Consider the following 57,406-nt stretch of genomic DNA (forward strand, 5'->3'; position numbering starts at 1 on the left):
CAGCGGCCTTCGGCACGATGAAAAACAGTGAAAATGAGCTCGCAGAACAACTGATAGGGCAGACCGGCGATAACACCCTGACGTTAATGGATAAAGGCTATTACTCGCTGGGGCTGCTGAATGCATGGAGCCAGGCAGGAGAACACCGTCACTGGATGCTCCCTCTCAGGAAGGGAGCGCAGTATGAAGAGGTCAGAAAGCTGGGCAAAGGCGACTATCTGGTGAAGCTGAAAACCAGCCCACAGGCACGAAAAAAATGGCCGGGTCTGGGAGATGAAATGACAGCCCGCCTGCTGACCGTGACGCGCAAAGGGAAAGTCTGCCATCTGCTGACGTCGATGACGGACGCCATGCGCTATCCCGGAGGAGAAATGGCAGACCTGTACAGCCATCGCTGGGAAATAGAGCTGGGGTACAGGGAGATAAAACAAACGATGCAACTGAGCAGGCTGACGCTGAGAAGTAAAAAGCCGGAGCTTGTGGAGCAGGAGTTATGGGGCGTGTTACTGGCGTATAATCTGGTGCGATATCAGATGATTAAAATGGCGGGCCATCTGAAAGTATACTGGCCGAATCAGCTGAGCTTCTCAGAATCATGCGGCATGGTCATGAGAATGCTGATGACGTTGCAGGGCGCTTCACCAGGGCGTATCCCGGAGCTGATGCGTGATCTTGAAAGCATGGGATAGCTGGTAAAGTTGCCGACAAGAAGGGAAAGGGCCTTTCCAAGGGTGGTAAAGGAGAGGCCCTGGAGATACCCCACAGCCCCGAAAAAAGGCCAGTCAGTTGCTTTACTGACTGGCATTACAGCTAGGCTGGGGGTTCCGGAAAGCTTTCAGCTTTAAGTCAGTTATAAAAACCCCTTTTGATTTGTTAAAACAACTTGCGGTCTGGCAACTGCAAGAGAGAAACAAGAAATCAAAAGGGGGTCCCAATGGGGGACGAGAAGAGCTTAGCGCACACCCGATGGAACTGTAAATATCACATAGTTTTTGCACCGAAGTACCGCAGACAGGCGTTCTACGGAGAGAAACGTCGAGCAATAGGCGCGATTTTAAGAAAGCTATGTGAGTGGAAAAACGTGAATATTCTGGAAGCAGAATGCTGTGTAGATCATATCCATATGCTTCTGGAGATCCCACCGAAGATGAGTGTGTCGGGCTTCATGGGGTATTTGAAAGGTAAAAGTAGCCTGATGCTTTACGAGCAGTTTGGCGATTTGAAATTCAAATACAGAAACAGGGAGTTCTGGTGCTGCGGGTACTATGTGGATACGGTGGGCAAGAACACGGCGAAAATACAAGACTACATAAAGCACCAGCTGGAAGAGGATAAAATGGGAGAACAGTTAGCGATCCCGTATCCGGGCAGCCCGTTTACGGGCCGTAAGTAATCCATAGATGCAAATGTCAGATTGCGATGCGCCTGTTAGGGCGCGGCTGGTAACAGAGCCTTACAGGCGCATTTGAAAAACCTCCGGCTATGCCGGAGAATACTTATTAAATGGAACTTTCACAAGCCCTCGGCATTATCAACTTTACCTCCCCTAAGCACGCCCGTAGCCTCTCGGACCTCATTCCCACTAAATTCATTCAGAAAGCGTTAACATTGACTGATACTGTCACACCCCGCAAACGTAAACTTCCTCTTGAATCCATGATTTGGCTGGTCAGTGGCATGTCCATTTTCTGCAATCGTCCCATGAGCGAGATCGTGAATCTGATGGATATCACTGACAGGACCGGTGAGCCTTTCACCGCCCGCAGCTCAGTCATTCAGCGCCGAAAAACGCTCGGGGAAGATGCTGTGCGGGAGCTGTTCGACATTACGCAGCGGCACTGGAACCAGCAGGCGGCCCATCCGAAATGGCACGGACTGAATCTGTTTGCTGTGGACGGTGTTGTCTGGCGTACGGCAGACACGCCGGAAAACAGCGCAGCCTTCAGCAGATCCGCCGGGCGAAATGGTACCGGAGGCTATCCGCAGGTCAGGATGGTTTGTCTGATGGAGCTGAGCTGTCATCTGATCAACGCCAGCGCCTTTGACAGTGAGAACATCAGCGAAATGCGACTTGCAGCACAGCTGCAGAGAGAACGCCGGATGAGAGTAGCACTTTATTCGATAAAGGATTTTACTCCCCGGGACTGCTTCATCACTGGCAGATGTCCGGAGAAAAACGGCACTGGCTGCTGCCACTGAAAAAAATACACACAATATGAAGTTGTGCGTAAGCTGGGACGTGGCGACGAGCTTTTTGAACTGAAAACCAGCCCACAGGCCCGGAAACAGTGGCCTGCACTCCCCGGGCGGTTCACCGCAAGACTGCTGACCCGAACGGTTGACGGAAAAGAAAAACAGGTTCTGACATCCCTGACAGACCAGAATCGCTACCCTGGCAATGATATCAGTGAGTTATATCGCCACAGGTGGGAAATTGAACTGGGTTATCGGGAAGCGAAGCAAGGAATGATGGACAATCGCTGGACGTTACGCAGTAAGTTGCCAGAACTGGTGCGACAGGAGTGTACTGCTGACTTACAACCTGGTGAGATACCAGATGGTAAGGATGGCGTTCGAACTGAAGGGCGATTATCTGCCTTACCAGCTGAGCTTTAGCGGCACAATAAGTGAAATAACCAGGCTGCTGATAACCTTGCCATGGGCCTCACCGGGTAAGATGCCGGGTGAGTTAAGAACGCTGTATGAGAAAGCGAAGTGGCTGGTATTACCGGGAAGAAGAGAGCGAAGTTACCCCCGGGAGGTAAAAGTTAAAGCCCAGAAATATCCGGCAAGAAAAAAAGCTGATCACCTTAAGTGACCAGCATTAGGAAATTCCCCGGTTTTTTTATTTATGCCGCTTACGAAGATTCTCAATCACCGCCGTCAAATCCAGCTCTTGATCCTGCAGCAGCACCAGCAGGTGATACATTAAATCAGACGCTTCGTTGGTCAGCTCTTCGCGGTCATGCACCGTCGCGGCCAGCGCGGTCTCAACGCCTTCTTCACCCACTTTCTGCGCAATACGCTTGGTGCCGCTTGCATACAGCTTCGCCGTATACGAGCTTGAAGGATCTGCCGTTTTACGCTCAGCCAGTAATTGTTCCAGTTGATACAGGAACAGCCACTGGTGGCTTGCCTCTCCGAAGCAACTGCAGGTGCCTTTATGGCAGGTCGGACCGATGGGGTTAGCCAGAACCAGCAGAGTATCGTTGTCGCAATCCGGCGTAATGCTAACCACATTCAGGAAGTGGCCTGAGGTTTCCCCTTTGGTCCACAGGCGCTGTTTCGTGCGCGAGAAGAAGGTCACTTTGCCGCTGCCGACCGTTTTCGCCAGCGCCTCCTGGTTCATGTATCCCAGCATCAGCACTTCACCGGAAACGGCATGCTGGACAACCACGGGCAATAATCCGTCAGTTTTTTCCCAGTCCAGCTGCGCCTGTTGTTGCTCTGTTAACATACCCTGATCTCCACGCCCTGGTCGGCCAGGTACGTTTTTAACTCACCAATATTGATAATCTGTTTGTGGAACACGGAAGCCGCCAGCGTGCCGTCAACGTTCGCATCGCGGAAGGCTTCCAGGAAGTGTTCCATAGTGCCCGCGCCGCCGGAGGCGATCAGCGGTACGTGACAAACCGCACGCACTTTTTTCAGCTGTTCCAGATCGTAACCGTTACGCACGCCGTCCTGGTTCATCATGTTCAGCACAATTTCGCCCGCGCCACGTTTCTGCACTTCCTGAACCCAGTCCAGCGTCTCCCATTGGGTCACGCGGGTACGGCTTTCGTCGCCAGTATACTGGTTGACGTGATACTTGCCGGTGGCCGCGTCATACCAGGTGTCGATCCCGACAACAATACACTGCACGCCAAAGCGATCGGCCAGACGGGTGATCAGCTCCGGGTCGGCCAGCGCAGGGGAGTTGATCGAAATTTTGTCGGCACCAAAGGAGAGGATTTTCGCCGCATCTTCTGCAGACTTAATCCCGCCCGCCACGCAGAACGGAATATCAATCACTTCTGCGACGCGCGCGACCCAGCTTTTATCCACCACGCGGCCATCGCTGGAGGCGGTGATATCATAAAATACCAGTTCGTCTGCACCTTCATCGGCATAGCGTTTTGCCAGTGGGACGATGTCGCCGATGATCTCGTGGTTGCGGAACTGCACGCCTTTTACGACCTGGCCGTCACGTACGTCCAGGCAAGGGATTATCCGTTTTGCCAGCATTGAATTGCCTCCGTCACAGTAAATTTTCCTTCCAGCAGGGCCCGGCCCACAATCACACCCTTGACGCCGGTACCGCGCAGCGCCGCCACATCGCCGATATCACCAATTCCGCCCGAAGACTGGAAGGCTACCTGCGGATAACGCGCGCAGACCTCTTCATACAGCGAGACGTTAGAGCCCGCCAGTGTGCCGTCGCGGGAGATATCGGTGCACAGCACGTGCTTCAGGCCAACGGGCAGATACATATCGACCAGTTCTTCCAGCGTCACGCCGGAGTTTTCCTGCCAGCCGCTGACCGCCACCTGCTTATTGCCCTGTTCGTCGATGCGGACATCCAGGGCCAGCACCAGCGCGTCAGAACCAAAGCGGCGGAACCAGCTTTTCACCGTGTCGGGGTCTTTGACCGCCGTCGAGCCGACCACCACGCGCGCCACGCCGGCGTCCAGCAGTGCCGCAACGTCATCTTCCGTGCGCACACCGCCACCAACCTGTACGAGGACATCCACGCCCGCCACCAGTTTTTTTAACAGTGGGATCTGGCGTTTTGCCGGATCTTTCGCGCCCGTTAAATCCACCAGGTGCAACACCTGCGCACCCTGAGCGGCATAATCCTGCAGGCGGGGCAGCGGATCGTTACCGTAATCGCGCTGCTGGCCGTAATCACCCTGATGAAGACGAACAACCGTGCCGTCAATTAAGTCTAAAGCGGGAATAATCATCACATCTCCAGGAAGTTTTTCAGCAGCTGAGCGCCTGCGGCACCCGAACGTTCCGGGTGAAACTGCACGCCGAAGAAGTTATCTTTCTGCACTGCCGCGGTAAACGCCTCGCCATAATTGCACTGGGCGATGGTGTAAGGATTCACCGGCATGGCGTAGCTGTGCACGAAGTAGAAGTAAGCGCCATCCTCAATGCCGCGAAACAGTCTGTCACCCGCTTTCGCATAAACGCGGTTCCAGCCCATATGTGGCAGTGGTAAACCGTGATCGGCCATTTTTGGCACGTCTTCTTCAATAATACCCAGCAGTTCGACGCCGTTGCTCTCTTCACTACGACGGCCGAGCAGCTGCATACCCAGGCAAATCCCGAGCACTGGCTGGGTACAGGCTTTGATGAGATCGACCAGTTCACGCTCGTGGATCTGATCCATCGCCGCCTGCGCGGTGCCTACACCAGGCAGGAAGAGTTTGTCTGCGCGCAGCACCACGTCCGGGTCGCGGCTCACCACCGGCTCGTAGCCGTGGCGGGCAATGGCCGATTTCACGGAGTTCAGGTTGGCGCATCCGGTATCCAGAATCACCACATTCATTACAGCACTCCTTTTGATGAGGGCAGGGCGTCACCTTCCACACGAATTGCCTGGCGCAGGGTACGGCCAAAGGCCTTGAACAGGCTCTCCACTCGGTGGTGGTCGTTCTTGCCTTTGGTCTTAAGGTGCAGCGTCAGGCCCATGGTGTAGGACAATGAGCGGAAGAAATGCTCCACCATTTCGGTGCTGAGATCGCCCACGCGCTGGTAGGTGAAATCGGCTTTATATTCCAGGTGCGGACGACCAGAGATATCCATCGCGCAGCGCGCCAGGCACTCATCCATTGGCAGAACAAACCCAAAACGGTTGATGCCACGTTTGTCGCCCAGGGCCAGCTTCAGCGCTTCGCCCAGCGCCAGACCGGTGTCTTCAACGGTGTGGTGATCGTCAATGTAGAGATCGCCTTTAACCGTAATCTCCATGCGGAAGCCGCCGTGGGTGGCAATCTGATCCAGCATGTGGTCGAAGAAACCCACCCCGGTGTGGATCTTGCTGCCGCCTTCGCGATCCAGCCACACCTTCACGTCAATCTGTGTCTCTTTGGTGTTGCGTTCTACGTGCGAGTAGCGGTCACGTTTGGTGAGCTGCTCGCCAATCTTCGCCCAGTTGAGTTCGTCGCGGTTGTAGCGCAGCCCGGTGATGCCCATATTTTCGGCAAGCGTAATGTCGGTGGCGCGATCGCCAATGACATAGCTGTTGGCTTTATCCAGGACATCTTCCAGCAGATAGCGTTCTACCAGTTTCACCTTCGGCTTGCGGCAGTCGCACGCATCGGCAGGCAGATGTGGGCAAATCAGCACCTCATCAAATACCACCCCCTGAGAGGTGAGTACCTGCATCATCAGATTATGCGGGCCGTCAAAGTCGGCCTGCGGGAAGCTGTCGGTACCCAGACCGTCCTGGTTGGTGATCATCACCATCTTATATCCGGCTTTCTGCAGTTTCAGCAGCACCGGGATCACGTCTGGTTCAAAAGCCAGTTTGTCGAAACGATCGACCTGAAAATCGGTTGGTGGCTCCGAAATCAGGGTGCCGTCTCGGTCGATAAAGAGGATCTTCTGGCTCATACTTTCTCCGCTTTCAGTGCGTCAATCACGCGCTGGCTCTCTGCACGGGTACCTACGGTAATACGCAGGCAGCCGCTCAGAGAAGGTTGTTTATTTTGATCACGTAAGATAATGCCCTGATCCCATAAAGATTTAAATACGGCACTGGAGGCGGTAAAGCGAACCAGGAGGTAGTTGGTTTCAGAGTCGAACACCTGCTCTACGCAAGGGATCGCTTTCAGGGCGGTCACCAGGTACTGTCGCTCTTCCAGGATTTGCGCCACACGCTCACGCATTGCATTGATCCCTTGCGGGGTCAGGGCCTGAGCGGCAATGTCAGCCACGGGAGTAGAAAGCGGGTACGGGGCGATCACTTTCAGCAGCAGGTCGATCACCGCTTTATTGGCCAGCGTAAACCCGCAGCGCAGACCTGCGAGCGCAAAGGCTTTCGACAGCGTACGCAGCACCACCAGGTGTGGGTACTCTTCCAGCCAGCCGGCCAGCGTCGCCTGAGGGCAGAACTCAATATAGGCTTCGTCGGCGACCACCAGTGCTTTGCCGCGGGTCATCTCCAGCAGGGTACGGATATCCTGAGGGTTGATAATTTGCCCGGTCGGGTTGTTGGGGCTACAGACAAAGACCACCTTCACGCCGTCCAGATTGTCGGCAATTCCCTGCAGGTCCAGCTGCCAGTTCTCCAGGGAGAGCACGTTACGGCACGCCACGCCAAAGGTTTCCGCGCTGACGCTGTACATGCCGTAGGTAGGCTGGCAATACATCACCGCATCTTTGCCCGGCTCGCAGAACGCGCGGATCAACAGCTCAATGCCTTCATCCGCCCCGCGGCTGACCAGCACCTGCTCCGGCTTCACGCCTGCATATTGCGCATAGTTTTCAATCACTGCTTTTGGCTGGCACTCCGGATAACGGTTCAGCGTCTGCTGTGACAGTTCAAACTGTACCGCTGTCGGGAATTCGTTGGCGTTCAGCCAGACATCACCGTTGCCGCCCAGGCGACGAGCAGACTGATAAGGCGTCAGTCGACGGACATTTTCCCGCGCTAATTCTTCAATGTTCATGCTTGCTCCTTCAGGGCTGCAACGCGCAGCGTAACGGCGTTTTTGTGGGCGGTCAGGCGCTCGGCGGCGGCCAGCGTCTCGATGGTGGACGCCAGCGAGGCAAACCCTTCACGGGAGAGTTCCTGTACGGTCATGCGTTTCTGGAAATCGGCCAGACCCAGGCTGGAACAGGTCGAGGTGTAACCATACGTCGGCAGAACGTGGTTGGTGCCGGAGGCGTAATCGCCCGCGGACTCCGGGGACCAGTCGCCGAGGAAAACCGAACCTGCACTGGTGATGCTGTCGACCAGGTCGCGCGCGTTGCGGGTCTGAATAATCAGGTGCTCCGGGCCGTACTGGTTGGAGATAGCGATGCACTGGTCAAGGTCGCGCGCCACAATCAGGCGGCTGGCGGATAACGCCTGGCGTGCCGTGTCGGCGCGGGGTAAATCGGCAAGCTGACGCTCTACGGCTTCACCCACGCGTTTGGCCATATCGGCATCTGGCGTCAGTAAAATCACCTGAGAATCCGGGCCGTGTTCCGCCTGGGATAACAGGTCAGACGCCACAAAATCCGGCGTGGCGCCGCTGTCGGCAATCACCAGCACTTCCGACGGACCCGCGGGCATATCAATGGCCGCGCCATCAAGGCGCTGGCTGACCTGGCGCTTGGCTTCGGTGACAAAGGCGTTGCCCGGACCAAAAATTTTGTCGACCTTCGGGATAGATTCTGTGCCAAACGCGAGGGCAGAAATCGCCTGCGCGCCGCCGACTTTAAACACTTCCTGCACGCCGCAGAGTTTTGCAGCATAGAGAATTTCATCGGCAATCGGTGGTGGGGAGCAGAGCACCACTTTCTGGCAACCGGCAATACGCGCCGGGGTGGCCAACATTAATACGGTTGAGAACAGCGGGGCGGAGCCGCCAGGGATGTAGAGGCCCACCGAGGCGACCGGACGGGTCACCTGCTGGCAACGCACACCCGGCAGCGTTTCCACATCAACGGTCTGCAGTTTCTGCGCGACGTGGAAGGTCTCGATGTTTTTCACCGCGACGGCCATCGCCTGTTTGATCTCGTCCCCAAGACGGCTTTCCGCCTCGGCGATCTCCTGCCCGGTTACCTTTAACGCACCGACTTCCGTTTTATCAAACTTCGCGCTGTATTCCCGCAGCGCTTTATCGCCACGGGTTTTGACGTTATTCAGGATCTCCGTCACGGTACGGGTGATGCTTTCGGAGGCGCTGATGGCCGGGCGCATTAACAGCTCGCGCTGCTGTTCGTCAGTACACTCATTCCAGGTGATGATCGTGTTAAAGCTCATGGCAATTACTCCATCATCTTCTCAATTGGCAGCACCAGAATGGAGCTTGCGCCCAGTGCCTTCAGTTTTTCCATGGTTTCCCAGAACAGCGTTTCGCTACTGACCATGTGCATCGCCACACGCTGCTGATCGCCCGCCAGTGGCAGAATGGTAGGGCGCTCAGCACCTGGCAGCAGGGCGATCACTTCGTCCAGACGTTCGGTTGGTGCATGCATCATGATGTATTTGGATTCACGGGCCTGAATCACACCCTGAATTCGGGTCAGCAGTTTGTCGATCAGCTGCTGCTTGGCGTCAGCCATTTCGCCGTCACGCTGGATCAGGCACGCTTTGGAGCGGTAGATCACTTCCACTTCGCGCAGGCCGTTCGCTTCCAGGGTGGCACCTGTGGAGACGAGGTCGCAAATGGCATCCGCCAGGCCCGCACGCGGTGCGACTTCAACAGAACCATTCAGCAGACAGGATTTAAACTGCACGCCTTTCTGATCCAGATAGCGTTTTAACAGGTGAGGGTAGGAGGTAGCGATGCGTTTGCCGTTCAGCGCGGCCGGGCCATCCCAGGCTTCATCAACCGGTGTTGCCAGTGACAGGCGGCAGCCGCCGAAGTCCAGGCGACGCAGGGTGAAGTAACGCGGATCTTCACCCTGAGCGCGACGGGTCAGAAGCTCTTCTTCCAGTACGTTTTCACCGATGATGCCAAGGTCAACGACACCGTCCATCACCAGGCCCGGGATATCGTCATCACGCACGCGCAGAATGTCGATGGGCATGTTTTCAGCCAGGGCAATCAGGCGCTGGGTGTGCAGGTTGATTTTAATCCCGCAGCGGGCCAGCAGTTCGCGTGAATCATCACTTAAACGGCCTGATTTTTGAATAGCTATGCGTAAACGTGAGTTATCTAACATTCTGTGTTCCTCGTTAACCTGTTTTAATCTGTCTGAATTTGGTCCAAAAAAAAGCCCCCGGAAGAAGATCTTCCGGGGGCTTTTTCATGCGTTCATGCACCACTGGAAGATCCAAACGTCTTCCAGCACACATCGCCTGAAAGACTAGTCAGGATGATGGTGGTGATGGTGGTGTTTAAATTGAACGCGTGTCATATAAATTCTCGATGAATGCTTATTCATTTGATGTCTTTTAACCTAAACCAGTTGTGTGACACATTGCAAGGGCTTTTTTTGATCATTAATTCATTTCATATTGATGCTATGAATTGTGTGTTCTGCTGCGCTGGCGTAGCCTTATGAGAGACGAGTGAGAGTCAGGAGAATTCACATGAAAAAGGTCGCGATTGTCGGTTTAGGATGGCTGGGAATGCCGCTGGCGATGTCATTAGCCGCGAAAGGCTGGCATGTGACCGGGAGCAAAACCACGGCGGATGGCGTGGAGGCGGCGCGCATGTGCGGTATTGATGGCGTCGAGCTGCGTCTTGAACCAGAACTGGTATGTGATACTGACGATCTGGACACGCTGATGAATGTGGATGCGCTGGTCATTACGCTTCCCGCGCGTCGCAGCGGCCCGGGCGAATCGTTCTACCTGCAGGCGATGCAGGAGATTGTCGACAGCGCGCTGGCACACGATGTGCCGCGTATTATTTTTACCAGCTCTACCTCGGTCTACGGTGATGTTGAAGGTGTGGTGAAGGAGACTACCGAGCGCCGTCCTGTTACCGCGAGCGGAAAAGTGTTGAAAGAGCTGGAAGACTGGCTGCACAACCTGCCGGGAACGCAGGTTGATATCCTGCGTCTGGCGGGGCTGGTTGGCCCAGGACGACACCCGGGACGCTTTTTTGCCGGTAAGTCTGCCCCCGATGGGCAACACGTGGTGAATCTGGTGCATTTAGACGATGTTGTCGGGGCTATTGAGCTCCTCTTACAGGCTCCAAAGGGCGGGCACATCTATAATATATGTGCACCCTCTCATCCTGCGCGAAGCACATTTTACCCGCTGATGGCGCGTCAGTTGGGCCTGGCGCCACCCGTTTTTGGTGAGACAAGGGACGAAAGCAAAGGCAAAATTGTTGATGGCAACCGCATTTGTCATGAACTGGGTTTTGAGTATCAGTATCCCGATCCGCTGGTGATGCCCATGGCATAAGTCCTCCGGCGGAATCTATCGCACACCGGAAGGGGGCGAACATGAAACCGCTGCTGGATGTTCTCATTATTCTGGATGCACTGGAAAAAGAAGGAAGCTTTGCGGCTGCCTCAGCGAAGCTCTACAAAACCCCTTCAGCGCTGAGCTACACGGTTCATAAACTGGAAAGCGATCTGAATATCCAGATCCTCGATCGCTCTGGCCACCGGGCCCGCTTTACCCGCACCGGACAAATGCTGCTGGAAAAAGGGCGTGAAGTGCTTCACACCGTCCGCGAACTGGAAAAACAGGCCATCAAACTTCATCAGGGCTGGGAAAATGAACTGGTGATTGGCGTTGACGATACTTTTCCGTTTTCCCTGCTGACGCCGCTGATTGAAGCGTTTTATCAGCGCCACAGCGTGACCCGGCTGATTTTCATTAATGGTGTACTGGGCGGCTCCTGGGAGGCCTTGGTTCAGGGGAGGGCGGATATCATCGTCGGCGCATTACATGAACCTCCTCAACTGAGCGATTTTGGGTTTGCCCGCCTCGGGATACTTGAGCAAGTTTTTGCGGTTGCTCCGCATCATCCGCTGGCCCGGGAGCCTGAGCCCATTAACCGGCGCGTTATTAAAGGTTACCGTGCCATTGTGGTGGGCGACAGCTCGCGGCCGGAATGTGCCGTATCGTCGCAGCTGCTTGATGAGCAGGAGGCCATCACCGTTTTTGATTTTAAAACCAAGCTGGAATTGCAAATCAGTGGGCTGGGTTGCGGCTATTTACCTCGCTATCTGGCGCAGCGATTTCTTGATAGCGGCGCGCTGATTGAAAAACAGGTCCTGGCTCAAAGCAGTAATGAACCGGTCTGGGTTGGCTGGAATGAACAAACGGCGGGGTTAGCCAGCGCCTGGTGGCGGGACGAAATTTTAGCAAATAGTGCTATCGCCGCTGTCTATACGCAGAGCAGCGTCCACAAATCAGCCAGTTAGCGCAGGAATATTTACAATGCCTTTGTAAAGTATTGCGTTTTGTATCTGATGTGGGGCAAAATGCGCCGCAGCAACCAAAGGAATAATCGACGATATAAAAGGCGTCGGTTATTTTTTTTTGCATGTATGAAACGAAACTAAAAACCAAGAGGCCGGGCTTCGTACCGGATAGATATTTACTAAAATCCGACAGTTGTTGTCGCTGAGGAAGAAAGAAATGGGGCAATTTTTCGCTTACGTGGCGGTTATCACCGTAAAGGAGAATAACTATGTCGCATAACGCAACTCCAAACACCTCTCGCGTGGAATTACGTAAAACACTTACGTTGATTCCGGTTGTTATGATGGGCCTTGCCTATATGCAACCAATGACGCTGTTCGATACATTCGGTATCGTATCAGGCCTTACTGACGGTCATGTGGCAACGGCGTATGCCTTTGCACTGGTCGCTATTCTCTTTACAGCGCTGAGCTACGGTAAACTGGTTCGCCGTTTCCCGTCTGCAGGCTCTGCCTACACCTATGCCCAGAAATCCATTAGCCCGGCGGTTGGCTTTATGGTGGGCTGGTCATCGCTGCTGGACTACCTGTTCATGCCGATGATCAACATTCTGCTGGCAAAAATTTACTTCGAAGCGCTGGTACCTTCCGTACCGTCGTGGCTCTTTGTTGTTGCGTTAGTGGCCTTTATGACCATCTCTAACCTGCGCAGCATTAAGACCGTGGCGAACTTCAACACCCTGATTGTTATTCTGCAAATGGGTATTGTTGCGGTTATTGTGGGTTTGATCATTTACGGTGTTTCTCACGGTGAAGGCGCGGGCACGCTGGTCAGCTCTCGTCCGTTCTGGTCTGAAGGGGCACATGTGGTGCCGATGATCACCGGTGCGACTATTCTGTGCTTCTCATTCCTGGGCTTCGACGGTATCTCTTCTCTGTCTGAAGAGACCAAAGATGCAGAACGCGTGATCCCACGAGCCATTTTCCTGACTGCGTTGATTGGTGGCATGATCTTCATTGGTGCCTCCTACTTCCTGCAGCTGTACTTCCCGGATATCTCTCGTTTCAAAGAGCCGGATGCTTCACAGCCTGAAATCATGCTGTATGTCGCAGGGAAAACCTTCCAGTGGGGCGTACTGATCTTCTCCAGCGTTACCGTTCTGGCTTCTGGTATGGCTGCGCATGCTGGGGTTTCTCGCCTGATGTATGTAATGGGTCGTGACGGTGTGTTCCCAACCCGTTTCTTCGGCTACGTTCATCCGAAATGGCGTACTCCGGCGTGGAACGTGCTGTTGGTTGGCGCAATCGCCCTGATGGCCATTAAATTTGACCTGGTAACAGCAACGGCACTGATTAACTTTGGTGCGCTGGTGGCCTTTACCTTCGTTAACCTCTCCGTGATCTCGCAGTTCTGGATCCGTGAGAAGCGCAACAAAACGCTGAAAGACCACTTCAATTACCTGGTTCTGCCAATGTGCGGTGCGCTGACGGTCGGTGCATTGTGGATTAACCTGGAAGAGAGCTCTATGATTCTGGGGCTGATCTGGGGTGGTATTGGTCTGGTTTACCTGGCCTGCGTGACGAAGAGCTTCCGTAACCCGGTTCCTCAGTACGAAGACGTTGCGTAATACCGTGTCGGGTGGCGGCTACGCTTACCCGACCGACAAAACCCGTAGGCCCGCGTAAGTGCAGCACCACCGGGCAAAAAAAACCGGAGACCATCGCCTCCGGTTTTTTTATCGTTGAATTTCAGACTATCTCTTGTACGTACTTGAACAGTGCTTTTAGTAGCGCCTGCTTCTCTTCATTCCCTTCGTATTGGCCGTAAAGCATCTCCAGCTCCTGCGCATAGCTGTGCAGATATTCAGGCGTAAACACATTACGGCGATGCTGCAGCCAGCGTTCCTGCTCAGCTTCATCCAGCGTGCCGGGATAGTTACGCGCGCGGTAGTTAAACATCAGCATCTCAATGCGTTTATCCGCAAAGGTGATGTCCAGCGCGGGCAGGTTACGCGGTTCAGTTTGCAGGACGATGTTCATCGCAGCACGGTCGGCATCGCTGAAGAAGCCGTTATACAGCTGCGCATCCACGTTTTCGGACGGCACGAATGGCTCGGCTTCGGCAAATATGGCGACGACTTTCTCGCGCACCTGCGGATTTTCGCGCAGTATTTTAAGGTTATCCAGGCAGTGCTGGCGGTTGATCCCGAGCCTGTCGGCATCTTCCGGGCGCAGCGTATTGGCCTGCGCCAGTACCGGACATTTATTGATATGCACCAGTTTGACCGGCACCGCGGGCAGGTCTCCCAGCGTATCTTTCGGGGTATAGAGGCGCTCACGCAAGGTATCGCTGTCGAGCTCCAGCAGCGGGGAGATATCCCCGGCTAAATCCACCATGATGACCGCGTTACGGTTATCCGGGTGCCAGGCCAGCGGTGCCACCCAGCTGGTGTTGCCGCGCCAGGCACCAAACATGCCGGAGATATGCACCAGCGGTTTCATCTGCGGCACATCAATCAGCGTCATCAGTTTCTGCTTACTGCGATGACTCAACAGATACTCAAACAGGCGTGGTTGTGCGGTTTTAACGAGCTTCGCCATGGCAATGGTGGCGTAGACGTCGGCCATCGCGTCGTGGGCATTACTGTGCTCAATGCCGTTGGCGCGCGTCAGGTGCTCCAGCCGGAAGCTTGGCAATCCGTCTTCGTTCTCTGGCCAGTTAATCCCCTCCGGACGCAGGGCATAACAGGCACGCATGATATCCAGCAAATCCCAGCGCGAATTGCGGTTCTGCCAGCTCCAGGCGTAGGGATCGTAGAAGTTGCGGTAGAAGATGTTGCGCGTCACTTCATCATCGAAACGGATATTGTTATACCCGACCACGCAGGTATGGGGAACGGTGAACAGATCGTGGATACGGCGGGCGAACTCTGCCTCGTTAACGCCTTTTTCCCGCGCTTCCTGGGGCGTTATCCCCGTGACCATGACCGCGCCGGGCTGCGGCAGGTAGTCATCGGCAGGTTTGCAGTAAAAGACCTCTGGCTCACCAATAATATTGAATTCGTCGTCAGTACGGATGGCGGCAAACTGCGCCGGTCGGTCCAGCGCCGGGTGGGTGCCAAAGGTTTCATAGTCGTGGAATAAAAAAGTCGGGCGTGCGGCAGAGTCAGACACCAGTAATACCATCCTGTTAAAAAGTGACGTCACTATGGTAAACGATCGTGAGGGACAGACCGAATAAAAAGCGCCGTCATACCGCAAATTTGCGAGCGTGGTTCCGGGAAAAACATGCTTCCTGTCACATTTTTTTGCAATTAAGCCAGGTAACGACACCAGAACTCCCGTAAAAAGGTCATCGATTTTTAATGACCTGAGGATATACCGTTGAAACGCCGTCTGTTTATTGCTGTTTCTTTACTCGCTTCGAGTGTCTCATCTGCTTTTGCGGCCGATCCGCTGGATTTTTCGCCGCAGCCTCCGGCCATTCAGGCCGGCTCCTGGGTACTGATGGATTACACTACGGGTCAAATCTTAACGGCGGGCAACGAACATCAACAACGCAACCCGGCGAGTCTCACCAAGCTGATGACCGGCTACGTTGTTGACCGCGCTATTGATAGCCACCGCATTTCCCCGGATGACATTGTCACCGTCGGGCGCGACGCGTGGGCAAAAGGTAACCCTGTCTTTGACGGTTCGTCACTGATGTTCCTGAAAGAGGGGGACCGCGTTTCTGTGCGCGACCTCAGCCGCGGTCTGATTGTTGATTCTGGTAACGACGCCTGTGTGGCGCTGGCGGATCACGTGGCCGGTGGCCAGCCGCAGTTCGTGAAGATGATGAATGACTATGTGCAAAAGATGAATCTGCGTGATACGCACTTCGAAACCGTTCATGGTCTGGATGCCCCAGGCCAGCACAGCTCTGCGTATGATCTGGCCGTGCTGTCCAGGGCCATCATCCACGGCGAGCCTGAGTTTTATCATATGTACAGTGAAAAGAGCCTGACCTGGAACGGGATCACGCAGCAAAACCGTAACGGTCTTCTCTGGGATAAGACCATGAACGTGGATGGTCTGAAAACGGGGCACACGTCAGGGGCCGGATTTAACCTGATTGCTTCCGCCGTGGACGGTCAGCGTCGCTTGATCGCCGTGGTGATGGGGGCAGACAGTCCGAAAGGGCGTGAGGATCAGGCCCGTAAACTGCTGCACTGGGGACAACAGAATTTTGATACCGTGCAGATCCTGCACAACGGTAAAAAAGTGGGCACTGAGCGGATCTGGTACGGCGATAAAGAACAGGTGAACCTGGGCACCGACCAGGATTTCTGGCTGGCATTACCGAAAGCAGAAGTACCGAACATCAAGGCAAAATACGTGCTGGATACAAAAGAGCTGGAAGCGCCGATAGCCGCCCATCAGCGGGTAGGCGAGATCCAGTTATACGACCGCGATAAAGTGGTCGCTCACTGGCCGCTGGTGACGCTGGAGCGTGTTGATAAAGGTGGCCTTTTCTCCCGTCTGAGTGATTACCTGCACCACAAAATCTAACCTTCCTGGGCAGACTGGCAGGGTTGCGAGTCTGCTCACATAATAAACACTCCTTGATTGCCGATTATAGAAATTCTGCTTTATAGTGTATAAATATACAGTGATAAACGGAGGCAGTATGGACTACAGCATCAGGCAGGAAAAGAAACGTAAGATTGCCGGTTTTCACCTGGTCGGGCCATGGGAACACACGGTAAAACAGGGCTTTGAACAGCTGGTCATGTGGGTCGATGGCCGACACATTCAGCCGCAGGAGTGGGTTGCGGTTTATTACGATAACCCGGACGAAGTCCCGGCAGAAAAATTGCGCTGCGATACGGCCGTTACGGTACCGGATGATTTTGTTATCCCGGAAAACAGCGAAGGGGTGATGATGACGGAAATTGCGGCCGGAGATTACGCCGTCGCGAAAGCACGTGTTGAAAACTACGACTTCGCCACGCCGTGGTACCAGTTCTTTAACTCCCTTTTGCAGGACAACAAATTCCAGATGGCTCTGAAACCGTGCTTCGAGCGCTATCTCAATGATGGCAACGCCGACGGGTACTGGGACATCGAAATGTTTATCGCCGTAGAGCATAAAGCGGGGTAGTCCTGTTAAATACAGGGTTTTTTAGCCGGGTGTGATCCGCCCGGCTGAAAACACAGTACAATTGTGATTTGCCGTGTAGCTGGAGAGCGGGTGTGCGTCCCGACAAATCATTAACGTCTTTCGAAATTCGGTTGTATAAACACTACCGCGTGGTTCATGGGTGCCGTATCGCGCTGGCATTCGTTCTGACGTTTGTGCTGGTCCGTTTACTGGATATTCCTGAAGGAACGTGGCCGCTGATCACGCTGGTGGTTGTCATGGGGCCTATCTCGTTCTGGGGGAATGTTGTCCCGCGTGCCTTCGAGCGCATTGGCGGTACGGTTTTTGGCTCAGCCCTTGGGTTGATTGCCCTTAAGCTGGAGCTTATTTCATTCCCGGTGATGTTGGCCTGGTGCGGTGTCGCCATGTTCCTCTGCGGCTGGCTGGCGCTGGGTAAAAAGCCCTATCAGGCACTGCTGATTGGTATCACCCTCGCGGTGGTGGTCGGCGCGCCAGCGGGTGATATGACCACGGCACTGTGGCGAAGCGGGGATGTTATCCTTGGTTCACTGCTGGCAATGCTTTTCACCGGTATCTGGCCGCAGCGCGCTTTCCTGCACTGGCGCATTCAGATGGCAAATTACGTCACCGCCTTTAACCGCGTCTACCAGGCCGGTTTTTCACCTAATCTTGTCGAACGTCCCCGGCTGGAGAAGCACCTCCAGCAGATCCTTAATGACGTGGTCAAAATGCGCGGTCTGATTACCCCTGCCAGCAAAGAGACCCATATTCAGAAATCGATTTTCGAAGCTATCCAGACCGTGAGCCGCAATCTGGTCTGCATGCTTGAACTGCAAATCAACGCGCACTGGGCCTCGCGCCCCAGCCATCTGTTAATGCTGAACGCGCAAACGCTGAAAGAGACGCAGCAGATGACGCAGCAAACCCTGCTGACCATCGCTCATGCCCTTTATGAAGGTAACCCGCAGCCCATCCTCGCAAACAGCGAGCGTCTGAATGAGATCGTTGCCGAGCTGAAACAGCTGATCAACGAGCGACAGGGCGATAACGTAGCGGAAACCCCAATCCATGGTTACGTCTGGCTGAGCATGGAGCTGGCGCGTCAGCTTGAGTTGCTGTCGCATCTCATTTGCCGTGCACTGCGCAAATAAAGAGCAGCTATCGCCATATGTGACGGCTGCTGCTTCGATTCAGCATCAATTGGGGTTATGATAGTTTTAAACGATATACTCATTGTCATTCGCAGCCGCTGTCAGTAAGGTTATTGGTACAACGGTTGCTTTAACGAATCCGAATCTCACATTATCAGGGGTGTAAAAATGGAAACTACCAAGCCTTCGTTCCAGGATGTTCTGGAATTCGTCCGCCTGTTCCGCCGCAAAAACAAACTGCAGCGTGAAATCCAGGACGTTGAGAAGAAGATCCGTGACAACCAGAAACGTGTTCTGCTGCTGGATAACCTGAGCGACTACATTAAGCCAGGTATGAGCGTTGAAGCTATTCAGGGCATCATCGCCAGCATGAAGAGCGACTACGAAGACCGCGTTGATGACTACATCATCAAAAACGCTGAGCTGTCTAAAGAGCGCCGTGACATCTCCAAAAAGCTGAAAGTGATGGGCGAAATCAAAAACGCTGAAGCCAAAAGCGAATAATCGCTGCTGATTGCAAAAAAGGCTCTCTGGTGACAGAGAGCCTTTTTTATTACGCAGAGCGCGGCTGAAGCTGGTAGATCCAGGCCTTAACCTGGTCACCTTCGGCGGTGGTCACCATGACCTCGACCCGATCGTAACCGTCTTCAAATTCGTCCAGCATCGGCCAGTGTGCCTCAAGGTTACTGGAGATAAACAGATAACCCTCAACGCGTGGGCCATCGGCGTGCAGCACGATACCCGGAAAATCTGCCGCAGGGCCCCAGCCACGCGCATAAAATGTCCCGGTGACAAAACCGGCCTGCCATTCACCGCCGATGCTTTCGAGAATATGTGCATTTGAATGGCCCGGGCGTAACGTACCGTAGACAAACAAAGAGTCCATTTTTCCTCACCAGAAAAGCAAAAAGCCCGCTTTAAAAGCGGGCTTTTAAGAATGTGGCTCCTCTGACTGGACTCGAACCAGTGACATACGGATTAACAGTCCGCCGTTCTACCGACTGAACTACAGAGGAATCGTTGTGGAGGCTTATCTTAGCGGCGAAAAAAGTTTTGTCAAACCTGATCTTAGTGATTAGCGATCGATTGCCGATTCTGTCATCAGTTTGTTGCAAATCCAGACATCTTTTTATGGAAAATACTTTGCAGGATGAACTTTTCTCCCCCATCATTTGAAATGGAGTTTCAACTTTTCTCGCTAAGGTCCATTTTGAACGTTACTGCCACTCTCCGCCAGGCGATTATGCGCACGCCATGGTATGCAAAACGTAAAAGTTATCGTGTTCTGTTCTGGCGTGAAATCACCCCGCTTGCCGTACCTATTTTTCTGGAGAATACCTGCGTTCTGCTGATGGGGGTGTTAAGCACCTTCCTGGTGAGCTGGCTGGGTAAAGAGGCGATGGCCGGGGTCGGGCTGGCGGACAGTTTTAATATGGTGGTGATGTCTTTCTTTGCCGCTATCGATCTTGGGACCACGGTGGTGGTGGCCTTTAGCCTAGGCAAGCTGGATCCGAAGCGTGCCCGCGAAGCCGCCCGGCAGTCGCTGATGATCATGACCCTTTTTTCGATCATCCTGGCGGCGGTGATTCATTATTTCGGCAAAGAGATTATCGACTTTGTTGCGGGTGAAGCGACGAATGAAGTTAAGGATCTGGCGCTGACCTATCTGGAAATGACGGTCTTAAGCTATCCTGCCGCGGCTATCGCGCTGATCGGTAGCGGCGCGCTGCGCGGGGCGGGCAACACAAAAATTCCGCTGCTGATCAACGGCGGAATGAACATCCTGAATATCATGATCAGTAGCGTCCTGATCTACGGTGTTTTCTCCTGGGAGGGGATGGGGTTTGTTGGTGCAGGGCTGGGGCTAACTATCTCCCGCTACATTGGTGCGGCAGCCATCCTCGGGGTGTTGATGGCGGGGATCACGCCATCGCTGCGCCTCACGTTAAAAAGCTACTTCCGACCCTTTAACTTCGCCATTATCTGGGAAGTGATGGGGATTGGTATTCCTGCCAGTATCGAGTCGGTACTGTTCAACGGCGGTAAACTGCTTACCCAGATGTTTGTTGCCGGTATGGGGACAGATGTGATTGCCGGTAACTTTATTGCCTTCTCCATCGCCTCGCTGATTAACCTGCCGGGTAACGCCCTCGGGTCGGCCTCCACCATCATCACCGGTAAACGGCTCGGCAAAGGGCAGATAGGGCAGGCGGAGCGGCAGCTGCGCCATGTCTTCTGGCTGTCGACCATCGGTCTGACGATAATTGCGTGGGGGAGCGCGCCCTTTGCCGGGCTGATGGCCTCGTTCTATACCCACGAAGATGATGTTAAAGAGGTCGTTAAGATCCTGATTTGGCTCAACGCGGCATTTATGCCGATCTGGGCGGCGTCCTGGGTACTGCCTGCCGGGTTAAAAGGGGCACGCGATGCCCGTTTTGCGATGTGGGTGTCTATGCTCGGCATGTGGGGTTGCCGCGTGGTAGCGGGTTATACGCTGGGTGTCATGCTCGGTATGGGGGTCGTCGGGGTCTGGCTGGGGATGTTCCTTGACTGGGCCGTGCGTGGGGCATTGTTCTACTGGCGTATGGTAAGTGGACGCTGGCTCTGGAAATATCCGCGGCACAATGCCTGACAAATGTGCGAAATGTTGAATAAATCGGCAAACGATCGGAAATCTGCATTCTGCCTTTGACAACACCGGGTAGCATCGATAATATGCGCCCCGTTCACACGATTCCTCTGTAGTTCAGTCGGTAGAACGGCGGACTGTTAATCCGTATGTCACTGGTTCGAGTCCAGTCAGAGGAGCCAAATTTGAAAAGCCTGCTTTTAAAGCAGGCTTTTTGCTTTTGTGCGTTCTGGAAAACTGCCGGGTGGCGGCTTCGCCTTACCCGGCCTACGGGACTGTAGGCCCGGTAAGCGCAGCGCCACCGGGCAATAAACCGCACTAATGTTTCACACGAATCGGCGCCGTCGCCTCCACCAGCCACGGACGCGCGTCGCTCTCCACCAGCGGGGACAGCGCTTCGCGCACCTGCTGATGATACTCATCCAGCCACTGCTTTTCCTGCTCGTTTAACAGATTGAGTTCGACCTGGCTGAGGTCGATTGGGATCAGCGTCAGCGAAGCAAATTTGCAGAATCCTGGACAGCTCTCCACAATCTCCACCTGATTTTCAATGCGGATCCCATGGCTATCCGCCAGATAGTATCCCGGCTCGATAGTCATAATATTGCCCGCCACCAGCGGCCATGGGTTGACCTTTTTAGCGATGCGATGCGGGTTCTCATGGATAAGCAACTGATGACCCACGCCATGGCCCGTTCCGTGATCGAAATCCAGCCCCATCTCCCACAGCGGCCGACGCGCGAAGGCATCCAGCTGATGCCCCTGGGTGCCGGACGGGAACTGCAGGGTAATCAGCGACAGAAAGCCTTTCAGCACGGCGGTATAGTGTAATCGCTGCTGTGGGCTGACCTTGCCCCACGCCAGGGTACGCGTGGCGTCAGTGGTACCATTATGGTACTGACCACCAGAATCATTCAGATAAAAGTGGTCATGGCCGATGGGTTTGTTGCTGGCTTCGCTTGAGTGGTAGTGGCACATCGCCGCATTGCTGGATGAGGCCGAAATGGTCGCAAAACTTTGCTCAATAAAGCCAGGCTGCTGCTCGCGAAACACGAGTTGCTGTGCTTGGGCCTCCAGCTCGGTCAGCGGCTGGCCTGCTGCCGCACGTGCGGGCACTTCACGGCTCAGCCAGGCCAGGAAATTGACCCACGCGGCACCGTCCTGATGATGACACTTCCGGTAACCCGCCAGTTCTACCGGATTTTTATTGGCCTTCATCAGCGTGATGGGGTCGGTGCGCCAGAGAATGTCACCGTGTGGCTCAATGGCAAAACGCAGAGCCACCGGCGCTGAATCGGCATCTACCATCACCCGTTTACCGTGAGAAAGGCGCTGGCAGCGTTCAATAAAGGCATCCTGCGGCGCAATGGTGAAAGCGTTTCGCACGCTATCAGGCAGGTTGCTTAGCTTATTGTCGTTAACGAACCACTCAACGCTACCGTCCCGACTGAGCAGGGCAAAAGAGAGCGGAACCGGGCTGGTGGGAATATCTGAACCGCGCACGTTAAGCAGCCAGGCGATGTTATCCGGCAGGGTCACGGCCAGGTAATCGGCATTGTTCGCGGCCAGCACGGCGGCAACGCGCTGACGTTTATCGGCGCTGCTTTCACCACTGATTTCAACGGGCATCTCGCGGATAAGCCCCGCCGGAGCGGCAGGGCGATCGGTCCATAACGTCTCAAACGGTGACTGGTTAAGCGGCACCATTTCACACTGTGTCGCAGATAGCGTCTCATAATCGGCATTGGTCATCAGCAGCGCTTCAAAACCAATACGGGTGCCAGCTTCAACGTTGGCCGTCAGCCATTGTGCCAGCGGCTCGTTGTGCAGATGATGGATCTCTACTTCATCCATATTGACCTGCACGCGGGCCTGAACCTGATAGCGGCCATCGACAAAAAGCAGGGCTTTGTCTTTTAGCACCAGAGCCAGCCCCGCCGAGCCATCAAAGCCGGTCAGCCAGGCCAGTTTTTCATCATACGGCGCGCAGTATTCGCTCTGCCAGGCATCTGCGCGCGGGACGATCATCCCGTCGAGCTTATTTTCCTGTAGCCACTGACGCAGGGCCGATAACGGTGATGGGGTGTGCATTATTTTTCCTTATTGTTATCAGCGGAATGGCGGTTCGTTAAAGGTACGCAGCTTGCGTGAGTGCAGCCGGTCACCTTCTGCCCGCAGCAAATCAATGGCGCGAATGCCAATTTGCAGGTGTTCGGAGATAGCCCCTTCGTAGAACCGGTTTGCCTGTCCCGGAAGCTTGATTTCACCGTGCAGCGGTTTATCGGAAACGCACAGCAGCGTACCGTAAGGCACACGGAAGCGATAACCCTGAGCGGCAATGGTGGCGCTTTCCATGTCAATCGCCACCGCGCGGCTCAGGTTGAAGCGCAGGGCAGAGGCGGAATAACGCAGCTCCCAGTTACGGTCATCTGTCGTGACTACCGTGCCGGTACGCAGACGCTGTTTGACCTCTTCACCCGGCATGCCGCTCACCTCTTTGGTGGCGTCGTACAGCGCGCGCTGCACTTCGGCAATGCTTGGGATCGGGATGTCCGGCGGGAGCACGGCGTCAAGCACGTGGTCATCACGCAGGTAGGCGTGGGCCAGCACGTAGTCGCCAATCAGCTGGCTTTCACGCAGCCCACCGCAATGACCAATCATCAGCCAGACGTCCGGGCGCAGCACCGCCAGATGGTCGCAGATGGTCTTGGCGTTTGACGGACCCACACCGATGTTGATAAGCGTAATGCCCTGGCCGTCGGCGGTGATCAGGTGCCAGGCTGGCATCTGGTGCTTCTTCCACGCCAGATCGGAGATAGCCTGCTCAGGCGCTTCGGTTTCAGCGGTGATCCAGATCCCGCCGGCGCAGGAGAGGGCGATATAAGGGCTCTCCGGGTCAAGGATCTGGCTACAGCCCCAGCGGACAAATTCGTCGACATAGCGGGTGTAGTTGGTAAACAGCACGAACGGCTGGAAATGCTCGGCTGGCGTCCCGGTGTAGTGACGCAGGCGCGCCAGGGAGAAATCCACCCGGCGGGCGTCAAAATGTGACAAGGGGGAAAACTCTGCCGGGTGATAAATGCCGTCGGCGGTCTCATCGCCAATCTGCGACAGCTCGGTCGTCGGAAAATGGCGCGTCAGCCCTGCGCTCATGGAGCGATCGAGCGTTAACGCCGAACCGTCAATCACGTACGGATAGGGGATTTCATGCTGTGATGGCTCAACGGCAATGTGTGCGCCGTAGTCCTGATAGAGCAGAGTGAGTTGTTCCTCAAGGTAAGGACGGAACAACGCAGGGCGGGTCACGGTGGTGCTGTAGCAGCCGGAGTGGGTAAAACGCGCGTAGGCACGGGTCTTTGGCGTGGTGCTGGCGCTGCCGTCCCAGGTGACAGAGAGCGATGGATAAACAAAAAGGCCCTGGGTTCTGGCCTTTTCGTCGGGAAGTTTCCCTGTTTCGATGTACTCACTGATGGCGCTGCGCAGCGCATTGACGGACTGTTCGTACAGCGCGTCGAGTTTTTCCAGTGCCTGAGCCGGGGTCAGGCTGGAGCCCTTATTATTCATGTCTGTCTCCTTGTTCCACAGGTGTGCTGCTATATCCGATAGTATGTCACACGCCTGTGAAACAAAAGGGAGATCAGGGATGGTGTATCTCTTTCATCACCAGCGCCGTGGCGGCCGACAGCAGGCAGCCTGCCAGCAGGTAGATCGCGACGCTGTGCCAGTTTCCGCCGGAGAACGTCACCAGCGCGGCGGCAATAAACGGCGTAAATCCGCCGCCCACGACGCTCGCCACCTGGTATCCCACGCCCGCCCCGCTGTAGCGGTAGCTTGCGCCGAACAGTTCGGTAAACATCGGTTGCTGCACGCAGACCACCATGTCGTGGGCAATGTTGGCGAGCATAATGGCAAAGAAGACTATCCAGAAGACCGACTGTGCCTCCAGCGCCATAAAGAACGGCCAGGCGCTGAGGGAGCCAATCAGCGCACCGGTAATATAGACGCGGCGGCGGCCAAACCGATCCGCAAGCCAGGCGAAGCAGGGGATTGTCAGACAGCTGATCCCGCCCACCAGCAGACCGATATTCAGGAACAGCTCACGGGGGAGGCCGAGGTTCTGCGTGGAATAGTTCAGGGCAAACGCGGTGACGATATACATCGTCAGCAGCTCGCACAGGCGCAGGGCGATAATTTTCAGAAAAGCGCCAGGATGACGAATGAGCGCTTCCATCACCGGCAGCCGTTTTCTGGCAACGGGGTTTTCCCGCTGCTGTTCAAACTCGGCGGACTCTTCCATTCCGTTACGGATCCACAGCGCGGCGATAACCAGCACGATGCTGAAGATGAAGGGAATGCGCCAGCCCCAGCTCAGAAACTGCTCATCGGTCGTGAAGTGGCTGATAAGCGACACCAGCCCGGTGGAGAGCAACAGACCCACGCCGTACCCAACCTGCACGCCGCTGCTGTAGAACGCTTTCTTATTTTTCGGTGCGCTTTCGACCGATAACAGCGCCGCGCCGCCCCATTCGCCGCCCACGGCAAAGCCCTGAATGGCGCGCAGGGTGACCAGCAGTACCGGAGCCCACCAGCCAATCGTGGCAAACGACGGCAAAATACCGATCAGCGCAGTGGCGATCCCCATCATCCAGACGGTGAGCATCAGCATACGTTTGCGGCCAAGGCGGTCGCCAAAGTGGCCGAAGATCACCCCGCCCAGCGGGCGGAACAGAAACCCGACGCCAAAGGTGGCAAACGCGGCGAGCGTGCCCATGGCCGGGCTAATTTGCGGAAAGAATTCGCGGTTAAACACCAGAGCGGCGGTGATGCCGTAGAGCAAAAAATCATACCAGTCCACGACGGCCCCGGCGAAGCTGCCAAAGGCAGCGCGGCGGGCACGGTTAAGGCAAGGTGTCCCCTCGCCGGGACGTGTGGAGATGAGGGTGGAGTCCATAGTTGTCCTGTCTGCACTGATTTTTTATTTATTGGTATAAGAAAAGGTTACTCACATAGCCGCCGCGTTATTGGCGGAAGGTATGAGACTACCGCGACAGGGGACATGAGAAAACGTTTTTATCCTTCCTGAGAGTGCTGAATAAAAAAATTTCATCTGCACGGGCCGCAATATAAATCGGTCTGTTTGGCACCGGTTCGTGCTGAATGGTTTAAAGTATTAGAGATACTGTGTGACTTAAGCTGAGGAAATATCTATGCAACGCCTCTTTCCAGCACTTTGGATGGCACTGTTTGTATTTATTTTCCCGCTTCATGCGGAACCCGGCGTTTATGGTGAGCAGCGTATCAGCCGCTGGTGGAATGCGCTGACGGAGGATATTTCCCAGACCTGGCATCAACCAGAGCGATACGATCTTTACCTTCCGTTTCTGAGCTGGCACGCCCGTTTTATGTACGACAAAGAAAAAACCGACAATTATAACGAAATGCCGTGGGGCGGGGGACTGGGCGTGTCCCGCTATAACGAAGAGGGCAACTGGAGCGCGCTCTTCGCCATGATGTTCAAAGATTCGCACAATGAATGGCAACCCGCGATGGGCTACGGCTGGGAGAAGGGCTGGTACCTGGATAATGCCCAGGACTTCCGGCTTGGGCTCGGTGCCGCAGCGGGCATCACGGCGCGCGATGATTTTGCTAACTATGTGCCCCTGCCGTTTATCTTCCCGCTGTTCTCTGCGGGGTATAAGCGCGTTACCGTCCAGTTCACCTATATTCCTGGAACCTATAACAACGGTAACGTGCTCTTTGCCTGGCTGCGTCTCGGCTTTTAAAGGGTGATCACCTTTTTTGCCACGGTGTTAGACAGTATCAGCATGGAAAACAGTACTGAGGTGATGAAAGTGAGGACGATTAGCGTCAGCTTCATGCCGAGAGACGTCACCGGTATCAGCGCCGTCAGCAGGTGAAACACCGAGTAGTGAACAATGTACACGCCGGTCATCGTTTTGCTGATGGCGGCCAGGACCGACTCTTTAAACTCAGCATTGCGGCGAAAGCGCACGCCATTCGCCGCAATCACCAGCGCAATAATCAGAATGTAGATTTGCGAACCTGTAAGAATAAAGGCGTTTCTGTCGGCCTTGAACAGGGCAAAAAAGAAGTGGCGCTCGTAAAACCAGGTGAAGAGATAAATAAACGGGATGGCGATTACCGCCGTCCTGACCACATTCTTGCGGCTAATCCACCCGGAGATGTTGGGATCGCAGAAAAGCTGCCCCGTCAGGTAAAACAGTAACCACGTCCACAGGCGGTACTGGGGCGAAAGGGAAAGGAGGTGGACGTCGGGATAGAGCGCTGAAAGTAAATCATACCCGTAGGAGAAGAGCAGCAGACAGGCAATTACGCCGCAGAACAACGCGCGCCGCTGGCTAAGCCACTCCACCACCGGGTGGAAGCTGTAAATAACCACAAACGCAAACACGAACCACGGCTGAATTAAATACCCGCGTTGATACGGCTCCCACAGGTAATAGATCGTTATCCAGAACAGAAAGACAATCACCAGGCTTTTAATTTTGCCCAGTTGCCAGCGGGTGCCGTGCCGGGACTGGCCGTCGAGGTAGCCCGCGACCACAAAAAACAGCGGCGTGGCGATGGTCGAGATAAAGGTTAAAAACCCCAGGATCCAGTGATAGTCATAATCATAATGATCCCACGTATTGTAGATGGTGAAAAAGGTTACCGCCGTCATACAGCCCAGCGTCTTGATAATGTTCAGGCCTGTCGCATTCATTGTTGTTCCGCTTTGTCCTTACGATGGAAGCACGCGTAAATTACGGGAAGTACCAGCAGCGTCAGGATTGTAGCAAACCCCAGTCCAAACATAATCACAACGGCCATGCTCTGGAAGAAAACGTCCAGCAGCAGCGGAGCCAGGCCCAGTACGGTGGTGAATGCGGTGAGCAGAATGGGGCGCAGGCGCGAGGTGGCAGCATAAACAATCGCCTCGTGCTGACCTTTATGCGCTTTCTGCTGCTCGATCTCTTCCACCAGCACAATGCCGTTGCGGATCAGCATCCCGCTCAGGCTCAGCAGGCCAATCAGCGCCATAAAGCCGAACGGAATACCAGTGATCAAGAATCCCGGCGTGACGCCAATCAGCGCCAGCGGCACGGTCAGCCATATGGCAACGGCGTTTTTCACCGAGCTGAACATCAAAACGGTGATGACAAACATCACCAGGAACCCGATCGGCAGCGTGGTAAAGATCCCCTGTTGTGCTTCGCTGGAGTTTTCCGCATCGCCTCCCCACTCAATGCTGTAGCCGTGGGGCAGGGCGAGGGCGTCAATGCGCGGCTTCACCCGGGCGAGAATATCGCCTGACGTTTGCTGGCTAAGCGGATCGGGGTCGGTCTGAACGGTCAGCACCCGCGAGCGGTCGCGTCGCAAAATCAGCGGATCTTCCCATTCCAGCGAGAAGCGGCTGACGACATTACTCAGCGGGATATACTGCTGCCGGGTCTGACTCCATACCAGCACGTTGTTCAGGTGATTCGCGTCCAGCCGTTCGCGTTCCGGCGGGCGTACCACGACCGGAAGCAGGTCACTGCCTTCCCGATATAATCCCGCCCGGCTGCCGGAGAAATTCATCTCCAGCGCGTTGTCGACGTCCTGCTTATCCACGCCAAGCTCGCGTCCCAGTGCGGCGACGTACTGCGGACGGAGCACCTTGCTGCGGTTTTGCCAGTCGTTTCTCACGCTTGCCGTGGCCGGGTCGCGCGCCAGGATCTCGTCCACCTGGCTGGCAATCAGACGCAACCTGTCAGGATCGGGGCCCTTGATGCGCACCTCAATGGCGCTGTCGCCAGAGGGACCAAACATTACCCGTTTGGTGCTGGCGTTTACCTGCGGATAGTTTCGCGCAATGTACTCATCGACGTGGCGCGTCAATGCGGAGATGTTGCGCTGGTCATCCATTCTTACCATGATTTGGGCATAGTTGCTGTACTGCCGCTGTCCGCTGTAGGTCAGAATAAACCGCATGCTGCCCTGACCGATGGTTGAGACGGTGGTTTCCACGCCGGGCTGGCCGTTGATGGTTTTCTCGATATCGCCGGTCATTTTCTCGGTCCATTTAATATCGGTGCCGTAGGGTAGCCAGAGGTCGACAAAGAAAATGGGCGTATTTGACGACGGGAAGAAGTTTTGCCGCACGGCACCAAAACCCCAGACTGACGCTGCCAGCAGCGCAGCCATCACGATGAGCGTCGGCGCTTTCCGGTGCAGCAGCGCGTTAAGCAGGCGCCGGTAAAGTCGATAGAGGCGTTTGTCGTAAGGGTCTGTCTCGTCACTTTTTTCCGGCGCGCTGTCGTTTTTAAACAACCACCATGTGATCAGCACCGGCGTGATGGTGAGCGCTGAGAACCAGCTCAGCATCAGGGAAATCAGCAGTACCTGGAACAGGGATTTACAGTATTCCCCGGTAGAGTCCTGGGACAGCCCGATAGGCGCAAACGCGAGGATGGCGATCACCGTCGCCCCCAGCAGCGGCAGGGCGGAACGACGGATGATGTAGTTAATGGCGGTTAACAGCGGGGAACCTTGCTGACGCGCAATCAGCACCCCTTCAACGATCACGATGGCATTATCCACCAGCATACTGAGGGCGATAATCAGCGCGCCGAGCGAGATGCGCTGCAGCTCAATACCCCACAGATACATGATGAGCAGCGTGCCCAGCACGTTAAGTGCGAGGGAAAACGCGATGATGATCCCGCTGCGGACACCCATAAAGATCAGCAGCACGCCGATAACAATCGCCAGCGCCATCAGGAAGTTAATGATAAAACCATTTACAGAGTGCCCCACTTCGGCGGCCTGATCGTAGAACAGGTCGATGTGTATCCCTGCCGGTTTTTCCGCTGACATCTGGTTGAGCTTTGCCTCCAGCGCGTGTCCCACGTCGATCACGTTCACGCCGGGAATAAACGAGACGCCCATGGTGACGGCTTTCCTGCCGTTGGCATGATAGATACTGGCGGGCGATTCGTTCAGCCCGCGCGACAGCGTGGCGATATCCCGCAGACGGGTCGCCGCCCCGGTACCGGAAGGGGTAATGATAAGATCCGCGAGCTCATCAAGATTTTCGAACTCACCAGTTGGATGAAGGCGAATGGATTCCGTTCCCGAGGTGATTTCTCCGGCGCTGGAAACGACGTTAAGTCTGCTGAGCAGGGCGGAAAGCTGGTTCAGCGTGATGCCGCGGGCCGCCATTTTGGTCAGGGATATATCGATATTGACCTGCTGGCTGATGGCCCCGCCGATGGCAACCTTACCGACGCCGGGGACCAGAATCAGTTCGCGCCGCAGCTGCTCGGCATATCTCACCAGTTCAGGATTGCTGAATTCATCCCCGGAAATCGCGAAGAAAAAGCCGAACACATCGCCAAAATCATCATTCACGAAGGGCGTCACGACGCCGGGCGGGAACTGGCGCGAAGCATCGCCCACGCGACGGCGCAGTTCATCCCAGATCTGCGGCAGTTCGTTCGAATGATAACGTGAGGCAATGTTCACGGTGATTTGCGACAGGCCGTTGGAAGAGATGGAGCTCACGTTGTCCAGATAGGGCAGCTGCTGAAGGGCATTCTCCAGCGGTAGCGTGACCTCCTCTTCAACCTGCTGAGCGGAGGCGCCGGGATAGTGGGTGATCACCACCGCGGTTTTTATTGTAAAGGCGGGATCTTCCAGCCTGCCAATGTTCAGCAGGGCGAAAATGCCGCCCACGCCCAGCAGCAGGATCGTCAGCCAGACGCGAATGGGGTTATTGATAAACTGGCGAGAGATATCCATTACAGTCCCCGTTCACGCGTCCAGATACGTACCGGCTGATTAGCATGAAGTTCACCCACGCCAGCTGCCACGACACGCTCGCCTGCTTTAAGCCCTCGGGTGATTATCACGCCCTCAGTGGTTACTTGCCCCACGCTGACCTTGCGGTCTTCAAGATGGAGCGCATCCCCTTCTCCCGCCACGACCCAGACGTGCGGCTCATTGCGCGGGCTATTATTCGGGTTAAAGACCGCCTCAACCGGTACAACCAGCGCCTGAGGGCCCGCACCGGCCGGGAGATTGGTTAAATTGATGGTAACCGTACCGCTTACGCCTCCCACCACGGGAAAATCCTCCGGGCGCGGCATGGTGAGTATCACCTGCCAGGTCAGGGTGTTACTGTCGCTACTGCCTGAGTGCTCTTTGTAGACAGCGGTAAACTCCCGATCCGGGAAGGCGTTAATTCTTACCACGGGACGATATTGCGCGTTACGGATATCAAAGGTCTTAAACAGGTTCTCAGGAAGACTAAACACCACGTCCAGCAGGTCGGTGCGGGTCAGGGTCGCAATGGGCTGACCGGCCGATACCACCTGATGCTTTCGCACATGCACGCTGGCCACTGTTCCGCTAAAGGGGGCGACGAGCGTCATCTGATTCAGCTCTTCACGGGCAATCTGCAGCGCCGCATTCGCCGAATCGCGGTTCGCGCGCTGTATGTCCATTTCTGCTTTCGAGATAGCCTGGCGGCCTGCCAGCGTCTGGAAGCGATCGAACTGCCGCAGGGCCAGCGTCGCCGCCGTTTGTCTGTCGTTAACCCGCTGCTGCGCTTCACGGGCGTTTAATCTGGCTAGCTGTTGCCCCTGCTTGATGGTTGCGCCCTGGCGTATATCCAGTGCTTCGATTTGACCCGCGCGCTTGAAGGAGAGGTCGGTCGCATCACCTGATTCAATACGGGCGGGAAAGACGCGCTGCCGGGCATGACCGGGAACAGCCACCTCCGCCACTTTTACCATGCGCGGCAGGGGAGCATCTTGCCTGGGTTTCGGGTCGCACGCCGTGAGCGTTAACATAACGAACGGTAAAAGAGAGAGGTAGCGGTTCACTGTATTCCCCTAATAAATAACTGTTTTATTTATTCCGTAAGAAGGGCAGGGGGTGACACTATTCTGCCAGAACAGTGACGACCATATAGGTAAATAGGCCAATTGCCGTGCTGGCAATAATGGCAAGCGCGATAAACAAACCTAGACGAAAAAGGCTTAAACCGTACATTCATTCCTCCATGAGCCGTAAGCAGCGTCTTTCAATGAGCATAGTTGGAGAAAAGATAAATGTTAAATAACCATTATCAGTGGGGGCACGTTAATCCTGATATTCCTGTGCTACGTTTAATATCATTCATCTCTTTTCCCTGTAACGAGCATTAAGAGCAAGTCCCTGCATTTAATGCTTTTTTTGCTCCAGCCACTATCATATTAGTTACAAAAAGGATGCACGATATGTATAAAAACATTCTGGTTCCGGTGGATGTCTACGAGACAAGTCTGGCAGACAAAGCGCTAGAGCACGCTCATTTTCTGGCGCAAAGCGCATCGGGTGACATTCATTTGCTGCACGTCATGCCCAAATTTTCAGCCGAACTGACGCGTGGTTTTATTTCAGATGCGCGCAAAATGGATGAATATATGATTAATAATTCGAAAGAAAAGCTGTCTGCCCTGGTCAAAAAACTGAATCTGCCTGAAGAACACGTTCATCTTCATGTTCGGAGTGGGAATGTACGTGATGAAGTTATTAAGCTGGCAGATGAACTTGCCGTCGGGGCAATTATTGTCGGCTCCCGCAACCCCAATATTCAAACCCATTTGTTAGGGTCAGAGGCGGCAAGTATTGTTCGTTATGCACATGTTCCTGTTTTCGTTATTCGTTAATAGCATAAAAGCAAGGTGATTTCTGAAAAGAACCTGAGGAAGGAACGATGAAAACAGGAAAATCTGATCGTCCGTATTATCAACAAACTGTTGACGACACCCTGGCTAATGTCGACTCCACTGCGGAGGGACTGAGCAGCACTGAGGCATCCGCCCGACTCCAGCAGTATGGTGAGAATGCGTTACCACAGAAAAAGGGTAAACCCGCGTGGCTGAATTTCCTGGCCCATTTTAACGATGTACTGATTTACGTGCTGCTGGTAGCAGCGTTACTCAAGCTCATTATGGGGCATTGGGTCGACATGTTTGTGATCCTCGGCGTGGCTGTTATTAACGCGTTGATTGGTCATATTCAGGAGAGCAATGCTGAAAAATCGCTGCAAAGTATTCGCAATATGCTCTCCAGCGAAGCCGTGGTGATTCGACAGGGCAATCATGAAACGATCCCTACTACAGCGCTGGTGCCGGGCGACATTGTGGTGATCCGCGCCGGGGATCGTATCCCCGCGGATCTGCGCGTGATCGAAGCGCATAACCTTCGCGTGGAGGAGGCCATCCTGACCGGTGAATCCACCGTAGTTGAGAAAAACAGCGATGCGTTAACCGGAGAACTCCCTTTAGGTGACCGGTATAACTTGCTCTATTCAGGCACCACCGTCAGTTCCGGCGGTGGCAAAGGGGTAGTCGTGGCGACCGGTGGCGAGACAGAGCTTGGCCATATTAATCAGATGATGTCCGACATTGAAAAGCATCGTACGCCGCTGATGGTACAAATGGATAAGCTCGGAAAGACCATCTTCATCACCATCCTGGTGATGATGGTGGCGCTTTTTGTCTTTAGTTTGCTTTTCCGTGATATGGCGGTTTCCGAGTTGGTGCTGTCGCTTATCAGCCTTGCTGTTGCGGCGGTACCGGAAGGCCTGCCGGCCATCATTTCCATCATTCTCTCGCTTGGCGTACAGGCTATGGCGCGTCGCAAGGCCATTATTCGTAAGCTGCCGACGGTGGAAACGCTGGGCGCGATGACGGTTATCTGCTCGGATAAAACCGGTACCCTGACCATGAACGAAATGACGGTCAAAGCATTGATTACCGCTGACACCACCTATCGCGTGGAGGGGGACAGTTACGAGCCGGTGGGTAATATTCATCCCGTTGACGACCCAACACCCGTCAGCGTCATGCAGGGCTCCCTGCTGGAACGCTATCTGCGTACCATTGACCTCTGCAATGACAGTCAATTGATCAAAGACGAGCAGGGACTGTGGAAAATCACAGGTGGACCGACAGAGGGCGCGCTGAAGGTGCTGGCGGCGAAAATCCCGCTCCCGCCGCTTAACACCGAAATGCGCAGTAAAATCCCCTTTGATTCGCAATATAAATACATGTCTACACTCTATCGCCTGGGCGATGAGGAGGTGATCCTCATCACCGGTGCGCCGGACGTCCTTTTCCGCCTGTGCCAGTTCCAGCAGACCAACACCGGGTTGCAGCCTTTTGATCAGTCTTACTGGGAAGGCAAAATTGAAGAGTATGCCCGGGAGGGGTTGCGTATGGTGGCCGCTGCCTGGAAGCCTGCCGTCAGCGGGCAACGCGAACTGGATCACTCAGACTTGCAGGAGGGCGTCATTCTGCTCGGAATTGCCGGTATGATGGATCCACCGCGTCCCGAGGCGATAACCGCCATTGCCGACTGCCTGCAGGCCGGTATTCGCGTGAAGATGATCACCGGGGATCACCCGCAAACGGCGATGAGCATTGGCCAAATGCTGGGTATAGGTAATGCGGCAAGCGCCATTACGGGTCGTGAGCTTGAGGCTATGGATGACCGGCAGCTGAGCGAGGCTGCTCAACAATACGATATCTTTGCCCGAACCAGCCCGGAAGATAAATTCCGTCTGGTACAAGCCCTGCAAAGCAAGCAGGAGGTGGTGGGGATGACCGGAGACGGCGTGAACGATGCCCCTGCGCTCAAGCGCGCGGATGTGGGTATTGCGATGGGGATTAAGGGCACGGAAGTCACCAAGGAGGCCGCTGACATGGTGCTCACGGATGACAACTTTGCCACCATTGCCAGGGCCGTAAACGAAGGGCGTCGCGTTTATGATAATCTGAAAAAGACCATTCTGTTCATTATTCCCAGCAACATCGCCCAGGCATTGCTCATCATCATCGCTCTGTTGGCAGGGAATCTGATCCCATTAACGCCCGTGCTGATCCTGTGGATGAACATGGCGACATCGGCAACGCTCTCCTTTGGGCTGGCGTTTGAGGCAGGTGAAAAGGACATTATGAACCGTCCGCCGCGTAAACCAAATTTGCATGTGATGGACGGCTTTGCCATCTGGCGAGTGGTCTTCGTTGGCCTGATGATTGCCATCAGTGCCTTTGTGCTGGAAGCCTGGTTACAGCCGCGTGGTTATTCACCGGAGTTTATCCGTACAGTGTTGCTGCAAATGCTGGTGACGGCGCAGTGGTTCTATATGCTTAACTGCCGCGTGTCGGACGGTTTTTCCCTGAGCAAAGGCTTACTGGCAAATAAAGGTATTTGGGTGGTGAGCGGTGTATTACTGGTGCTACAGTTGCTTATTATCTACGCGCCTTTCATGCAGACGCTGTTCGGTACCGAAGCTCTGCCGTTCCGCTACTGGGTCATCACGTTCCTGATTGGCTTTGCGATGTTCCTGATTGTCGAAGTGGAAAAACCGCTAACGCGCAGGTGGCGTAAAACGGTGGCGTAATCGCATTAACTCAAACAGCCTGCCTGACGGCAGGCTTGAACACAGGACATTATGATTCGATTCGCCTCGTTCGTTCTTACGCTTTGCGCCGTTGTTCCGGGGGCCTTTGCCGTAACCTATCCATTACCCTCTGATGGTGGCCGTCTGGTGGGGGAACCCATAACTGTTACCGTTCCACAGGGGAACACCTTGCCGCTCGAAGCGTTTGCCGCGCAATACGGGCAGGGGCTGAGTAACATGCTGGAGGCGAACCCGGGTGTTGACCCGTTTTTACCGCAATCCGGGACCCGACTGGTGGTACCTCAGCAGCTCATTCTTCCCGATACGGTGCGCAAAGGCATTGTGGTGAACGTGGCGGAAATGCGCCTTTACTATTATCCGCCAGGCAGCAATACCGTTGAGGTGTTTCCCATTGGTATTGGCCAGGCCGGGCGCGAAACGCCACGCAACTGGGTGACAGCCGTCGAGCGCAAGCAGGAAGGGCCAACCTGGTCGCCCACGCCAAACACCCGGCGTGAATATGCGAAAGAGGGGAAAACGCTGCCCGCATTCGTACCCGCCGGGCCGGATAACCCGATGGGGTTGTACGCGATCTATATTGGCAGGCTTTATGCCATTCACGGTACTAACTCGAATTTCGGCATCGGTCTGCGCGTCAGTCAGGGCTGCATTCGCCTGCGTAATCACGATATCAAATACCTTTTCGACAATGTGCCGACAGGCACGCGCGTGCAGCTTATCGATCAGCCCGTAAAAGTGACAACGGAGCCGGACGGCAGCCGCTGGGTGGAAGTGCACGAACCGCTGTCGCGTAACCGCGCAGAATTTGAATCAACCAATAAGGTGCCGCTGCCGATTACCCCCGCGTTGCGGGCACAGCTAATAAACGAGGGGGCGGGCGCTGAGCTGGAACGTCGATCCGGGATGCCGGTTAAGCTTGGCATGTGACGCTACTTTTTGCCGGGTGGCGGCTTCGCCTTACCCGGCCTACTCGTCCGTAGGCCCGGTAAGCGCAGCGCCACCGGGCAGTTTTTACCTGCTGCACAAAAGCAAAAAGCCTGCTTTAAAAGCAGGCTTTTCAAATTTGGCTCCTCTGACTGGACTCGAACCAGTGACATACGGATTAACAGTCCGCCGTTCTACCGACTGAACTACAGAGGAATCGTGTGAACGGGGCGCATAGTAACGACCTGCGTACGCCTTGTCAAAGGGTGAAACCACGCTTTGCGTCTGTTTGCTGACAATTTCAGCAAAGTGGCGATTTTGCCAACGTAATGCACCGTTGTGGTGCGGATATACCTCTTATGGGGCAGATCATAAACCGCTGTTTCAGTAATAAATCCGGCGTCTATGATTAGGTTTCCTTATTTTCAGGCGCTTAGCGAACAAATCTGACCTGCTGGTAAAACTGGCATTCATATTGCAAAACCTGTTCAACAACAACAGCCAGTACCGGCACAGCATTTCGAACAGGGGGCAAAATGAACTTAAGACGACTGAAATACTTCGTAAAAATCGTCGATATCGGCAGCCTGACTCAAGCGGCGGAAGTGCTGCATATCGCGCAGCCTGCGCTGAGCCAGCAGGTGGCTACTCTGGAAGGCGAAATGGATCAGCAGCTGTTGATCCGCACCAAACGCGGCGTGACCCCAACGGAAGCAGGCAAGATCCTGTATACCCACGCGCGCACCATTCTTCGTCAGTGCGAACAGGCGCAGCTGGCGGTAAATAATGTTGGCCAGACGCTGAGCGGACACGTTTCCATCGGGCTGGCACCGGGGACCGCAGCGTCCTCCATCACCATGCCACTGCTGCAGGCGGTGCGCGCTGAGTTGCCGGAAGTGCTGGTCTATCTGCACGAGAACAGCGGCTCTGTCCTGAATGACAAGCTGCTCAATGGCCAGCTGGATATGGCGGTGCTTTACGATCGCTCTCCGGTTGCGGGGATCACCAGCCAGCCGCTGCTGAAAGAAGATCTGTATCTCGTGGGCACCCGCGATTGTCCGGGGCAGAGCGTTGATCTCACTGCGGTTGCAGAGATGAATCTTTTCCTGCCGCGTGATTACAGCGCCGTGCGCGTACGCGTGGACGAAGCGTTTTCCCTGCGCCGCCTGACGGCGAAAATCATCGGTGAAATTGACTCCATCTCCACGCTGACTGCGGCGATTGCCAGCGGGATGGGCGTCACGGTGCTGCCGGAATCCGCCGCGCGCTCGCTCTGCAGCGCAGCAAATGGCTGGATGGCACGCATCACCACGCCTTCGATGAGCCTGCCGCTGTCGCTGAACATGTCCGCCCGCGGCTCGCTGTCGCCACAGGCGCAGGCGGTGAAAGAAATTTTGAAGTCGCTGGTCAGTAAGCCATCGCTGGAGAATCGAGAACTGCAGCTCGTGAGTTAATATTCCATAAAAGCATAAGATGCTGGTTTTTATTATTTGTTCTGCAGCTCAGCTGACTCTAACAATAGAGCTATGTCAGATGCGCCGGAGTGAATCGTGAATTTCCAGCAACTTAAAATTATCCGTGAGGCGGCCAGGCGGGACTATAACCTGACCGAAGTCGCCAATATGCTTTACACCTCCCAGTCGGGTGTCAGCCGCCATATTCGCGAGCTGGAAGAGGAGCTTGGCATTGAGATTTTTATCCGTCGCGGCAAGCGCCTGCTTGGGATGACGGAGCCAGGTAAAGCATTGCTGACCATCGCTGAGCGGATCCTCAACGAGGCCAGCAATGTTCGTCGCCTGGCGGATCTCTTTACCAATGACGCCTCCGGCGTGCTCACCATCGCCACTACCCATACTCAGGCACGTTACAGCCTGCCGCCGGTGATAAAAGCGTTCCGTGAAATTTTCCCTGAGGTTCGCCTGGAGCTTATTCAGGGCACGCCACAGGAAATTGAAATGCTGCTGCAAAACGGTGGGGCGGATATTGGTATCGCCAGTGAACGCCTGAGCAACGACCCGCTGCTGGTGGCCTTTCCCTGGTTCCGCTGGTACCACAGCCTGTTGCTCCCGCTCGATCATCCGTTGAATCAGGTTTCACCCCTAACGCTGGAAGCGATCGCGAAATGGCCGCTGATTACGTATCGCCAGGGTATTACCGGGCGTTCGCGCATCGATGAAGCATTCAACCGCAAAGGGTTAACGCCGGATGTGGTGCTGAGCGCACAGGATTCCGATGTGATCAAAACCTACGTTGAGTTGGGGCTGGGCATTGGCCTGGTCGCGGAACAGTCCGGCGGCGAGGGCGATACCGGGAACCTCGTGCGTCTGGATACACGTCATCTGTTCGATGCCAATACCGTATGGCTCGGCCTCAAGCGCGGACAACTCCAGCGCAACTATGTGTGGCGTTTTATCGAACTCTGTAACGCCGGGCTGTCCGTTGACGAAATCAAACGCCAGGTGATGGAGCCGGAAGAAGTGGCGATTGATTATCAGATTTAGGTGCTGGCTTGCCCGGTAGCGCTGCGCTGACAACGTGTGGGATCATCGATTGAATAAACGTCCAGACCACCGTACTGGCTAGTGACATCGACGTTAACAGAGGCAAGCCAGAGGTGGCCCATTTCGTCGAATGGCTGGATGAGAAAGTGGCGGCCTGGCGGCCGTTAACGTAGTCCTGAACTCTTTTTTACGATACTGCTCGCAATGCGGTGAGCACCTGATGGGGGATTCACCGAAATACTCCTGCACGTCTTCAGCTTTCGCGTAACAACACAAGAATAACGCTCATTCTCTCAGGATAATCGCTGCTATAGCTTTACAGCTATATAGTTTGTGATCTATATTTTATGGAGGGAGTGTGTGGACAATTAACACGACGGACAGGTTCGATTGCTGGTTTCGTTCACTTGACGATACTGATCGGGCCAGCGTGCTGGCAGCACTGCTTGTTTTGCGAGAAAAGGGGCCTGCTTTGTCGAGGCCCTATGCCGATACGCTTAAAGGCTCTCGTCACAGCAACATGAAAGAGCTGCGCATTCAGAGTAAGGGCGATCCGTTGCGGGCATTTTTCGCGTTTGACCCAAACCGTACCGGCATTGTGCTCTGTGCCGGCAATAAGGTCGGCAACGAAAGACGCTTTTACGATGAAATGCTTCTGGTGGCCGACCGGGAATTCACTCACTGGTTGAATACATTAAAAGAGAGGACGTTACGCGATGGGCAGAAACCTTGAGCAGCTTATAGCGGATGAAAAATCGGATGTTGTTGCCAGCGCTCAGGCAATGGCTGCCGACATTTTGCTTAATATCCATCTGGCAGAGCTACGTGAAAAGGTGCAAAAAACGCAGGTTGAAATGGCGCAGGCGCTGGGCATCCGACAGCCCACCGTCGCGGTCATGGAAAAGCCCGGGCGCGATCTGAAACTCTCTTCACTCAAGCGCTACGTTGAGGCTGCGGGTGGAAAGCTTACGCTTGACGTTGAGTTACCGGATGGTTCGCATTATGAGTTTGTGCTGTAGGGCACAAAAGCAAAAAGCCTGCTTGAAAAGCAGGCTTTTCAAATTTAGCTCCTCTGACCGGGATCGCCTTAGCCAGTAACTAGCGAATAAACAAGCTAAATCAGAATTCCCTTTCGGTTGGCGTTGGTGACATGCTGCTGCATCAATTCAACGATCCAGTCAATAAAAACGCGCAGTCTGGCATTGACATGGCGGTTCGGCGGAAACGCCAGGTACAGGGGCATTGGAGCAATACGCCAGTGTTCAAAAAGCGGAATCAGGGCACCACGAGCCTGATGCGCTGCCGCCATATAGACTGGCAGCGCGATCACGCCTAATCCCGCTAACCCGGCTTCGAGGTAAGCATTGCCATCATCCACGGCCAGTACATAGCTGCCCGTGATTTCAATACGTTCATTCTCACTGCGCAGTACCAGAGGATCAATCTTACCGGTGCGTGAGGACAAGAACCCTACTCTGCGATGGTCGGTGTTTTCCAGTTCTCGCGGGTGCGAAGGGGGGCCAAGGCGTTCCAGATAACTGGGGGCGGCGTAGACGCCGATTTGCAAATCTCCGACATGGCGTGCAATCAGGGACTGATCGGTGATCTCGCCGCCGCGTAGCACGCAATCCACGTTGTCGCCAATCAGGTCCACCACCCGGTCGCTCACGCCCATGTCGAACTGAATGTCAGGGTAGCGTGCGTGGAAAGCCGGTAGCGCCGGCACCAGGATGAGGCGGGCCAGCGGACTGGGCACATCCACCCGTAGCCGTCCCCTGGGCGTAATTGCCGCACTGGACAGACTGTTTTCAGCATCTTCCATGTCCGCCAGCAGGCGGATGACGCGTTCGTAGTAGACCGCGCCATCGGGAGTGACGCTGAGCTTGCGGGTGGTGCGATGGAGCAATCTGACGCGCAGGCGCGCTTCCAGCTGCTGAATAAGCTGCGTCACCGTGGTTTTGCTCATATGAAGCGTTTGGGCAGCCTTTGTGAAGCTACCTGCCTCTACCACGCGAGCAAAGGCGCGCATCGCATCGAAACGATCCATTCCATTCCTTATCCTCTCTTTTCACCGATTGTTTGGATATTACAAACAATGATGGACAAAGTCGCTTGTTTATCCGCCCGATCCTGCACCTGTAAAGTGTCTTTAAGTTCATTGGGCAGATTTCGCCCCATTGCAAAGGTGTAAATATGACAGCACGCGAAGCAGTTTTTCCCTCAGGACGCCAGGCGCTCTATGAGCGCAATCGCTATTCACCGGCCATCAAATCTAACGGTTTCTTGTTTGTCTCGGGGCAGGTTGGTAGCCGTGAGGATGGTTCGCCTGAGCCCGATCTAAAAGCGCAGGTCAGGCTGGCATTCAATAATCTTAATGCTGTCCTCGCCGCTGCGGGCTGCACGTTCGATGACGTGGTTGACGTTACCCTTTTTGTCGTCGATCCCGAGTCAAACCTCGACGCTATCTGGAGTATCCTGCCAGAATATTGGGGGGAAGCGCCTTACCCAACGTTGACCGGGATCGGCGTAACGTGGCTGTACGGATTCCAGTTCGAGATTAAGGTGGTTGCCAGGCTGCCGTGAGCGTCAGGGGTCTTTGCGCCAGTCGAAAGATAAGACAGCGCTTACCGGGCCTACAGTCCCGTAGGCCGGGTAAGGCGAAGCCACCACCCGGCAAATTTTCCGAACGCACAAAAGCAAAAAGCCTGCTTTAAAAGCAGGCTTTTCAAATTTGGCTCCTCTGACTGGACTCGAACCAGTGACATACGGATTAACAGTCCGCCGTTCTACCGACTGAACTACAGAGGAATCGTGTGAACGAGGCGCATAGTAGCGACCTCGGTTCGGCTTGTCAAAGGGTGAAAACACCCTTTTTGATCGTTTGCCGACAATTTCAGCAAATCGCTGATTTTATAGCAAATTTGCGGTGAAATTACACAGCAGGATGCGCCGCCCGCGGGCAGGCGGCGCAGTTGTTTAGAACAGCACGGAGTAGTTCAGACCAAACGTGCGGCCACGGCCTTTATAGGTATACAGACCCGGTGCGCCATACGTTGGGCTATACAGCCCCGGTGCGCGCTGTCCCCAGGCGGTGGTGTAGTCTTTGTCCAGCACGTTTTCCACGCTGAAGCTCACTTTACCCACCGGCAGGGCGTAGCTGCCCAGGAAATCTACCGTGTTATAGCCATCGATCTTCTTACCGTCGGCATCAGAGACGTCAAAGGTCTGGGTACTCTGCACGCGCAGGGTCCAGTCGCCCGGCGCCCAATTGACCCAGGCGCTGGCTTTCGACGGGCTGGCGCTGTCTACCGTCAGCTTCTCCCATTTACCGTTTTCACGGGTTTCAGACTTAATGGCGTTAAAGTTCGCGCCGGTGCTCCAGTCGCTGTCGGTGAAGAAATAGTCCACCTGACCTTCCACCCCGTAGATACGACGCTTGTCGTCTTCAAGGTTGATGGTCATATCGGTTTTGTTGATGGTGATGGTTTTATCCGAGAGCGAGTAGTACGCGGCAACCTGCGTGCGCAGGTTATCGCCGGTGTAGCGCCAGCCCAGCTCGTAAGCGTTAACCTTAATGCCGTCCAGCGTCGAGTCGTTAACGTTCACGCTATTCAGCAGGCGATAGTGCCCGTCGACAAGCTGATAGGTGCCGGAGCCGTAGTACTTCGCCAGGTCCGGAATTTCAAAGCCCTGAGAGAAGTTAAACCACAGCTGCTGCTGTTCGGTCAGGCGGCCAAGGATCCCGGCGTTAAACAGGAAGTTGTTGTAATCGGTCTTCCCGCCCGGCACCGCGTCTGCTGAGGTGGCTTTCCCGGTGGCGATGGCCTGCTGCTGGGCGTAGCCAACAAAATCATCCACCTTGTTTTCAGTGTACTGGTAACGCACGCCGCCGCTCAGGGTGATGGCGTCAATGTCGTAGCTCGCCTGCAGGAACGGGGCGAGGTTGGTAATGCTGTAACCCGGATAACGCCCCACGTTGTACGCATTGTCCAGCTTCATGCCGCCGCTCGCTGCCGCTTTACTCAGGTCGAAGAACTGCTGGTTGGCATCGAAGGTTTCATGGTCGGCGTCCACACCCCAGGTGAGCGTCAAATCATCCACCGGCTTGCTGTTCAGCGTCAGCTTGCCGCCGTAAAAATCGGTTTTCTGCTGGGAGGCACCAATGCTGGTCACCGTCCCTTTGCTCAGGGTCGGGAACGGGTAGTAGGTCAGGCTCTCGTCACGATAGTAGATCTGCGCGACCAGGTCCTGACCCCAGAAATCGGTATTAGAGTACTGCAGGTTAATCAGATGGCGCTCGGTACCGGGAATACGGTCAGAATCCAGGTTGTTTTTGTTATAGGCGGTGGCATCACCTGTTACTGCCGAGAAGTTCTTCCCGAGGTACAGGCCGTGTTTGCCATCGGATTCGCTCTTGTAGTACTGGGTGGTTAATTGCAACTGCTGATGATCGTCAATATTGATGGTGCCAGTGCCCATCACATCAATACGGTCCGAATACTGTAAGCCGGTCTGGGTGTTATCGATAATCACCTCGTCGCCGTTGCCGTCATACCAGCCGCCGTAACGCTGATAAGAAACGGACAGGCGACCAGACGCATTATCATTGCCGCCGCTGACCGCCGCCGACACGTTCTCATCGTGGTCGTTGTGGCTGTTAAACCCGCTTTTTGCCCCGGTCTGGAATTCGACTTCCGTCTCTGGCTGACCTTTTTTGGTGACGATGTTCACCAGGCCGCCGGTACTGCCGCCGCCGTACAGTGAAGTAGCGCCGGAAATCACTTCGATACGGTCGATGTTGAACGGATCTATAGAGTCAAGCTGACGGCTGTCGCTGCGGGAGGAGTTCAGACGCACGCCGTCCACCATCACCATCATTGAACGACCGCGCAGGTTCATACCGTAGTTGGTGCGCCCCTGGCTGCTGACGTCCATGCCCGGGATCAGCTGCGCCAGCACGTCTTTAATCTCTTTCCCGCCCTGAACCTGCTGCTCAATTTCCGCACGCTCAATAACCCAGGTGGTCTGCGCCATCTCCGCCACGCTGCGGTGTGCGCGGCTGGCGGAGACAACGATATTTTCTTCCTTTTGTTCTTCTGCCCACGCAGAGGTCGAAAGCATGGCAAGCAAGCACGGATTTAAAACCCAAAGATGAGAACGTTTCATTGTTATGTTGATCCTGATTGTGTGTGTCAGTACTCGGTGGTCTGTGCTAATGGTTTAAAAACCTGGCTGTTATCCGTGCTGGTGGTGCTACGCCAGTGGATCACGCCGGGGGTAGTAGCCAGCTCAAACGGCTCGTCGTCGTGCGCGCGATTGAGAATTCGCGCAGCGCGCCAGGCCATCAGGCTGAGCTGGGGTTCGGCAATACCGAGACGGTGCATCCCGGCATTCACGGCAAACAGGCGGTTGCTCTGCGGGCCGTCCCATTCAAGGGTGAAATCGTTGTTGATGTGAAAAGCTTCGTCGGCATCCAGGTGCAGACGATGAGAGAGTGGCGCCAGAAACGCAGGCGGCGCGGCGCGGTAGCCCGTGGCAAAGATCACCACGTCGCTCTCCAGCTGTTCACGGCCACCGTCGAGGTGATGCTGTAGCGTCAGGCGTTGCCCGTTTTGCAGCCGCGTGAGTGCGGTTACCGAGCGGGACGGCATCAGGTGCGCCCAGGGTTTTTCACGCAGCACTTCAAAGCGGTGGTACATGGCGCGGTAAATCGCCAGCAGGGACTCGGTGGTGATACCGTCAGAGGTCATCTTCTGCTCGTGCAGCATCTGCCGACGGGCTTCTTCACCAAGTGTGGAGAAGCTGTCCACATACTCCGGCGTGAAATACTCGTTGGCAAACGCGGCCTCATCCAGGGCGTTGTAGTTGTTGCGGCGCGACACCCAGTTCAGGCTCAGCGGCTGACCCCACTCCCCGCGGAAGATATTCAAAAACAGATCGGCACCGCTCTGGCCGCCGCCAACGACGGTCACCCGTTTGCCCGCCAAATCTGGCGTGCGCAGCATCATCTCGCTGGCATGGAAGCAGCTGTCATCCTGTGCGGTCACGCAGTCGGGGAGGTTGATCTGTTTACCAATCCCCACGCAGACGTGGCGCGCCAGGAAGCGATCGCGCTGGGTTACTACCTCAAACAGGCCCTTTTTCTCATCAAAACTCACCTGCTGCACCTGCTGGCTGAAGGCGAGGTTGGTGAGGTTTTCCGCCGCACAGCTCAGGTAATCAGCAAACTCCTCGCGGGAGACGGTGCGCTGCTCGGTGGTCAGAAAACGGTAGAACTTTTTACGCTGTACCAGGTAGTTCAGAAAGCTGTGGCGGTTGGTCGGTTCCACGGCGCTGACCAGATCCTTCAGGAAGCTGGTTTGCATGTGGCAGTCCGGCACCATCATCCCCGGGTGCCAGGAGAAATGCGGCTTACGTTCAAGAAACAGTGAACTGAATCCGTCCAGCCCCTCTGCAAGGGCAGCGATGCTGAGGTTAAACGGGCCAATACCAATGCCGATGAAATCATACGTTTTCATTGCGCTGACTCCTGGGAGACCAGAAAAAGGGGGTTATCGAGATCGCAGACGTAGTTCGGCAGCATGCGGCTGCCACCGTCGTGTTCGGAGAAGGTGAGTTTGACCGGGTTGAGGATCACGCGAATGATCTGCGGCTTAAACAGGTCGAATTTCGCGAAACGTTCTGCAAGATCCGGATGCGCGGCCATATAACGGCGCAAAACCTGCGCCAGGAGCTGGTAGAAGCGGGTTTCGCTGACGCCGCTTTGCTGCGTGAGACGCGAGATAAAACGCAGCACCGTCACAAAGTTGCCGGTTTGCAGATCATGGATGATGTACTCCGCGCTCAGGCGCGCCGTGACGGCTTTCACCTGTTGCGGCAGGCTTTCCGCCTGCGGGAAATCTTCATCAACCAGCCGCATATCACCCTGGAAATCCTTCAGCAGAATGCGCTGTGGCACGTAGTCTTTCATCACCAGCGTCACGTTCTGGCCGTGGGCGATGAGCGCCACGCCGTAGCGGCAGAGCAGGTGATAGAACGGGATCACCGTGGCATCGAACAGTTTTTCCAGCCAGGCTTCGGCGGTTAATCCGGAATGGGCAATCCACGCGTCAATCAGCGGGCGTCCGGCGTTGTCGGTCTCCATCAGCGCCGCCATCAGCACCGCCTGCTCGCCGTCCTGCAGATAGCAGGACGGGTTTTCGCGCCAGATCACACCCAGCATCTCCTGATAGCGATAGGGCGCTTTCGGTAATGCGGCGTAACCGGTATGCGCCAGATATCCGGCGGCGGGTTCGCCAAGCACCTGCGCGCCAGAGCGGGTGAGAGTGGCGTCGCTGGCAAACTGCTGCTGTAACCAACGCGAAGCCAGCGGCCCGGCGGCAATGTACTTACCCGGAATGCCGCGATAGCAGGAGGTGTTGTAGATGGTCAGCGGCAGCTTGATGTCATACGGCGCGCGGCGGCTGGCGTTGGTCAGCGTGCGCAGGGACTGTTGGGCCAGATACTCATCGCCAAATTCCCCCAGCTCTACCATCTCACCGCGCCCGAGCTGGGCCAGGAAATGGACGGCAATTTTTTGCTGCCACTGCCACGGGTGCAGCGGCACCGGCAGCCAGCTGTCGTCAAGCTTCAGCGCCTGCCAGCGGGCGTCAAAGCGCGCGCGCTCGGCACTGTCCATGGTGCTGGCCAGCAGGGTGTTGATATCGCAATCGGCATCGCTGCTCCAGACCAGATGCTCGCGCTGCACGGCAACCCAGTGCAGGCGAAAACGGCCACGGTATTCCGGCGCGTACTGGCGCAGCGCATCCAGGCCCCAGCCGCGGCGTCCCTTGTTAAAAATGAACTTGGGATGGCCGCTCATCAGACACTGGAGTTCGTCCGGGTCGAGATGAATAAGCGCGTCGGCATCGAGCGTCTCTCGCGCCTGCAGCAACTGCATGTCGCCCCGCAGCGTGGCGTAAAGATCTTCCAGATGCTCTGCCGTTTGTGCGTCGCTCATCTCCAGCACCGTCGCCAGCTGCAAAAATGCGCTTTCCGCTTCCACGGCGGCACCGCTGGTGGTGGTCAGACTGGCGGGATCGATATGTAACCAGCCCCAGATGCCGCGCGTGGCGCGAAACTGCCATGTTTCGCTGCCCATGGTGATTTGCCAGCGGCCAGCAGCCAGCGGCTCGGCGCTCAGGGTACGTTCGTATTCCAGCTCGGCGAGGATCTTCGCCACCATCTCCCGGTTCACTTTTTGCCAGAGTGCGTTCACAGTCCCACCTCGCTGAAGAAGCGGTGACGCTCGCTCATGATGAGGCGCGAACGTTTATGCGGGAAGTCGAACTCTTTAACGGTGTCGAAACCGGCAGAAGCCAGATGACGGAACAGGCGCTGATTGTCGAAACGTGGCTCAGCGACAATGCGCGTCGTGCGCGGTTCATCCAGCCACAGATAGTGGCTCAGACCGCGCAGCCAGCTACGGATATACTGCGCGCCGCGCCAGTTCTCTTCGCCGACCAGCATATGCAGCCCACGGTCAAACGGCTGCCAGCGATAGTGGCGTCCGATACGGTCTTCTGCGGCCCAGTAGAGTTCAAAATAGCCGAACGGCTGATCGTCAAAGCAGCCGATAACCGGATAGCAGTACGTCGAGTCGAGCTGACGGCGCAGGTAGTTTTCCTGCTCTTCCTGAGGACCGGCCATCTCCCAGAACGCATTAACGCGCGGGTTGTTCATCCACTGGGTAAAACGCTCACCGTCCAGCGCCACGTCGGCCACGCGGAAGCTCAGGGTGCGTTTAATTTGCGCATCGTAACGGCGATAGACTTCCCCTTGCGGACGGTGAGGGCGCTGCGGGAAGTAAAGCTGACGGCTCTCATCGAACTGCATGCCACCGCTGGCCTGCGGACGCTCCCCCTGCAGCCACAGCGGCAGCTGCCAGAAGGTCTCACGGGCCAGATAATCGCCGCTGGCAAGCGCGAATAACGCCTGCGCCTGTGGTTCATCCTGCCAGGCTGCCCACGGCAGCGTGATGCCGGTCAGTGCCGGTGCGGCGACAAACAGCTGATCCAGCGCCTCGACCAGCCAGCCGTCCGGGATATCGCGCAGGCGCTCCAGCACCGCGCTGCCGTCGAGGCCTAAGGTTAGCGGCAAGGACGTGTCCGTTGCGGTGCAACGAAAGCCGTAGCCGGAATGGACGATATTCGCGTTAGCCATCACGCCTTCTCCTTGTAAAACGGGTTGCTAAAGTCGAAGTAGATCACTGCCGGATCGGCAATCGTGTTTTCGTTGCGATCGTGCAGGTAGCAGAAAAAGTTGCCTTTACAGTTCCAGGTCGGGCTGTCCAGCACGTAGTCGAGGCAGCGGGTCTGCTTCGCGGTCTGGCGCAGGCTGGCCAGCGCGTCACGCACCCGTGACATCAGGCTCTCTTCGCTGTCGAAACCTGCGGCAGCGAGGGCGGCGGTGACGGCGAGTGTGGAGTTCAGCAGCAGGTAATAGGGGAAGTAGCGCAGCAGCTGGCTCTCGCCGAAGCGGTTTTCCACCTCGCTTTCACCTGCCTCTTTCAGCCACGCGTCGGCCCCTTCGGTCCAGGCGCTGCCCTGGCAGTCACGGTAGATAAGCCCGACCGGGAAGTCCTGCTGCATCTCAACGAGAATGTTTTGCTGATGTGCCAGCAGGACCAGACCGTAATCGGCTTCGGCGCTGAACAGCGGAAGGAGAACGCGGTCGCAATAGGCGTCCAGCCAGCAGCGCGCGGCCTGGGCAAGGGGGAGATCCAGACGCTGGCTCAGACGGCGGACCGCAGCCGCCAGCAGGCTGTCACCGCCGTCCGGCGCGGCCTGCGTCAGGCTCACCAGCACGTTGGTTTGCGTATCCGGCGTATCAAACAGCAGGTTCACGCGCAGGGCCATCAGGCTCTCTTCCTGAATGACGCCGCTTTCGTCACGCAGACCCGCCCAGCCGTCTTCCTGCATCACGCGCATGGTCGGGTAGCGCGCCTGGAGTTCCTGCCAGCGCGCCGTTTTCGCCAGACGCGCCAGACGCATCCCGCGCTTAACCTCTTTCACCGACAGCGTGCGCACCGAGTTGGTCAGGCGCACGCTCAGGGAAAACTTAATCATGTCGCTGTTGGTTTCGCAGTACAGCGAGCGGGAGGAGCTGGTGGGCAGCCACTGCGCGCCCGCTTCGCCCAGATCCTGCAAGGCTCCCTTCGCCACCAGTCGCTGGCACCAGTCCTGACCGAGCAGGTACTCCGCCTGCCACGGGTGCATCGGCAGCAGCCAGCGGGTGTCGGTGAAATGACCGAGCAGTTCAGGGGCGCTCTGGGCTGCGAAGCGCAGCAGACGTTCGCGCAGGGAGACGTTCAGGCTCTCGCCAGCGATCAGTTCACTCTCAACGGCAAACCAGCGCAGCGGAAAGCGGGAGGCGAAATCGGGCAAATAGCGGCGGGCTTCGGTTTCGTTAAACGGCTCGTGTGACTTCGGGGCCGGATGGAATGCGTGGCCGACCAGCAGCGCCTGTTCCGCCTCGGCGAACGTCAGCGGCGTGTCGCGCAGGTTTGCCCAGCGGTGACGCAAGTCGATCGCCTGCCAGGTATGGGCATGGCTTTCAAGGGCGCGCTGCTTAAAACGCGTCAGCGTATCGGCATCCAGTGAGCCTTTTACATCGGGTTTTTCAAGAATTAAATCAATCAGTTGAGGGAAAGTGACGGCGTCACTACGGTCGCTGTCGGTCTGGATGAGCATTGCCGGGAAGCGATACTGATGATGCTGGGTTGGGGAGAAATAGTGTACTGAAACCCGGATGGCCTGGGTTTGCGAGAGCGGGATATGGATCTGCGATAGCTCATCCGCAGCGGTAGCGGGGAGATAGCGCCAGTCCTTCGTTTCGCGCAACAGGGCGTTTAAAAAACACTGGGCCGCAACGTCTGTACCGGCAGAGCGGGGCAGAGTACGCATAGATGTACCTCATTCCATGACTGATAATAATTCTCGTTATGATATTCATTCTGTTTACAGTCGCAACTATTTTTGCAATATTTGTTTTCATAAACTTCATGATTTCCACACATTTATTGACACTATGTTCACAATTCTATGCGCTCACTTTCCGACACTCTGACCGACAATCTCACCCCGAAAGCGAACTGGCCCCTGGCGTTGTGTGCCGGTTTACTGGGGATTGGGCAAAACGGTTTGCTGGTCATGCTGCCGCAGCTGGTCACGATGACCGGGCTATCGCTCTCCGTTTGGGCGGGTCTGTTGATGTTCGGTTCGATGCTCTTTTTACCGGCTTCGCCCTGGTGGGGACGCCAGAGCGAGCGGCACGGCTGCAAAAGTGTGATGCTGGCCTCGCTGAGCGGCTATCTGGCAAGTTTCTTCGTCATGGCGCTGGTGGTCTGGGCAATGGCTAACGGGATGCTCAATGCCGCATGGGGGCTGGCAGGGCTTATCCTCTCGCGCACCCTGTACGGCCTGACGGTCTCTGGTCTGGTGCCGGCGGCTCAGACGTGGGCCATTCAGCGTGCGGGTCTGGAGAAACGAATGGCCGCGCTGGCGACGATAAGCTCGGGCCTCAGCTGCGGGCGTCTGCTGGGGCCGCCGCTGGCAGCGCTGATGCTCAGCGTTAACCCGGTGGCACCGCTGTGGCTGATGGCTATGGCTCCGTTTATCGCCCTGCTGCTGGTGCTGCGTGAAGTGGCCGATCCGCCTTTACCGCCAGTGGCGCAACAGGCGACGCGGCTGCAGGCATCAATGCTGCCTTATCTTATGCTGGCGCTGTTGCTTGCCGCACTGGTGAGCCTGATGCAGCTTGGTCTGTCATCCCATCTCAGTCCGTTGCTGGACGGCAATGCGGCACAAATCAGCCATCACGTTGCGCTGCTGCTGAGCCTGGCCGCGTTGGCAACGCTCGCAGCCCAGTTTCTGGTAGTGCGTCCGCAGCACTTTCGCCCGATGACGTTACTTTGCCTGGCAGCGGTGTTGATGGTGGTCGGGCTTGGGGTGATGTGTCTCGCGGATGTGGCGCTGTTCTATGTGGGGATCGTCATTACCTCGCTGGGAGCGGCGATGGCAACGCCCGGCTATCAGCTGCTGCTGAACGACAGGTTAACAACAGGCAAAGGGGCGGGGGTGATCGCCACCAGCCATACGCTGGGCTACGGCGTCAGCGCGTTGCTGGTGCCGCTGGTGACGCGCGCATTCGGTGAAACGTTTTTAATCGTGGCCGCCTGGGCAATGGCGCTGCTGTTTTTAGCCTTGAGCTTTGGGGTACGGTCGGTTGAACGTACCCCAGAAACAGGGGCCTAGTGGACGTGTCGGGAGGCGGTGCTGCCGGAACCCTCACTCTGGCGCAGACGCTGCAGGGGATCCTGCTGATAAAAATGACAAAAACGTTGCCACAGGGCCGGGAAACGCGGGGCGAACAGCTCGGGGGCGCTAAAGAAATACTCTGACAGCACCGCAAAACACTCGGCCGGATCGGTTGCCGCATAGGCATCAATGCTGGCCGCGCTTTCCCCGACAAGGTCAATCTCATCCTGGATATTTTCCATCGCCGCATGCAGGTCGTGCTCCCAACCGGCGACTTCACGCAGTGGGATAAGCGGAACACCGCTGGCGCGATCGCCGTTGCGGGTATCAAGCTTATGTGCCACTTCGTGAACAATCAGGTTAAACCCGGACGCGTCGAACGAGTCCTGAATATCCAGCCAGTTGAGGATGATGGGGCCTTGCTGCCAGCTTTGCCCGGACTGCACCACGCGCTGGTTATGCACCAGGCCAATATCATCTTCCCACTCGTCATCAACGATAAACGGCGCGGGGTAGATCAGCACTTCGTGGAAGCCATCCAGCCACTCGATACCCAGTTCGAGCACCGGCAGGCAGAAAAGCAGGGCGATACGCGCGCTTTTAAGTGCATCCAGCTCAAACCCCTGCAGCGGAACCAGCCGCTTTTGCTGCAAAAAGCGATCCGCCAGTTGAATGAGCTTTGACTGTTCATCCGGCTGGAGGTTGGCCAGCACGGGGATCGCCAGCGCGTCATCCCACGGCAGCGCCACATGTTGACCAGCGTCATTTGATTTCCAGGGCCACTTAATCATCGCTGTGCTCGCAAACTCGTCACGTGAACAAAATTGAAAGGTCAGGTTCCGTTAACATGCCAAAGAACCCGGCATGAAGGCAACTATAAAACGTAGAGATGCGGGAATGGCAGGAGAGGCCAGCCCTCTGCCATTATTCAAACACTTATCCCGTTTCCTTTCAGTGACAAAAATCCCATTGAGACGATCCCCAGCGGAAAACATGGCACAACGGGTGGCACAGGGCGTTTATCGACGTTTGATTTCCCCGAGCGCGTCGATCAGCTGCGCCTTCTCCACGGATATTTGCTTATTGTCCTGAAGCGGTGCTAGTACCTCTCTGATTCATAAGTCGCTATTATGAATATTCGAGTTTCCAGAAAGCGCTAAGGATTGCCAGAATCTATGCCCGTCAATTTCGACCTCAACGATCTTTATGCCTTCAGAGCGCTGGTGGAGTACGGTAACTTCCGTATTGCCGCAGAATCTATCTGCCTCTCCCAGTCCGCCTTAAGCCGCCGCATTGAAAAGCTGGAGACCGCCGTCGGCGCGAAACTGTTCGACAGAACCACCCGGCGCGTGACGCTGACGCTCTTCGGGCAGACCTTTGCCGACCGCTGCGGGCAGCTTCTGGAAAACGTGGAGTCGATGCTGGCAGATATCGACAAGGTGAGCGAGGAGCGTACCGGGCTAATTACCGTTGCCACCGTGCCTTCGGCGGCCTGCCATTTTATGCCGGAGGTGATCCGCCAGTTTCATCGCCGCTATCCGCGCGTGCGCATCAAGCTTATCGACAGCAGTGCGGGCAACGTCATTGACGCGGTGGCCAGCGGGCAGGCGGATTTTGGTATCTGTTTTGCGAGGAGCCTGCAGCCAGATCTCACCTTTATTCCGCTGGTGGAGGATGTATACGTCGCCGCGTGTCGTCGCGATCATCCGCTGGCAGGGCGCAAAAGCCTGACCTGGCAGACCTTTTATCAGCAGGATTACATCAGCCTGGACATTACGTCGGGGAACCGGAATTTGCTCGATCAGATGCTCGGCCATATTAAGCCGGAGCGCCCGGGGATCTGCGAGACGCGCCACGTCACCACGATGCTGGGAATGGTAGAGGCGGGGATTGGCATTGCTGCCGTCCCCGCCATGTCAATGCCACACTCTGAGCACTCCTTCCTGACGCATATTCCGCTGACCGAGCCCGAGGTCAAACGCACTGTCGGGCTGATCCGGCGCAGCGGGCGTATTCAGTCGTGGATTGCCGCTGAGCTGGAAACCCTCATTACTGCGCGTTATCGCGCCGCGGAGTGACGGGGATCATCCCGGTGGCAGTGATGGTCTCCTGCGCGTTTGCTGAAGCGAGATAATCCAGCAGGGCTTTCCCCTCGGCAGGGTGCTCCGCGTGGGCGGTGACCGCGCCGGCAAAACGGGTGATGTACTGCAGGTTATCCGGCAGTTTGCCGACAAACGTCACGCCGGGCACGGGTAACAGCTCGCTGACCTGCTGGAAACCCACGGCGTATTTCCCTTTCGCCACCTCAGAGGCGACCGGGATGCGCTCCACTTTGTGCGCTTTCCCCTCTACCTGCGCTTCAATCCCCAGCTTTTTGAAGAGCTCTGTTTGCACATACCGGCCGCTGGCGCTGTCGGAATAGGCGATGGCGCTGGCCTTAAGCAGGGTCTGTTTTAGCGCGCTATCGGTCGCGATATCCGGTACCGGCGAGCCGGCTTTCACCACCACGCCGATGGGCGAATCCGCCAGCTCAACGCGCGAACCTTCTTTGACCATCCGGTCCTTCGCCAGGTGCGCCAGCGCATCACCCACCATAATCACCACGTCTGCTTTTTCACCGCGCGCCAGTCGGTTGGGGATCGCCTGCGGCGTCTGTCCCATCGACGGCCCCGGGATCAGCACGATATGGTCGCCCGTCCGGGCTTCATACTGGGGGGCGAGTTTTTCCAGCGCGGCCTTAAAACCGCCTGAAATCATGACCGTCACCTCCTGGGCCAGCGCACCTGCGCTGGTCGCCAGTATTACCAGCCCGGTCAGGCCTGAACGTACAAATGTGCGCATATTATCCTCTCTGTACTTGCAGACTCATCGCGCTGCGACGGTAGAGATAAAGCGTTGCCAGCAACGCGCAGATCGCCGCGAAGCTCATCCAGTAGCCCGGGGAGGCTTTATCGCCGGTGTACTCAATCAGGGCCGTTGAAATGACCGGTGTAAACCCGCCGAAGATCGCGGTAGCAAGGCTATACGCCAGTGAGAAACCGGCAACACGCACTTCAACCGGCATGATCTCCGTCAGCGCCGGGATCATCGCGCCGTTATAGAGGCCATAGAGGAAGGAGAGCCACAGCAATACGCTCAGCATCATGGAGAAGCTCGGTGCCTGCGCCAGCAGCGTCAGGGCCGGATAGCTGGTTGCCAGCGCCAGCAGCGTCATGGCAACCAGCACCGGTTTACGGCCGAAGCGGTCCGACAGGGCTCCGCCCACCGGCAGCCAGATAAAGTTGGAGATGGCCACCAGCAGCGTCACCAGCAGGCTGTCGGAGGCGCTGAGCATTAACACTTTTTTGCCGAAGGTAGGCGCATAGACGGTGATCAGGTAGAACGCGGTGGTGGTCATGGCGACCATCAGCATGCCCGCGACCACAACCGGCCAGTTCGCCAGCAGGGTGGTAAAGACCTGACGCATCGCCAGCGTGTGACGGCGGGTGCGGAACTCTTCGGTCTCTTCCAGCTTGCGGCGCAGGAAGAAGATAAACGGCACAATCAGGCAGCCGAACAGAAATGGGATCCGCCAGCCCCATTCACGAATGGCGCTCTCTTCCAGCATCGCGTTCAGCGCAAAGCCCATTGCGGCGGCCACCATAATCGCCACCTGCTGACTGCCGGACTGCCAGCTGGTAAAGAAGCCTTTGCGACCCGGCGTGGCAATTTCAGCCAGGTAGACCGACACGCCGCCAAGCTCCGCCCCGGCGGAAAAGCCCTGCAGCAAGCGTCCAGCCAGCACCAGCAGTGGCGCCCACAGGCCGATGCTCTCATAAGAGGGGATCAGCACAATCAGGAAGGTACCGGCCGCCATTATCGACAGGGTGGTGATTAACCCTTTGCGTCGACCGACCTTGTCGATGTAAGCCCCGAGGACAATCGCGCCAATGGGGCGCATTAAGAAGCCTGCGCCAAAGACGGCGAAGGTCATCATCAGCGAGGCAAACTCACTGCTCGCCGGGAAGAAGGTATGCGCGATGTAGGTGGCATAGAACCCGAACAGGAAGAAGTCGAATTGCTCAAGGAAATTGCCCGAGGTGACGCGAAGTATCGCGCCCGCTCTTGCGCGAACGGTTGCAGGTGGGGTTGAGGAAATCATGGTCGTCTCCAGTTTTTTATTGACGTGTTGTCCGTCTGTTTCTGAAAACTGGCGCATTAAACGGAAATTAATAAGCGCAAATCACGCATGAACTGATGCGTGCTGCACATCAATGACAGGACGTTGACCGGGATTTACATACCTAACAATAACTTAACAATTCATTGATTTTTCATTCACCATAATTCGCTAAGTGGCTGATATCGCCATTTTGTGATATCGCGCAGAAGGGCAGAGTAGCCGCTGCTCTTGTCGGGTGGCGCTTCGCTTACCCGACCTGTGAATTTTGTAGGCCCGTGCAAGCGTAGCGCCGCCGGGCAAAACTGGCAGAGCGCTCTATTCAGCGCAGCGCCTGTGCAATCGCGCTAAACATCAGCGACGCTTCCAGCGGCTGGGCGCTGAAAGACGGCTCCGCCTGCGGCCAGGTGGACCACTGGACGATCACCAGGTTTTCCTTTTGATTCACTATAATCATCTGGCCAAAAATCCCCAGCGCCCAGAGTGAATCTTTCAGGGAATCCTCTGGCGCGGGCTTGACGTCTGTTGCCGTGGCGGGCACCTCGTTATTCCACCACTGATAGCCGTACAACCCTTTCGGATGCGCGTCTGAGACGGAACCTTTCGCCTGCGTCCAGTCTGACGACTCTTTTACCCAGCCGTCAGGCAGGATCTGTTTGCCCGAAGGGAGCGTACCGTTGTGCAGGATAAATTCGCCGAAGCGGCCCCAGTCTTCCAGCGTGGCGTTAAAGCCGTGCGCGCCGACATCGTGCTGGCCTTTACGGTAGGCATGCCATACGCCGTCGTTCGCCATCCCGTACGGCTGCCAGATGCTTTTTTCCAGGTACGCCGCCAGCGTCATACCGGTGGCGCGCTCCAGCACGTCACCCAGCAGCCACGCGCCACCCGAGGAATAGGACCAGTTCTCTCCGGCCGGGTGTTCCCGACGTAATCCCTTCACCAGCTTACGCACGCAGTCGTAGGTGCCCGGCTTCGCTTCGCATTCGGTAAGCTGCGCGAAATCAGACTGTGGGTTGGTGTAGTCTTCGTTCCACGCCACGCCAGAGGTGTGAGTGATCAGCTGTCTCAGCGTCACGCCATCCCACGCCGTGCCTTTTAAATCGGGTTCGTAGCGGGTGATAAGATCGTCAAGGGAGTGGATTTTGCCCTCTTTGATGGCGACCCCGACCAGCGCAGAGACCACGGATTTCCCCACCGACCGTGATGTCCAGAGCGTGGAATCGGTATTGCCTTCACCCAGATATTTCCACGCTATTTTGCCGTCCTTCAGCACCAGCATGCCGCTGACGTTCTGGCGCTTCACGTAATCCTGGAGGGTATAGGTCTTGCCATTAACCTGATACCGGGCGTCGGTAAGCGGTTTCTCTGCTGCCAGCAGCGGTGTGGCCTTTCCGTGGCGGAAAACATCGCCCGCGTAGTTGCGATAGTCGTTACGAAAGCCCACCACGCGATCCGCCTGACTCCAGGTGAGCATGCTGTGCGTGTCGGGAAGGGTTGCGTCAAACGGCGCAGGGCACTGGTTGAGGTCGGTGCCGTGACAGGCAGCCATAACGGCAGGGGATAAGAGGCTGCTGACCACCATCGCGGCAAGCAGGCTGCGGTTTAACGTTTTGTTTTTCATGTTTATCTCGTTTGGTTCAGGAAGGGCTTCAGTTTAAGAAGCCGCGCCCTATAATAAAAAACGGGTTATGGGGGAAAATCCCCCGAAAACGGAATGAAGGGAGAGGAGGCGATGGACTATTCATTTGCCCAGCTGGAGGCGTTTACCGCGGTGGCAGAGCACGGCAGCCTGATGAAGGCGGCCATTAAGCTCGGTAAAGACCGTACGACCCTGCGCGATCTGATCGATTTTCTTGAGTACGGGCTGGGTTATGCCCTGTTCCTGCGCGAGGGACGCAGCGTGCGACTAACGCCTGAAGGGGAACAGCTTCAGCGACAGGCGCACCTGCTGATGCGCCAGGTGAAAGCTTTTGAGGCCTTTGCCAGAGCGGTGCCGGGCAGCGCGATGCAGGACATTGCCCTTGTTTACGATCCGTTCACTCCCCGGGCTTTTCTGCAGGCGCTGATTGCAGAGATGGCGGCACAAAAAAT

The 57,406-nt window shown here is 55.9% G+C and carries 49 protein-coding genes, 4 tRNA genes, 2 pseudogenes and 1 other annotated feature (1 of these 56 cut by a window edge); of the genes and pseudogenes, 25 read left to right on the forward strand and 30 right to left on the reverse strand.

Annotated elements, in window-relative coordinates:
• The 3 genes and pseudogenes from PUZ33_RS10155 to PUZ33_RS10165 all read left to right on the forward strand — a co-directional run.
• Positions 1 to 845, forward strand: a pseudogene (locus PUZ33_RS10155) (IS4 family transposase); the annotation flags it as partial.
• An 89-nt stretch (positions 846 to 934) separates the two neighbouring features.
• The gene (gene tnpA, locus PUZ33_RS10160; protein ID WP_058681273.1) at positions 935 to 1,393 is read left to right on the forward strand and encodes an IS200/IS605 family transposase; all 459 of its coding nucleotides are present in this window, start codon (positions 935 to 937) and stop codon (positions 1,391 to 1,393) included.
• Positions 1,394 to 1,503: 110 nt separating this feature from the next.
• Positions 1,504 to 2,818 (forward strand): annotated as a pseudogene (locus PUZ33_RS10165) (IS4 family transposase).
• A gap of 27 nt (positions 2,819 to 2,845) precedes the next feature.
• Here PUZ33_RS10165 and hisIE read toward each other — a convergent pair.
• The 9 genes from hisIE to hisL all read right to left on the reverse strand — a co-directional run bounded on the left by hisIE (position 2,846) and on the right by hisL (position 10,062).
• A complete protein-coding gene (gene hisIE / locus PUZ33_RS10170) occupies positions 2,846 to 3,457 on the reverse strand; it encodes a bifunctional phosphoribosyl-AMP cyclohydrolase/phosphoribosyl-ATP diphosphatase HisIE (protein ID WP_058681274.1) in 612 nt (203 codons plus the stop codon).
• Entirely contained in the window at positions 3,451 to 4,227 is a 777-nt protein-coding gene (gene hisF / locus PUZ33_RS10175) for an imidazole glycerol phosphate synthase subunit HisF (protein WP_058681275.1), read from the reverse strand. Before hisF ends, hisIE begins: the two co-directional genes overlap by 7 nt.
• The gene (gene hisA / locus PUZ33_RS10180) at positions 4,209 to 4,946 is read right to left on the reverse strand and encodes a 1-(5-phosphoribosyl)-5-[(5-phosphoribosylamino)methylideneamino]imidazole-4-carboxamide isomerase (protein ID WP_058681276.1); all 738 of its coding nucleotides are present in this window, start codon (positions 4,944 to 4,946) and stop codon (positions 4,209 to 4,211) included. The genes hisF and hisA overlap by 19 nt, the downstream gene beginning before the upstream one ends.
• Entirely contained in the window at positions 4,946 to 5,536 is a 591-nt protein-coding gene (gene hisH / locus PUZ33_RS10185; protein WP_001103580.1) for an imidazole glycerol phosphate synthase subunit HisH, read from the reverse strand. Before hisH ends, hisA begins: the two co-directional genes overlap by 1 nt.
• On the reverse strand, positions 5,536 to 6,603 hold the full coding sequence (gene hisB, locus PUZ33_RS10190) for a bifunctional histidinol-phosphatase/imidazoleglycerol-phosphate dehydratase HisB (protein WP_058681277.1): 1,068 nt from the start codon (positions 6,601 to 6,603) through the stop codon (positions 5,536 to 5,538). Before hisB ends, hisH begins: the two co-directional genes overlap by 1 nt.
• A complete protein-coding gene (hisC, locus tag PUZ33_RS10195; RefSeq protein ID WP_038420089.1) occupies positions 6,600 to 7,661 on the reverse strand; it encodes a histidinol-phosphate transaminase in 1,062 nt (353 codons plus the stop codon). The genes hisB and hisC overlap by 4 nt, the downstream gene beginning before the upstream one ends.
• Positions 7,658 to 8,962, reverse strand: a complete 1,305-nt coding sequence (gene hisD / locus PUZ33_RS10200; protein ID WP_058681278.1) for a histidinol dehydrogenase — start codon at positions 8,960 to 8,962, stop codon at positions 7,658 to 7,660. The genes hisC and hisD overlap by 4 nt, the downstream gene beginning before the upstream one ends.
• Before the next feature lie 5 nt (positions 8,963 to 8,967).
• Entirely contained in the window at positions 8,968 to 9,867 is a 900-nt protein-coding gene (hisG, locus tag PUZ33_RS10205; RefSeq protein ID WP_000886595.1) for an ATP phosphoribosyltransferase, read from the reverse strand.
• 45 nt (positions 9,868 to 9,912) lie between these two features.
• Positions 9,913 to 10,036: a sequence feature (His leader region), on the reverse strand.
• Positions 10,012 to 10,062, reverse strand: coding sequence for a his operon leader peptide (hisL, locus tag PUZ33_RS10210; protein WP_001364200.1), 51 nt, complete (start codon positions 10,060 to 10,062; stop codon positions 10,012 to 10,014). It overlaps the preceding feature by 25 nt.
• 175 nt (positions 10,063 to 10,237) lie before the next feature.
• Between hisL and PUZ33_RS10215 the strand changes: the two genes are divergently transcribed.
• From PUZ33_RS10215 to PUZ33_RS10230, 4 genes are all read left to right on the forward strand, one after another.
• Positions 10,238 to 11,062 (forward strand): SDR family oxidoreductase, encoded by an 825-nt coding sequence (locus PUZ33_RS10215; protein WP_047024633.1) that lies wholly within the window; start codon positions 10,238 to 10,240, stop codon positions 11,060 to 11,062.
• Positions 11,063 to 11,103: 41 nt separating this feature from the next.
• Positions 11,104 to 12,033 carry a LysR substrate-binding domain-containing protein gene (locus tag PUZ33_RS10220; protein WP_063161189.1) on the forward strand — a complete coding sequence of 310 codons (930 nt, stop codon included), beginning with the start codon at positions 11,104 to 11,106 and terminating at the stop codon, positions 12,031 to 12,033.
• Positions 12,034 to 12,250: 217 nt separating this feature from the next.
• Positions 12,251 to 12,313 (forward strand): membrane protein YoeI, encoded by a 63-nt coding sequence (yoeI, locus tag PUZ33_RS10225; RefSeq protein WP_099458931.1) that lies wholly within the window; start codon positions 12,251 to 12,253, stop codon positions 12,311 to 12,313.
• Positions 12,303 to 13,661 carry an APC family permease gene (locus tag PUZ33_RS10230; protein ID WP_013097840.1) on the forward strand — a complete coding sequence of 453 codons (1,359 nt, stop codon included), beginning with the start codon at positions 12,303 to 12,305 and terminating at the stop codon, positions 13,659 to 13,661. The genes yoeI and PUZ33_RS10230 overlap by 11 nt, the downstream gene beginning before the upstream one ends.
• 121 nt (positions 13,662 to 13,782) lie before the next feature.
• Here the strand turns inward: PUZ33_RS10230 and sbcB are convergent, their stop codons facing one another.
• The gene (gene sbcB / locus PUZ33_RS10235) at positions 13,783 to 15,219 is read right to left on the reverse strand and encodes an exodeoxyribonuclease I (RefSeq protein WP_375138605.1); all 1,437 of its coding nucleotides are present in this window, start codon (positions 15,217 to 15,219) and stop codon (positions 13,783 to 13,785) included.
• Between the two features lie 198 nt (positions 15,220 to 15,417).
• Here sbcB and dacD point away from each other — a divergent pair, with 198 nt between their 5' ends.
• The 4 genes from dacD (at position 15,418) to PUZ33_RS10255 (ending at position 18,831) form a co-directional block, all read left to right on the forward strand.
• Positions 15,418 to 16,584, forward strand: a complete 1,167-nt coding sequence (gene dacD, locus PUZ33_RS10240) for a serine-type D-Ala-D-Ala carboxypeptidase DacD (RefSeq protein ID WP_058681734.1) — start codon at positions 15,418 to 15,420, stop codon at positions 16,582 to 16,584.
• Positions 16,585 to 16,702: 118 nt separating this feature from the next.
• Positions 16,703 to 17,176, forward strand: a complete 474-nt coding sequence (gene sbmC, locus PUZ33_RS10245; RefSeq protein ID WP_058681733.1) for a DNA gyrase inhibitor SbmC — start codon at positions 16,703 to 16,705, stop codon at positions 17,174 to 17,176.
• Between the two features lie 92 nt (positions 17,177 to 17,268).
• Positions 17,269 to 18,327, forward strand: a complete 1,059-nt coding sequence (locus PUZ33_RS10250; protein WP_058681732.1) for an FUSC family protein — start codon at positions 17,269 to 17,271, stop codon at positions 18,325 to 18,327.
• A 168-nt stretch (positions 18,328 to 18,495) separates the two neighbouring features.
• Entirely contained in the window at positions 18,496 to 18,831 is a 336-nt protein-coding gene (locus PUZ33_RS10255) for a DUF496 family protein (RefSeq protein WP_010432067.1), read from the forward strand.
• 49 nt (positions 18,832 to 18,880) lie between these two features.
• Here PUZ33_RS10255 and PUZ33_RS10260 read toward each other — a convergent pair whose 3' ends face one another.
• Both PUZ33_RS10260 and PUZ33_RS10265 read right to left on the reverse strand, forming a co-directional pair.
• Positions 18,881 to 19,213: a gamma-glutamylcyclotransferase family protein gene (locus PUZ33_RS10260; protein WP_058681731.1), complete on the reverse strand. Its 333-nt coding sequence runs from the start codon at positions 19,211 to 19,213 to the stop codon at positions 18,881 to 18,883.
• Between the two features lie 54 nt (positions 19,214 to 19,267).
• A tRNA-Asn gene (locus PUZ33_RS10265) sits at positions 19,268 to 19,343 on the reverse strand.
• Between the two features lie 161 nt (positions 19,344 to 19,504).
• On the opposite strand from PUZ33_RS10265, the gene emmdR reads away from it, so the two are divergent.
• Complete coding sequence (gene emmdR, locus PUZ33_RS10270; protein ID WP_120727113.1) at positions 19,505 to 20,959, forward strand: multidrug efflux MATE transporter EmmdR; 1,455 nt, start codon at positions 19,505 to 19,507, stop codon at positions 20,957 to 20,959.
• A 103-nt stretch (positions 20,960 to 21,062) separates the two neighbouring features.
• Positions 21,063 to 21,138: transfer RNA gene (locus tag PUZ33_RS10275), tRNA-Asn, on the forward strand.
• A 136-nt stretch (positions 21,139 to 21,274) separates the two neighbouring features.
• Here the strand turns inward: PUZ33_RS10275 and PUZ33_RS10280 are convergent.
• The 3 genes from PUZ33_RS10280 to shiA all read right to left on the reverse strand — a co-directional run bounded on the left by PUZ33_RS10280 (position 21,275) and on the right by shiA (position 25,907).
• Positions 21,275 to 23,047, reverse strand: a complete 1,773-nt coding sequence (locus tag PUZ33_RS10280) for an aminopeptidase P family protein (protein WP_058681730.1) — start codon at positions 23,045 to 23,047, stop codon at positions 21,275 to 21,277.
• 18 nt (positions 23,048 to 23,065) lie between these two features.
• Positions 23,066 to 24,520 (reverse strand): AMP nucleosidase, encoded by a 1,455-nt coding sequence (locus PUZ33_RS10285; protein ID WP_013097832.1) that lies wholly within the window; start codon positions 24,518 to 24,520, stop codon positions 23,066 to 23,068.
• 73 nt (positions 24,521 to 24,593) lie between these two features.
• Positions 24,594 to 25,907 carry a shikimate transporter gene (gene shiA, locus PUZ33_RS10290; RefSeq protein ID WP_040024042.1) on the reverse strand — a complete coding sequence of 438 codons (1,314 nt, stop codon included), beginning with the start codon at positions 25,905 to 25,907 and terminating at the stop codon, positions 24,594 to 24,596.
• A 256-nt stretch (positions 25,908 to 26,163) separates the two neighbouring features.
• Between shiA and pagP the strand changes: the two genes are divergently transcribed.
• Entirely contained in the window at positions 26,164 to 26,739 is a 576-nt protein-coding gene (gene pagP, locus PUZ33_RS10295; protein ID WP_014832580.1) for a lipid IV(A) palmitoyltransferase PagP, read from the forward strand.
• Here pagP and PUZ33_RS10300 read toward each other — a convergent pair.
• Genes PUZ33_RS10300 through PUZ33_RS10310 form a run of 3 tightly spaced genes read right to left on the reverse strand, consistent with a single transcriptional unit; the run spans position 26,736 to position 31,845 of the window.
• Positions 26,736 to 27,701, reverse strand: a complete 966-nt coding sequence (locus PUZ33_RS10300) for an acyltransferase (RefSeq protein ID WP_058681729.1) — start codon at positions 27,699 to 27,701, stop codon at positions 26,736 to 26,738. The genes pagP and PUZ33_RS10300 overlap by 4 nt on opposite strands.
• The gene (locus PUZ33_RS10305; protein ID WP_058681728.1) at positions 27,698 to 30,760 is read right to left on the reverse strand and encodes an efflux RND transporter permease subunit; all 3,063 of its coding nucleotides are present in this window, start codon (positions 30,758 to 30,760) and stop codon (positions 27,698 to 27,700) included. Before PUZ33_RS10305 ends, PUZ33_RS10300 begins: the two co-directional genes overlap by 4 nt.
• On the reverse strand, positions 30,760 to 31,845 hold the full coding sequence (locus tag PUZ33_RS10310) for an efflux RND transporter periplasmic adaptor subunit (protein ID WP_072262764.1): 1,086 nt from the start codon (positions 31,843 to 31,845) through the stop codon (positions 30,760 to 30,762). Before PUZ33_RS10310 ends, PUZ33_RS10305 begins: the two co-directional genes overlap by 1 nt.
• A gap of 396 nt (positions 31,846 to 32,241) precedes the next feature.
• Here PUZ33_RS10310 and PUZ33_RS10315 point away from each other — a divergent pair, with 396 nt between their 5' ends.
• From PUZ33_RS10315 to ldtA, 3 genes are read left to right on the forward strand one after another with little or no spacing between them, the layout of a single operon-like run.
• A complete protein-coding gene (locus tag PUZ33_RS10315; protein ID WP_058681727.1) occupies positions 32,242 to 32,673 on the forward strand; it encodes a universal stress protein in 432 nt (143 codons plus the stop codon).
• A 47-nt stretch (positions 32,674 to 32,720) separates the two neighbouring features.
• Positions 32,721 to 35,414: a cation-transporting P-type ATPase gene (locus PUZ33_RS10320; protein ID WP_058681726.1), complete on the forward strand. Its 2,694-nt coding sequence runs from the start codon at positions 32,721 to 32,723 to the stop codon at positions 35,412 to 35,414.
• Positions 35,415 to 35,465: 51 nt separating this feature from the next.
• The gene (gene ldtA / locus PUZ33_RS10325; RefSeq protein ID WP_058681725.1) at positions 35,466 to 36,362 is read left to right on the forward strand and encodes a L,D-transpeptidase; all 897 of its coding nucleotides are present in this window, start codon (positions 35,466 to 35,468) and stop codon (positions 36,360 to 36,362) included.
• A 137-nt stretch (positions 36,363 to 36,499) separates the two neighbouring features.
• Here the strand turns inward: ldtA and PUZ33_RS10330 are convergent.
• Positions 36,500 to 36,575 (reverse strand) — tRNA-Asn (locus PUZ33_RS10330).
• Between the two features lie 320 nt (positions 36,576 to 36,895).
• On the opposite strand from PUZ33_RS10330, the gene nac reads away from it, so the two are divergent.
• From nac to PUZ33_RS10350, 4 genes are all read left to right on the forward strand, one after another.
• On the forward strand, positions 36,896 to 37,813 hold the full coding sequence (nac, locus tag PUZ33_RS10335) for a nitrogen assimilation transcriptional regulator NAC (protein ID WP_252107682.1): 918 nt from the start codon (positions 36,896 to 36,898) through the stop codon (positions 37,811 to 37,813).
• A 96-nt stretch (positions 37,814 to 37,909) separates the two neighbouring features.
• Complete coding sequence (cbl, locus tag PUZ33_RS10340) at positions 37,910 to 38,860, forward strand: HTH-type transcriptional regulator Cbl (protein ID WP_047024643.1); 951 nt, start codon at positions 37,910 to 37,912, stop codon at positions 38,858 to 38,860.
• Between the two features lie 358 nt (positions 38,861 to 39,218).
• Positions 39,219 to 39,593, forward strand: coding sequence for a type II toxin-antitoxin system RelE/ParE family toxin (locus PUZ33_RS10345; RefSeq protein ID WP_020687566.1), 375 nt, complete (start codon positions 39,219 to 39,221; stop codon positions 39,591 to 39,593).
• Positions 39,577 to 39,879: an XRE family transcriptional regulator gene (locus tag PUZ33_RS10350; RefSeq protein WP_014832568.1), complete on the forward strand. Its 303-nt coding sequence runs from the start codon at positions 39,577 to 39,579 to the stop codon at positions 39,877 to 39,879. The genes PUZ33_RS10345 and PUZ33_RS10350 overlap by 17 nt, the downstream gene beginning before the upstream one ends.
• 95 nt (positions 39,880 to 39,974) lie before the next feature.
• Here the strand turns inward: PUZ33_RS10350 and PUZ33_RS10355 are convergent, their stop codons facing one another.
• Positions 39,975 to 40,907 carry a LysR family transcriptional regulator gene (locus tag PUZ33_RS10355; RefSeq protein ID WP_058681724.1) on the reverse strand — a complete coding sequence of 311 codons (933 nt, stop codon included), beginning with the start codon at positions 40,905 to 40,907 and terminating at the stop codon, positions 39,975 to 39,977.
• A 146-nt stretch (positions 40,908 to 41,053) separates the two neighbouring features.
• On the opposite strand from PUZ33_RS10355, the gene PUZ33_RS10360 reads away from it, so the two are divergent.
• Entirely contained in the window at positions 41,054 to 41,443 is a 390-nt protein-coding gene (locus tag PUZ33_RS10360; protein ID WP_020687569.1) for a RidA family protein, read from the forward strand.
• Positions 41,444 to 41,592: 149 nt separating this feature from the next.
• Here PUZ33_RS10360 and PUZ33_RS10365 read toward each other — a convergent pair.
• The 6 genes from PUZ33_RS10365 to PUZ33_RS10390 all read right to left on the reverse strand — a co-directional run bounded on the left by PUZ33_RS10365 (position 41,593) and on the right by PUZ33_RS10390 (position 49,803).
• Positions 41,593 to 41,668: transfer RNA gene (locus tag PUZ33_RS10365), tRNA-Asn, on the reverse strand.
• 168 nt (positions 41,669 to 41,836) lie between these two features.
• The gene (locus PUZ33_RS10370) at positions 41,837 to 44,026 is read right to left on the reverse strand and encodes a TonB-dependent siderophore receptor (RefSeq protein ID WP_013097826.1); all 2,190 of its coding nucleotides are present in this window, start codon (positions 44,024 to 44,026) and stop codon (positions 41,837 to 41,839) included.
• A gap of 26 nt (positions 44,027 to 44,052) precedes the next feature.
• The gene (locus PUZ33_RS10375) at positions 44,053 to 45,378 is read right to left on the reverse strand and encodes a lysine N(6)-hydroxylase/L-ornithine N(5)-oxygenase family protein (RefSeq protein WP_062676648.1); all 1,326 of its coding nucleotides are present in this window, start codon (positions 45,376 to 45,378) and stop codon (positions 44,053 to 44,055) included.
• A complete protein-coding gene (iucC, locus tag PUZ33_RS10380; protein ID WP_072203716.1) occupies positions 45,375 to 47,117 on the reverse strand; it encodes an IucA/IucC family protein in 1,743 nt (580 codons plus the stop codon). Before iucC ends, PUZ33_RS10375 begins: the two co-directional genes overlap by 4 nt.
• The gene (locus PUZ33_RS10385) at positions 47,114 to 48,061 is read right to left on the reverse strand and encodes a GNAT family N-acetyltransferase (RefSeq protein WP_023620165.1); all 948 of its coding nucleotides are present in this window, start codon (positions 48,059 to 48,061) and stop codon (positions 47,114 to 47,116) included. The genes iucC and PUZ33_RS10385 overlap by 4 nt, the downstream gene beginning before the upstream one ends.
• On the reverse strand, positions 48,061 to 49,803 hold the full coding sequence (locus tag PUZ33_RS10390; protein ID WP_058681721.1) for an IucA/IucC family protein: 1,743 nt from the start codon (positions 49,801 to 49,803) through the stop codon (positions 48,061 to 48,063). Before PUZ33_RS10390 ends, PUZ33_RS10385 begins: the two co-directional genes overlap by 1 nt.
• Before the next feature lie 138 nt (positions 49,804 to 49,941).
• Here PUZ33_RS10390 and PUZ33_RS10395 point away from each other — a divergent pair, with 138 nt between their 5' ends.
• Positions 49,942 to 51,153, forward strand: coding sequence for an MFS transporter (locus PUZ33_RS10395; RefSeq protein WP_058681720.1), 1,212 nt, complete (start codon positions 49,942 to 49,944; stop codon positions 51,151 to 51,153).
• Here the strand turns inward: PUZ33_RS10395 and mtfA are convergent.
• A complete protein-coding gene (gene mtfA, locus PUZ33_RS10400; RefSeq protein WP_029881844.1) occupies positions 51,150 to 51,947 on the reverse strand; it encodes a DgsA anti-repressor MtfA in 798 nt (265 codons plus the stop codon). The two genes, PUZ33_RS10395 and mtfA, sit on opposite strands and share 4 nt — an antisense overlap.
• A 384-nt stretch (positions 51,948 to 52,331) precedes the next feature.
• Between mtfA and PUZ33_RS10405 the strand changes: the two genes are divergently transcribed.
• Positions 52,332 to 53,234: a LysR family transcriptional regulator gene (locus PUZ33_RS10405; protein ID WP_058681719.1), complete on the forward strand. Its 903-nt coding sequence runs from the start codon at positions 52,332 to 52,334 to the stop codon at positions 53,232 to 53,234.
• Here PUZ33_RS10405 and PUZ33_RS10410 read toward each other — a convergent pair.
• The 3 genes from PUZ33_RS10410 to PUZ33_RS10420 form a co-directional block, all read right to left on the reverse strand.
• Positions 53,206 to 53,997 (reverse strand): substrate-binding domain-containing protein, encoded by a 792-nt coding sequence (locus PUZ33_RS10410; protein ID WP_058681718.1) that lies wholly within the window; start codon positions 53,995 to 53,997, stop codon positions 53,206 to 53,208. The two genes, PUZ33_RS10405 and PUZ33_RS10410, sit on opposite strands and share 29 nt — an antisense overlap.
• A 1-nt stretch (position 53,998) precedes the next feature.
• A complete protein-coding gene (locus tag PUZ33_RS10415; RefSeq protein ID WP_045292556.1) occupies positions 53,999 to 55,297 on the reverse strand; it encodes an MFS transporter in 1,299 nt (432 codons plus the stop codon).
• A gap of 340 nt (positions 55,298 to 55,637) precedes the next feature.
• A complete protein-coding gene (locus PUZ33_RS10420) occupies positions 55,638 to 56,936 on the reverse strand; it encodes a serine hydrolase domain-containing protein (protein ID WP_058681717.1) in 1,299 nt (432 codons plus the stop codon).
• Positions 56,937 to 57,047: 111 nt separating this feature from the next.
• Between PUZ33_RS10420 and PUZ33_RS10425 the strand changes: the two genes are divergently transcribed.
• Positions 57,048 to 57,406: the start of a LysR family transcriptional regulator gene (locus PUZ33_RS10425; RefSeq protein WP_072203715.1), read on the forward strand. It continues 526 nt past the right edge of the window; 359 of the gene's 885 nt are visible here — the first part of the coding sequence; its start codon is at positions 57,048 to 57,050; its stop codon lies off the right edge, out of view.

Source organism: Enterobacter cloacae complex sp. 2022EL-00981 (assembly GCF_028737495.1).
Classification (GTDB): Bacteria; Pseudomonadota; Gammaproteobacteria; order Enterobacterales; family Enterobacteriaceae; genus Enterobacter; species Enterobacter cloacae.

Bases quoted from the DNA above. Each gene is read 5' to 3' on its own strand.
- sbcB (WP_375138605.1), bottom strand. From the start codon at position 15,219: ATGGTATTACTGGTGTCTGACTCTGCCGCACGCCCGACTTTTTTATTC.
- PUZ33_RS10420 (WP_058681717.1), bottom strand. From the start codon at position 56,936: ATGAAAAACAAAACGTTAAACCGCAGCCTGCTTGCCGCGATGGTGGTC.
- shiA (WP_040024042.1), bottom strand. From the start codon at position 25,907: ATGGACTCCACCCTCATCTCCACACGTCCCGGCGAGGGGACACCTTGC.
- hisH (WP_001103580.1), bottom strand. From the start codon at position 5,536: ATGAATGTGGTGATTCTGGATACCGGATGCGCCAACCTGAACTCCGTG.
- PUZ33_RS10215 (WP_047024633.1), top strand. From the start codon at position 10,238: ATGAAAAAGGTCGCGATTGTCGGTTTAGGATGGCTGGGAATGCCGCTG.
- PUZ33_RS10375 (WP_062676648.1), bottom strand. From the start codon at position 45,378: ATGAAAACGTATGATTTCATCGGCATTGGTATTGGCCCGTTTAACCTC.
- PUZ33_RS10390 (WP_058681721.1), bottom strand. From the start codon at position 49,803: ATGCGTACTCTGCCCCGCTCTGCCGGTACAGACGTTGCGGCCCAGTGT.
- emmdR (WP_120727113.1), top strand. From the start codon at position 19,505: ATGGAGTTTCAACTTTTCTCGCTAAGGTCCATTTTGAACGTTACTGCC.
- PUZ33_RS10370 (WP_013097826.1), bottom strand. From the start codon at position 44,026: ATGAAACGTTCTCATCTTTGGGTTTTAAATCCGTGCTTGCTTGCCATG.
- pagP (WP_014832580.1), top strand. From the start codon at position 26,164: ATGCAACGCCTCTTTCCAGCACTTTGGATGGCACTGTTTGTATTTATT.
- nac (WP_252107682.1), top strand. From the start codon at position 36,896: ATGAACTTAAGACGACTGAAATACTTCGTAAAAATCGTCGATATCGGC.
- hisIE (WP_058681274.1), bottom strand. From the start codon at position 3,457: ATGTTAACAGAGCAACAACAGGCGCAGCTGGACTGGGAAAAAACTGAC.
- PUZ33_RS10285 (WP_013097832.1), bottom strand. From the start codon at position 24,520: ATGAATAATAAGGGCTCCAGCCTGACCCCGGCTCAGGCACTGGAAAAA.
- mtfA (WP_029881844.1), bottom strand. From the start codon at position 51,947: ATGATTAAGTGGCCCTGGAAATCAAATGACGCTGGTCAACATGTGGCG.
- PUZ33_RS10305 (WP_058681728.1), bottom strand. From the start codon at position 30,760: ATGGATATCTCTCGCCAGTTTATCAATAACCCCATTCGCGTCTGGCTG.
- PUZ33_RS10230 (WP_013097840.1), top strand. From the start codon at position 12,303: ATGTCGCATAACGCAACTCCAAACACCTCTCGCGTGGAATTACGTAAA.
- hisG (WP_000886595.1), bottom strand. From the start codon at position 9,867: ATGTTAGATAACTCACGTTTACGCATAGCTATTCAAAAATCAGGCCGT.
- hisF (WP_058681275.1), bottom strand. From the start codon at position 4,227: ATGCTGGCAAAACGGATAATCCCTTGCCTGGACGTACGTGACGGCCAG.
- hisB (WP_058681277.1), bottom strand. From the start codon at position 6,603: ATGAGCCAGAAGATCCTCTTTATCGACCGAGACGGCACCCTGATTTCG.
- hisC (WP_038420089.1), bottom strand. From the start codon at position 7,661: ATGAACATTGAAGAATTAGCGCGGGAAAATGTCCGTCGACTGACGCCT.
- PUZ33_RS10220 (WP_063161189.1), top strand. From the start codon at position 11,104: ATGAAACCGCTGCTGGATGTTCTCATTATTCTGGATGCACTGGAAAAA.
- PUZ33_RS10415 (WP_045292556.1), bottom strand. From the start codon at position 55,297: ATGATTTCCTCAACCCCACCTGCAACCGTTCGCGCAAGAGCGGGCGCG.
- PUZ33_RS10300 (WP_058681729.1), bottom strand. From the start codon at position 27,701: ATGAATGCGACAGGCCTGAACATTATCAAGACGCTGGGCTGTATGACG.
- ldtA (WP_058681725.1), top strand. From the start codon at position 35,466: ATGATTCGATTCGCCTCGTTCGTTCTTACGCTTTGCGCCGTTGTTCCG.
- PUZ33_RS10395 (WP_058681720.1), top strand. From the start codon at position 49,942: ATGCGCTCACTTTCCGACACTCTGACCGACAATCTCACCCCGAAAGCG.
- PUZ33_RS10255 (WP_010432067.1), top strand. From the start codon at position 18,496: ATGGAAACTACCAAGCCTTCGTTCCAGGATGTTCTGGAATTCGTCCGC.
- PUZ33_RS10280 (WP_058681730.1), bottom strand. From the start codon at position 23,047: ATGCACACCCCATCACCGTTATCGGCCCTGCGTCAGTGGCTACAGGAA.
- tnpA (WP_058681273.1), top strand. From the start codon at position 935: ATGGGGGACGAGAAGAGCTTAGCGCACACCCGATGGAACTGTAAATAT.
- PUZ33_RS10405 (WP_058681719.1), top strand. From the start codon at position 52,332: ATGCCCGTCAATTTCGACCTCAACGATCTTTATGCCTTCAGAGCGCTG.
- hisD (WP_058681278.1), bottom strand. From the start codon at position 8,962: ATGAGCTTTAACACGATCATCACCTGGAATGAGTGTACTGACGAACAG.
- PUZ33_RS10385 (WP_023620165.1), bottom strand. From the start codon at position 48,061: ATGGCTAACGCGAATATCGTCCATTCCGGCTACGGCTTTCGTTGCACC.
- PUZ33_RS10315 (WP_058681727.1), top strand. From the start codon at position 32,242: ATGTATAAAAACATTCTGGTTCCGGTGGATGTCTACGAGACAAGTCTG.
- PUZ33_RS10350 (WP_014832568.1), top strand. From the start codon at position 39,577: ATGGGCAGAAACCTTGAGCAGCTTATAGCGGATGAAAAATCGGATGTT.
- PUZ33_RS10260 (WP_058681731.1), bottom strand. From the start codon at position 19,213: ATGGACTCTTTGTTTGTCTACGGTACGTTACGCCCGGGCCATTCAAAT.
- PUZ33_RS10360 (WP_020687569.1), top strand. From the start codon at position 41,054: ATGACAGCACGCGAAGCAGTTTTTCCCTCAGGACGCCAGGCGCTCTAT.
- PUZ33_RS10320 (WP_058681726.1), top strand. From the start codon at position 32,721: ATGAAAACAGGAAAATCTGATCGTCCGTATTATCAACAAACTGTTGAC.
- PUZ33_RS10410 (WP_058681718.1), bottom strand. From the start codon at position 53,997: ATGCGCACATTTGTACGTTCAGGCCTGACCGGGCTGGTAATACTGGCG.
- PUZ33_RS10355 (WP_058681724.1), bottom strand. From the start codon at position 40,907: ATGGATCGTTTCGATGCGATGCGCGCCTTTGCTCGCGTGGTAGAGGCA.
- sbmC (WP_058681733.1), top strand. From the start codon at position 16,703: ATGGACTACAGCATCAGGCAGGAAAAGAAACGTAAGATTGCCGGTTTT.
- hisA (WP_058681276.1), bottom strand. From the start codon at position 4,946: ATGATTATTCCCGCTTTAGACTTAATTGACGGCACGGTTGTTCGTCTT.